The sequence below is a fragment of the Natronosalvus halobius genome, from assembly GCF_024138145.1.
Classification (GTDB): Archaea; Halobacteriota; Halobacteria; order Halobacteriales; family Natrialbaceae; genus Natronosalvus; species Natronosalvus halobius.
The window spans coordinates 1363257-1417528 of the sequence record NZ_CP099997.1 but is presented as its reverse complement, the minus strand read 5'-3'; the positions used below and the strand labels follow the sequence as shown (position 1 = coordinate 1417528).

Genomic DNA, 54272 nt, shown 5'->3' with positions numbered 1-54272 from the left:
GACGACGAAACGGTCTCCTTTCAGGGCGAGTACCGCGAACGCGACGCGGTCGACCTCGCCGTCGAGGCTGACCTCGAGGAGGACGTCGAACTGCTCAAGTTCACCCCCGGCATGGACCCCGCCTTCCTCGACGTCGCCGCAGGGTCGGCGGGCCTGGTCCTGGAGGGAACCGGACTCGGCCACGTCCACACCGACCTGATTCAAAAAGTCGAGGAACTGGTCGACGAGGGCACGACGGTCGTCGTGACCAGCCAGTGTCTCGAGGGGCGGGTCTGTGACCGCGTCTACGACACGGGCCGGGACCTGCTCGCGGCGGGCGTCCTGGAGGGCGAGGACATGTTGCCGGGCACCGCGAAGGTGAAGCTCATGTGGGCGCTGGCGAACGCCGAGGACCCCGAGGAGGCCATGCGAACCTCGCTCGCGGGAGAGGTCCAGGAGCGATCGGTGCCGTGGGAGAGCCAGCGGTGAGCCATGCACGACAGTCACACTAAACCCGACGCCGGGACAGACGCTGACGACGCCCACAGCGACCTCGACATCCGGCAGGCCACGCTCGAAGACCAGGACGCCGTCGTCGAGTTGACGAGCGACATCTGGACCGACCGCGGCGGGGACTACCTCCAGTACGTGTACCCGGACTGGATCGAAGACCACGACGACGACCACAAACGGACGTTCCTCGTGGACGCGAGCGGGAGTGACGCTAGCGACGTCGCCGTCGCCGGACTCGTCCAGGCGGTCATGCTCTCGACCGACGAGGCCTGGTTCCAGGGGTTGCGCATTCACCGCGACTACCGCCGCCGCGGCCTCAGCCGACGCCTCAATCGGGCGTGTTTCGACTGGGCGCGCGAACGCGGAGCGACCGTCGGCCGACTGATGATCTTCTCCTGGAACGCACCCGCGCTCGGAGCGTCCCGGTCGGCCGGATACGAACCCGCGACGGAGTTTCGCTGGGCTCACCCCGCCCCCGACCCCGATGCGTCTGGTCCCGATCCGGTGTCGACGGCCGACAACGCGGCCCGGGCGTGGCGCTCCTGGAGCCAGAGCGGGGCTCGAGACCACCTTCGGGGGCTGGCGCTCGACGCGGACGAGTCGTGGGCCCTGCGGGAACTCACCCGAGCGGACCTCGAGCGATTCGCTGCCGACGAGGGCGTGTTCACGGTCGACCGGCCGAGCGGCGTCGCCGGTGTGAGCTACCGGAACCGGACCTACAACCGGGAGACGGAGGCAGGCGAGACCGAACACTGGATCGAGTACGGCGTCAGCGCCTGGGACGACGTGGACGCCGCCCGTTCGCTGTTCGCCGCGATTGCCAGGGACGCGGCCCATCTCGACGCCGACCGGACGCGCGTCCTGATTCCCGAAACGGTCGAAGCCGTCAGTGACGCCTCGTTCGCGGGGGCGCCGATTTCGGACGAGCCTGATTTCGTCCTCGAGGTGGATCTTAGCGGCTCTCACGGGCAGGTCGAGTGAGGGCTCGCCTCGATACGGGCGTGTGCTCGAGTCGTCGTCTGAATCGGGATCCACCATTATCCCTCCGCAACGGGAACGCACTATCTCCACCTTCGAAACGGGAACGCACTATCTCCACCTTCGAAACGGGAACGCACTATCTCCACCTCCGAAACAGAATTCACCATCTCCACCTCCAAAACGGAACGCACCACCGCAACCGCGACACGACGAAAGGATTAACTGTCGAGGCTCGGAGCCTCGAGTATGTCGCTCGGAGACGCCCTGTTTGCCTACGAGGAGAAACACCTTCCACCGGTCGTCGTGGTCACGACGGCGTTGTTGATCGTTACGCTCGTCGCTGGAGCGGCGATTCGACTGGTGTTGACGCTCCTGTTGTGACTCGCGGATGTTTCGCGATCAGTACTCAGCCTCTGATCGATACCAATACCCAGGCCCGGACCCCGATCAGCCGCCGCTAACCGGCGGAAACAGCGCCAGTTCGTCCCCCGCCTCGAGTTCCGTCTCGAGTCCCTCCTCCTGTGATCTGACGTCAGCACCGTTGCGAAGGAGGTTGATCTGGGAGCGCAACTCGCCGTCCTCCAGGACGCGCTCGGCCAGCGCCGGTCGGTCCTCGAGCAGGGCATCGAGAGCGTCCCCGACGGTGTCGCCTGGCTCGGCGGCCACGGACACCTCGCGGTCACCCGCGTGCTCGGCGAGATCCGCGAACAGCTTCCATTCCAGAGAGGTGGATGTGGACGTGGTCATACATCGCGATTATCGTCGCTGGAGGCAAGTAGCTACCGCTCGCGCTCCCGCTCTCGAAGTCGGGTCCGGACCTGGGCCAGTTCGTCTGGCCGACCCATGACGTAGCAGGCGTCACCGACCTCGAGACGCCGGTCGCCGTCGGGGAACGGCACCAGCGCAGGAGTCGTTCTCGACCGATCGTCTTCCGACGATTCGAGCACGAGCGGGAGTCCAGGAAGCGCGTCGACTCGGGCGTCGACGAGGGGGTCGTCGGCCTCGATTGAGACCGTCGCGACGGTCGCATCGGCCGTTCGCAACAGGGCCCGGAGCCCCCGACTCGCGTCGGCCGTGCTGGGCCGCGTCACGAGTCGGAACTCGCGATCGGGTTCGAGGTCGGCGGCGTCGTCTTCGCCGATTGCGAGCGTGACGACGTCCCCCGCGGTCGCTCGGAGGTCCGCCGTCGCGATGCGGCGACTGTCTGCGCCGTCGGCGGCCCAGACCTCGACGACGTCGCCGGGGCTGGCGTCCGGGGCCGGATCGGCGCGAACCGCAACGGCGACCGACCCCGGCGCGAGAGTCGGCCCGATCCCCGACGGAACGCTCCCGACCGCGAGGTAGTCGACCGTCCCGTCCTGACTCACCTCGAGGTCGACGTAACCGATGCCGTAATCGGCCTCGAGGCGGCCGACGAGGCGCTCGCGCAGGGCGGCGACGGTGAGTCCGCGGGGAAACAGCAACGTCTGACCGGCGACGGCGGCTTTCGTGTCGTCGTCGACCGGATCGTAGCCCTCGGCGTCCTCGATTTCGTCGGGGAGGTCGACGGTGATGACCCGCCCGGCTGACCTGACCAGCCGGCTCACGTCGTCGATGGTTCGGGTGGTTGCGACGGTGCCGACGTCCGCCGCCAGTCCGTCGCCCGTTCGGCGGCCGCCGTCGGCCGCAATCGCGCTCGCGGCGAACGACACGATGGTAAAGGTCGCCGTCAACGGGTCGAGCACGTCCGCGTCGCCAAGAATTGCGGACTGCAGCGCGGTCTGGGTGTTCAGCCACAGGGCGACCGCGACGAGCCCCGACAGGACCGCGACGCCATCCGGGATGCCGTCACCGCTGTACCACCGGTAGACGAACGCCACGCCGGCGCCGATGGCCCCCGAGAGGACGACGAACCCGAGAATCCGAACGACCGCGTCCAGGACGAGCTCCGACGTTTCCGGCGGTACGAGGGCGATTCCGTCGACGAGGAGGCTCGGGTTCGTGAACGAGGCGTCGATCATCGTACCCCCTCGGTGCCGGTCGCTCGCGTCTCCGGCTCCAGGAACGCCTCGACGTCGGGTTCGCGACCGGCGACGTACACCTCGTCGCCCGGCTCGAGCGGTCGCTCGATGTCGGTGCTGAACTGCCAGTTTCGCGCGGTGCCGGCATCGCCCGCGTCCGGCCGCCGCCGGGCGAGACAGACGAGGTCGCTCCCCTCGGAATCGAGTCGACGAACCGCGTCAGCGGTTCGAAGCGCGGCACGTCTGATCGCGTAGCCGGCCTCTCTGAGGCGCGAAAAAGCCTCGAACGCGTCTTCGGTTGCTCGTGCGCACACCGTAAGGCGGACCGACTCGGCGCCGAGGACGGTTCTCGCGCGTCGTCGTGGCAGGGAGACCGTGACTCGGCCGGTACCTCCGGCGGTGGCGAGCCGGGGTGCGTTCGCTGTTGGTGGGGTAGCTGATTCGTCGTCGCTCGAGGGCGCGTCGCTCGAGTCGCCGACCGCGGGGGCCTCAGTCGCGTCGTCGGCCGAACGCGACTCGTCGACCTCCGTTCGGACGCTACAGACGGTGGCTCGGACGGGTTCACCGTCGGCGTCGAGGACGACCTCGTCGCCGCGGGCCGTCCCGGTCGGGACGAGCGTCGTGACCGAAACCGCCCGGTGGCCGTCGGGAATCCGTTTCGAGAGACCGCTCGAGGGCGGGGCGGCGGCGATCGTGGCCTGACCACGTTCGTCGATCGAGACGTCGACGTCGGCGAGGTCGTGATCCGTCCGGAGGCGCTCTTCGAGGCGAACCGCGAGTTCCGACAGCGGGAGGTCGGCTGGGAAGCGCCACGAGCCGGTTTTCAGCGTCGATCGAAGCGCGGGCGACAGCGGCGGGTACCCCTCCAGATCGTGAATCTCGCCGGTGGGTCGGACGGTCACCTGACCCACGCTGCCGACGAACTCGACGACGTCCGCCGAGAGCGTCCGCTGGCGGAGCGCCGTCAACGAGAGGTGTCGAGGAAGTTCGGCGCCGAGTTTGTCCCCCTGGTTGTGGGCGTACAGCGCGAGCATCAACACGACCAGGACGGCGACGAGCAGGCGGGGCGACTGGGTGATGTCGGGTTCCACCAGTCCGAGGAGGCCGCCCTGGACGCTCGCGATGGACAGGGCCATCACCACGACACCGAAGCCGGGGAGGCCGACGCCTGTGAAGTACCGGACCAGGAAGCCGAGCGAGCCGGCGGCGAAGGCGGGCACGATGCCGGTCAGCAGTCCCAGGTACAGACCGAGGAGAATTTCGAGCGGAAGCGTTGCCATGGGTTGTGACAGTCACGGATCGAATAAACCAGTACCGACCGCGGCGAGCGCCTCGAGTCGCCGTCGCCAGGCGAACGCTCCGAGCGATTACCCGAAACCGTGTCGTTTAATCGCTGGCCGACGACACATCGAGTATGGTCGGCGAGCGCGTGGCCCGGCGATTGCCACAGAACTGGACCTGGATCGTCGGGACGCGAGCAGCGGTGCTTCTCTCGCTGGCCGTCGCCCTGCTGTCGGTCGCAACTGGAATCGTCAACATCGAACAACCGGCTGCGGACTTCGGGCCCGTCGCCACCTACGTCCCGACGATCATCCAGCAGGGCGTCGGCTTCACCGGTGCATTGACGGGATTTCTGATGGTCGCGAGCGCGCTCGCGCTCCGACGCGGCCTGCGGGTCGGCTGGTACGCGACCGTCGTCTTGCTCCCGATGACGGCAATTCAGGGGCTCCTCCAGGCGAGCCCCTATTCGATTCCCCTGGTCGTCCTCTCGCTGATTTCGCTCCCGACGGTGCTCATCACTCGCCGGCAGTTCGACCGCGAGCTCGGGTTGACGACGACCCAGCTAGCCGCGGGTGGGGCGCTCGTCGGTGTCCAGGCCTACGGTACCTTCGGCGCGTTCGCCCTCCGGGAGGACTTCGACGGCATCTCGAACCTGCTCGACGCCTTTTACTTCACGCTCGTCACCTCGAGTACCGTCGGTTACGGCGATATCGGCCCGACCTCCCCGGACGCACAGCTGTTCACCATGTCCGTCGTCGTCCTCGGCGTCGCCAGTTTTGGTATCGCCATCGGGGCGCTGGTCGGCCCGGCGATTCAGGCGCGGATCACGAAGACACTCGGAAAGATGACAGAATCACAGCTCGAACTCCTCGAGAACCACATCCTCGTCCTCGGTTACGGCGAGTTGACCGAACCGATCGTCGACGAACTCAACGCGGCCGGCCGCTCGTTCGTCATCGTCACGAACGACCGCGAGGCGGCGACCGAGCTCGCCGAACGGGACATCCCCGTCGTAACGGGCGACCCAAGCGACGAGGCACCCCTCGAGCGGGCCCACATCGAGCGTGCGGTCGCCGCCGTCGTCGCGACGAACCACGACGCCGAGGACGCGCTCTCCGTGCTCACCGCGCGCGAACTCGCGTCGGACCTGCGAATCGTCGCGGCGGCGACCGATCGGGAGAACACGACCAAACTCGAACGTGCCGGTGCGGACGCCGTCCTCAGCCCGGCAGTCCTGGGCGGGAGCCTGTTGGTTCGCTCGGCTCTCGGGAGCGACAATTCGGCGCTGATCGATCGCATACTCGAGAACGAGGAGTGATGACTCGGCACTGATCGATTACATTCTCGAGAACGAGGGCCGACGACGCCGGAAAGCGAACGCCGACTACGCGTTCGGAAGCCGGTTCGACCTCAGTTCCTGGCTGGGCGAAGTCGGAGATGGCGCTTCGTTCCCGGCAGACGGATCGTCTCGAGGGACCGCGCTGTTCGCACGAGTCGAGCGATCACGAGCGCAGCGACCGCGCCACCGATTGCCGCCAGTACCGGAACAGGGTAGGACAGCACGACCAGGAATCCGACGAACCCGACCAGCACGGCCAGGGAGACGACGAGACGCGGCACCGACGCGACGTGGACGCGTTCGGTGTGGGGGTAGTGTGGCATCATACAGGTAATGAGAGGATTGGTATCCTCATAAATGTAATCTGAAAATCACTTCTGTAACGTAGGTTACTGAAATTCGCTTCGGTCGCGTTCGGTGAACGTCGTCACCTGCCCTGGACGCCCGTAAATTCGAAGCGAGCGCCGCCACTGGAGCTCTCGGCGACCGCGACGTCCCAGCCGTGGGCGTCGGCGATGGCGCGAACGATGGCGAGACCGAGGCCGGAACCGTCGGCCGTGGAGGAGACCCCCTGCTCGAGAACGGACTCACGGCGGCCCTCGGGGATACCCGGGCCGTCGTCCTCGACGTAGAACCCGTTTTTGAGCGCGCCGATTCGAATCACGGTATCCGGTCCGGCGTGTTCGATCGCATTGCGAAAGAGGTTCTCGAGGAGCCGTCTCGTTCGCGTCGGATCGGCACGAATCGTCCGGTTTCCCGAGAGTTCGTAGCTCGAGTCGCTCGTTTCGACGACGGCCCACGCCTCCGAGGCGATGTCCACGAGTTGAACCGGCTCCTGGTCGGTGACCTGCGTGCCGTTTCGGGCGACCGACAGGGAGTCCTCGATCAACTCGTCCATTCGCTCGAGGGAGTAATCGACCGCTTCGAGGTGACTCGGGTCGCCCGTCCGATAGGTCTCCTGGAGCCGGCCCTGGGCCACGCTCAGCGGATTTCGCAGGTCGTGTGAGACGATGCTCGCGAACTCCTCGAGGCGCGCGTGCTGGCGTCTGGCCTCGCGGACGGCCGATCGCTGGCGGATTTCGTACAGCCCGGCGACGGTTCCGGCGGCGACCCCGACGGTGCCGCTCATGAGGGTCAGGTACAGCGGCGTCGTGACGCCGGCCCCGTCGAGGCGGAGGACGTGCAGGTGGAGCGCAGTGACGAGTGCGGCGGCCAGGAAGCCGCCGAGGCCGTAGGCGAAGACGGTGAGGCGGTCGCGGACGCCGACGCCGCTCGCGACCAGTCGTCGGTCGGCGAGGACGACAGCCGTCGCTGCGAGCAGCGGGAACGCGCTCTCGAGGAGCGCCCGGCTCGAGGCGTTCTCGACGGCGATTCGAAAGCCGATGGTCGCCGCGAGCAGGAGTCCGAGTGCCGAGAGCGGCGACACGGGCAGGCGCTCGCCGAGGTTGGCCACCCAGTCGTCGTCGGCTACGACGCGTTGCACGATGTGGACCTCCCCACAGGAGTGCATCAATCTACGGGATTATCGCGGGCTCGTGTAGATCGAAGAAATCGGTTCGGAAGACGGGTCAGACGAACAGGAACCGGACGAACACGGCGTAGGAGACGACCAGGACGGCCCCGTCGACCCGGGTCAATCGACGTCCGCGCCACATCATGCCGACGAGCACGAGCGTGAACACGACCACGAGCGGGAGTTCGAACCGGAGCACGGAGTCCGTGACCGTGATCGGTACGGCGACGGCGAGCAGCCCGAGCACGGCGACGATGTTGTAGATGTTCGAGCCGACGACGTTGCCGACGGTGAACTCGGTTTCCCCGCGAGCGGCCCCGACTGCCGAGGCGGCGAGTTCCGGTAGGGACGTTCCGAGCGCGAGCACCGTCACCCCGACGACGAACTCGGAGACGCCCATCGCTAGCAGGAGCGAGGAGCCACCGGAGATGAGCCAGCGAGAGCCGACGAGCAGGGTGACCAGTCCGCCGAGGACGAACGCAACGTCGCGCGGGGCGACTCCCTCCCGGCTTCCGTCGGGCATCTCGGCGGCCGCGGGGCTCGAGTTTACGGTGTGAAGCAGGTACCCCGTGAACGCCGCCAGCACCGCGAGCAATATCACACCCTCGAGTTGCCCGATCTGCCCGTCGAGGGCGAGCACAGGGAGCAAGACGGCCGCGAGAACCATGAACGGGACGTGACGGCGCATCATCGCGTCGCTGATCGAGAGCGGGTGGATGAGCGCGGAGACGCCCAGGACGAGGGCGATGTTGGCGATGTTCGACCCAACGACCGTCCCGAAGCCGACGTCGGAGGAGACGTCGAGAGCGCCGAGGATGGCGACGAACAGTTCGGGGGTGGTCGTTGCGAAGGCCACGACGGTGACGCCGACGGTGGCCGCCCGGAGTCCCAGCCCGAGCGCGAGGTTGCCGGCACCCTTGACGAGGAGTTCGGCTCCGCCGAAGAGCGCGCCAGCGCCGAGAACGAGCAAGAGCGCGGAGAGGAGGGTTCCGTCGACCATCGATACGGGGACGGTACTCGAGACGGTGGTATAAGGCGTGTGAAACGCGGTCGGTGCGGGTCACCGGGCCGCCAGGAAAGCCTGCCGGAGCCACACCCGTTATACCCGCCCGGGAACCACTCACGCGCATGCAGGTCTTCGGTCTCCTCGGGAATCCGGTCGGCCACTCGCTCTCGCCGCCAATGCACGAGGCTGCTTACGACGCGCTCGACATCGACGCCCGATACGTTACGTTCGAGCCGGATGCGACCCCGGACGCGCTCGAGCGAGCTATCGACGGGGCGCAGGCGCTCGGGATCGCCGGCTGCAACGTGACGATTCCGTTCAAACAGGACGCGCTGACTTTCGTCGAGCCGGACTCGCTGGCGACGCGGATCGGCGCGGTGAACACGATCGACTTCTCCCCGGACGGGCCGCCCGCGGGGTACAATACCGACGCCATCGGCGCCGTCCGCGCGCTCCGCGAACACGACGTCGCTCTCGAGGGAGCGTCGGCGATCGTGGCCGGCGCTGGAGGGGCTGGTCGAGCAATCGCGTTCGGACTCGCCGACGAGGGGGCTGACGTGACGGTCGTGAACCGAACGGTGTCGCGAGCCGATGAACTCGCCGCAGTCGTCCCCGGCGCGACCGCCGGCGGACTCGACAGCCTCCCCGACGTGCTTCCGGGTACCGACGTCCTGGTCAACGCGACCAGCGTCGGGATGGACGAGGACGTGTCGCCGGTCCCGGCGGACGCCCTCCACGGCCAACTGACGGTGATGGACGCGGTGTACCACCCACTGGAGACGCGCCTCCTCCAGGAGGCGGCGGACGCCGGCGCGGCGACCGTCGATGGCGCCTGGATGTTGCTCTACCAGGGCGTCGAGGCGTTCGAGCGGTGGACGGGGCGCGAGGCGCCGGTCGACCGGATGAACGAGGCGCTTCGGTCGCGCCTCTAATTGTCGTATCTCGTGTGCGTAACGGCAACTGTCCGATATCAGACGACTTTAAGTAGCGGTGGTAACTACCCTCCGATAATGGGACTCCTGCAGAAGCTACAGTCGCTTCTCGGCATCGGTGACAGCGACGCCGACTCCCGGTCGGCGGAGGGCCGTGACGGTGGCGTCACAATCGAACGTGAACGAGGCCAGGATGCGGCGAAAACGTCGACCGATTTCGGGGCGCCGACGGAGGAGGGGACGACCGAATCGACGGCTGGTCCGTCCACCAAGGACGAAGACGCCGATGCGGAAGCCACCGAGGCGAAGGACGTCGATGCGGAAGACGTCACGGACGAACCGATCGTCGAAGCGGAAGACGAACCCACCGACGAAGCCGACGAAGCTGACGACACCGAAGACGCCACAGTCGAATCGGACGAGACGGACGAGACGGACAAGACGGACGAGACGGACGAGACGGACAAGACGGACGAAGCCAAGGAAACGGCCGCCGCCGGCACCGACGCCTCGAGTTCGACCGATGCGATGACCGAGGTTCCCGACGGCGTCGAAGAAGCCGCCGAACCGGCCGAAGCCGCGGGACCAACCAGCGAGGACGCGACCCCCGAGGCCAGCAAGGTGCCGGACGATCACAGCGAGGAACCGGTCGACGTCATCAAGGGTATCGGCCCCGCCTACGCCGACCGACTCGAGGGCGCCGGCGTTGAAACCGTCGCCGACCTCGCGACGGCAGACGCCGACTCGCTCTCGGAGGACACGGACATCTCCGCGAAACGACTCCAGGGCTGGATCGACCGGGCGAAAGTCCGATAATTTCCACTCGTTGTTCGTTTATCCTTTTCGCCTGGAGCGAAGCCGACGGCGCGGGGTCGAGACGCCGTGATATCAGGATGCCGTTGGACCGCGACGTCGCAGGGTTGAGACGATACGGAATCGAGACGACGCGAGGCAGAGACGATGTGGAATTGAGACGCCGCGGGATCGAGACGCCGCGAGAACCGCAAAAGCGTTAGGCCACCCGCACATCGACTCGAACATGAACCAGCCGCGCGTCGTCACGGACGAGGAGTCGTTCCTCGAGGCCGCCAGGACGGCCCGTTCCGATGCCGGCGACGGTCGCTCACCTGTACCGGGGGAAGCCAGCCGAATTCGTCTCCCCGTCGAAGTCGCCGTCACCGTCGACGACCCTTTTCTCGCGTATCGCCGCGCTCGGAGCGAGTCGGCTCCCGGCGCCTTCCTGGAGACGACCGGCGGCCAATCGGGGTGGGGCTACTTCGGAGTCGACCCCGTCGAACGGCTGACGGTCGGCCCGAATGCGGCGGTGCGTCGCAATCGGTCGGCACCGGGTTCGGAGCGCCTCGATCTACCATCGATCACCGGGGGGTCAATCACGACACCAGCGTCTCAGTCACCGACGCTCGCCGCCCTCGAGGGACTGCTCGGGGGGACATCGCTCGTCCGCGGCGACTGCGACGTTCCCTACCCCTGCGGCGTCGTCGGCTGGCTCTCCTACGACGTCGCCCGCGAACTCGAGGACCTGCCGGGGAGCGCCGTCGACGACCGTGGGCTGCCCCGACTCGAGGTGGGCGTGTACGATCGACTCGCGGCGTGGGAGTGTCCGGTCGACCCGGACGAAGGGGTACGACTCAGGGTGACTGCCTGTCCGTCGATCGACGCATCGACGCTCCAGGATGGGTGTTCGGCGAGTGATATAGAGGCGCTCGAGGCGACCTACGAACGCGCTCGCTCGCTGGCGCTCACGCTCGCCCGACGGGCGCTCGAGGGCGATCCCACCGTTGGTCCTCCTCCGGTCGACGCGACGGAGGCGACCTTCGAGAGCACCTGCGGCCGGGACGCGTTCGCCGACCGCGTTCGGCAGGTCAAGCGGTACGTCCGCGACGGCGACACCTTCCAGGCGAACATTTCACAGCGTCTCGTCGCCCCCGCAGCGGTGCATCCCGTCGCCGCCTACGAGGCGCTCCGGGCCGTGAACCCGGCCCCGTACTCCTGTTTGCTCGAGGGACGGTCCACGGACCTGGTGAGTGCGAGCCCCGAGTTGCTCCTGGACCGCGACGACGCGTTCGTCCGCACCGAACCCATCGCGGGGACCCGTCCGCGAGGCGAGGATCCGGCGACGGACGCGGCGCTCGAAGCCGACCTCCGCGGTGACGAGAAGGAACGCGCCGAACACGCAATGCTAGTCGACCTCGAACGAAACGACCTCGGGAAGGTCTGTACCTACGGAAGCGTCCAGGTCGAGGAGTATCGCCGAGTAGATCGCTACTCCGAGGTCATGCACCTCGTCTCGAACGTCACCGGGCGCCTCCGACCCGATGCGACCCTCAGCGATGCGATCGCGGCGACGTTCCCCGGTGGGACGATCACGGGGGCACCCAAGCCCCGGACGATGGCGATCATCGACGAACTCGAGGCGACCCGGCGCGGGCCGTACACCGGTGGCGTCGGCATCTTCGGGTTCGATGGCCGGGCGACGATCAACATCGTCATCCGAACGCTCGTCCGCTACGCCGAGGCGTACCACCTCCGGGTGGGCGCCGGGATCGTCCACGACTCCGACCCCGAGCGTGAGTACGACGAGACGCTCGCGAAAGCGCAGGCCCTGTTGAACGCGATCGACGCGGCGCTGGGCGAGCGGGCGGCTATGACGCTCGAGGCTGGCGGTGAGGCCGGTAGCGGCAGTGGTCGAGGCCAGCAGGCGGGCGATGGCGACAGAGACGATGACGGGGACGGCGGTGATCGCGATGACTGATTCCGACGCGACCCGCATCCTCGTCGTCGACAACTACGACTCCTTCGTCTATAACCTCGTCCAGTACGTCGGAGAGGCCGCAGACGAGGTTATCGTCCGCCGGAACGACGCGATTACCCTCGAGGACGTCCAGGCACTCGATCCAACCGGCATCGTCGTCTCGCCAGGACCCGGAACGCCCGCCGACGCGGGCGTCACGACCGACCTGTTCGCCGAACTCTCGTACCCTACCCTCGGGGTCTGCCTGGGGCACCAGGCGCTGTGTGCGGCCAATGGCGCGCCGGTCGTCCACGCCCCGGAGGTGGTCCACGGCAAGCCCTCGACGATCGAGCACACGGGCGAGGGGATCTTCGAGGAACTCCCGACGCGACTCCGGGTCGGTCGGTACCACTCGTTGGCTGTCGAACGGGAGTCGCTTCCGGGCGACCTGCTCGAGACGGCGTGGACGGCGGACGAGCGCGACGTGTTGATGGCCGTTCGCCACCGCGACCGCCCGCACCTGGGCGTCCAGTTCCACCCCGAGAGCATCCTGACGGGGATGGCCGATACCGGACCCGACGACGAGTCGGGCGAAGACCCGGATCGCTCGAGTCGAGCGGACGCAGGCGGCGACCGCATCTCCCTCGAGATCGGCACGCGGATGATCCGTACGTTCTGTACCTTCGCCGCCGAGTACGACGCCGGTTGGGGGAGAGGATAACGATGCCTAAAGACAAATCCGGGGGCAACGATGACTGAGGGCGAACCCGCGAGCGAGCGCCTGTACCACCTGAACGGCGAACTCGTTCCCGCGTCCGAGGCGACCGTCAGTGTCGACGACCGGGGCTTTCGCTACGGCGACGGCGCGTTCGAGACCCTGCGAGCCTACGGCGGTTCGATCTTCGAGTGGGAGGCCCACGCAGACCGGCTCGAACGAACCTGCGAGTCTATCGGGCTCGAGCACGGCCTCTCGCGCCAAGAATTGGCCGACAGAGTCGAGGCGACCCTGGCTGCCAACGACCTCTCGGAGGCCTACGTCCGGCTGTCGATCACCCGCGGCGTCCAGCCCGGAACGCTCACACCCCAACCCGAGGTCGACCCGACGGTCGTGGTGTACGTCAAACCGCTCCCCAGGGGCGGCCTCGAGGGCGTGTCGGTGTGGGACGGTCCGGCGACGCTTCAGACGGTCAACGTGCGCCGAATCCCGGACGCCGCGCTGCCCGCAGGCGCGAAAACGCACAACTACCTGAACGGCATCCTCGCGAGGCAGGAACTCCACGGCGCCGACGAGGCGCTCGTTCGCGACCTCGAGGGGGACGTCGCCGAAGGGGCGACGAGCAACGTCTTCTTCGTCGACGACGGCGGGCTACACACGCCGACGACGGAGGGGGCAGTCCTCCCCGGCATCACTCGCCGGGTCGTCCTCGAACTCGCGGCCGATGCCGGGATTCCGATCGACGAGGGCCGATTCCGGCCGGAAGACGTTCGCCGGGCCGACGAGGTCTTTCTGACGAACACGACGTGGGAGGTGCGTCCGGTCGACCGGGTCGACGGGATCACCCTCGGTGACGGCGACGAGCGTGAATGGCCGGTGACGTCACTTTTAGCCAGACTATTCGACGAGCGAGTCGAGCGAGACCACTACGGGTGACTCACGACAGCCGAAGCTCTCGAGCATGACGTGCTGGACTTCAGTTCTTACAACCAGTTGTAATCCAGCGTCTACGCCACGTTTACGACGACGGGATCAAAACGCGGCGGGCGCGACCAGGTCCCGTTCCTGGTCGTACTCGAGCAATCCGGCGTCGACCAGTCGCGGCAGGTGATCGTGATACAGCGAGATGTAGACGTTCGCGACGCGCTCGGCCGATAGTTCGGTGATCGGCTTCCCGGTTTCACACTGGGCGACCTCCTCGGCGGCGTCGGGCAACGTCAACTCCTGTCCGTGCTCCTCGAGCACGGAGAGCAACAGCCGCCGGCGTTCGGCGGCTACCGCCCGGAGCGTTTCGTCGACCGCCGCTGCCGACTCCGGCTGATCGCCGAGCCACTCGAGGAGGTCGAACGCCAGCTCCGAACAGGCCTCGTGCGTATCGGGCTCGGGTTCGGGAGGCTGGGTCATCGTCTCCCTCCTGGACCGGTGGGAGTTTGCGATAGTGAGTTCCACTGTTGTGTGGGCTGTGAGGTACTGGAACGGGGTCGGAGACTGAAACGGGGACGGAGACTGAAACGGGGACGGGAACGAGGACGGAAACGCGGGCGAGCCTGAACTCGAGCAAAGCGGAGTCTGCTGAAACGGAAACGGAAACGGAAACGAAATCGGCGTCGATGGCCCTGTGCGACGCCTATCGCAGATGCTCGGTAGTCGTTCACTCGATCGTTCATATCCCGATTGTCGGTACGACGACTGATATCCGTATCGACTTGGGCACGCGCCTGGGCGGCTCGACTCGCAGCGCTACAGCCCGAATACGCCGGGTACACCACTCGAGGGCCCCCTATTCGATGGTGAACGTCGGTTCGTCGATGGCTTCGTTCTTGCACTCGGGGCACCGAGAGGGGAGGTTCAACAGGTCGTCGAACGCGTCGAAGCCGCAGTCTCGACAGGCTGGCGGCGCGACGAGAAATTGCTCGTCGGTGCTGTCGGTCGAGCGGGCCACGTGTTCGGCGTGGCGGAGTACGGCTCCCGTCGTCAGGTCGAGTCGGGTCGCGAGCGCGCTCGGGGTCGCCGGTTCGTCCCGGAGCGCGTCGGCGAGGCGTTGACGCGTCGTTTCGTCGGCTTCTCGCATAGCGGTTCGTCGTGAGTGAACGCCCCGTCGGTTATAGAAGTTCTCTTTCGCCCGCCATGAGCCGACACGCTCGAGTGGTTACCGTTCCTCTCCTGGATTCGACACGCTCGAGTGGGTGCCGTCCGACGTCCGGCATATGCCGCGCATCTACGACAAACTGGTCCGCGACGACATTCCGTCGCTCGTCGAGGCCAACGGCGACCGACCGATCACCCACGTCGCTGAAGACGAGGAGTACGACCGCCGGTTGCTCGCGAAACTCGAGGAGGAGTGCACCGAATATCGCGAGGACCGAAGTCTGGACGAACTCGCCGACATCCTCGAAGTGATTCGGGCGTGCTGTGTCCAGGAAGGCTGGTCGGTCGAGGAACTCGAGGAACGTCGTCGGGAGAAGGCGGCAGAACGTGGCGGATTCGAAACGGGAGTCGTGCTCGAGGCGGTCGTCGAAAGGCAGTCGACGCCCGACGAGAACTAACCGACCTGCGCATTTCGTTGCTTGAGAAAGGGCAAGCGTCTTACACCCTGCTGGTGAACTTCGGGTATATGAAGGCCGTCGTTCTCGCCGGAGGATACGCGACACGACTGTGGCCGATCACCAAACATCGACCGAAGATGTTTCTCCCGATCGGCGACTCGACCGTTATCGACCGGATCTTCGCGGACCTCGAGGCCGACGAGCGGATCGACGAGGTGTTCGTCAGCACGAACGAGCGCTTCGAAGAGGAGTTCGAGGATCACCTCGCGGCGTCGGACTTCGAGAAACCGCGCTTATCCGTCGAGGACACCGCTGCAGAGGACGAGAAGTTCGGCGTCGTCGGCGCGCTCGCCCAGCTCATCGAGCGTGAGAACGTCGACGACGATCTGGTGGTCATCGCTGGGGATAACCTCATCAGTTTCGACGTCGCCAACTTCGTCGACTACTTCGAAGCGCAGGGGACGCCGACGCTCGCGGCCTACGATGTCGGTTCGCGCGAGAAGGCGAAGTCCTACGGCCTCGTGGAACTCGAGGGCGAGCGCGTCGTCGACTTCCAGGAAAAGCCCGACGATCCGAAGAGCACGCTGGTTTCGATCGCCTGTTACGCCTTTCCCCGCGAGGACCTCTCCTTGCTCTCGACGTACCTCGAGGAGGGAAACAACCCAGACGAGCCCGGCTGGTTCATCCAGTGGCTGCAGAACCGCCAGCCGACCCACGCGTTTACGTTCGAGGGTGCCTGGTTCGATATCGGCACCCCCGACAGTTACCTCGACGCCGTCGCCTGGTTCCTCGACGGTGACAACTACGTCGCGGAGTCGGCGCTCCTGGAGGAGACGACCCTCGGCAAGAACGTCCACGTGATGGACGACGCGGTCCTCGAGAATACCACGCTCGATCACGCGGTCATCTTCCCACAGGCGGAAATTCGCCACGCCGATATCCGTCGCTCGATTATCGACGAGCAGACGCGCCTCGAGAACATGGATCTCGCGGGAGCGCTCATCGGGGCGCATACGACGATCACGAACGGTGCACCGGAGTAGTGGGGGTCACTTGCCACCTCCAACCTCACCTCTACTCCACTTCCACTCCATCTCTACTCCACTTCCACTCCTCCGGGTTCACCGGGCGGTACATCTATCTGTGTCGACTGTGTTGTGTGCCGACAGGAGTCATGGCCTCACCTCAGGCGGTGCTCGATCGGTTCGCCGACGGCGTCCCGTGTACGTCACTGGCCGATTCGTTTCGCCCGTTCGACCGACCAGCGGGTGGCGAGCCGCTGTCGATGCTCGCGACGGCGACCGCGGCAACCGACGGCGGGTCCGCGACGGTGTCGGTCGCCGAAACCGTCGAGGAGACGTTCCTCGAACGCGGCGAAGTGACGTCGTTTTCGGACCTCGCCGATCTCGAACTCGACGACGAGCGACTCCAGGAGGTCTTTCACGCCGACCGAAAATGTCGCGTGTACTGTGAGGTGGCCCGCGTCCTCGCGAACCGACCGGAGCGATCCGACACAGAGGCGCTGTGCTCGTGGGCCGCCGAGGCCGACGTCTATCGGTACGACCAGGACCCGGTCGGCGACGTCTCGGGCGTTGGCCCGACCTCGTTTCAGTACCTTCGCCAGCTCACCGGAATCGATACGGCCAGGCCGAACGCCGCACTCGAGTCGCTGCTCGGGTCAATCGCGGACGAATCCGGAACGACCGTGATCGAGACGAGCGAACCGCTGCGGACGCTGGCGTCGTGTGAGTGGCTCTCGCTGACGACCACCTACCGCCCACTCGAGATCGATCGTCTCGCGTGGTGGCTCGAGGCGAGCGCCGACGAGCGAGCGCGAGCGCGAGCAGTCGATCCAACCATCGAGTGAGCGATGGATCCAGCCCTCGAGTGAGCGATGGATCCAGCCCTCGAGTGAGCGAGGCCGCTTGCTTGTACCTACTCGTCTTCGTTCGTCGATTCGTTGGATCCGCCTTCCGTCGAGTCGCTCGCGGAACTCCAGCCGACGCCGTGCTGGCCGCCCTGCCCGTCGGTTATCGTCGCCTTGCCGCTGGAGGGCGCCTCGCCGTCGTAGCTGACCCGGACCAGCAGCCCCAGGTTGGTGATTTGCTGCGTGCAGACCTCGTCCTCGCCACTGGCATCGACCACCGCCGCCGTCATCGAAAGACCGCTCTCGGCCGTCACCTCGAGTGACTTCAACTGGAGTTCGGAGCACCCGTCGTTTCCCTGGGTCTCGAGCGCGACGAGCGAGTCCGTCTCGAAGTCCGTCGCCTGGAGGAGGTCTACGATGGCGCTGCGCTCCGCATCCTGCCGGGATTCGACCTCGAGGTAGGATTCGGCTTCCTCACGGCTCGAGAACGGCACGGCGGTCGTCTCTCCGCCCTTTCCCTCGTAATGGATGGTTTCGTAGCCGGAAACCTCGTCGCCGACCTCGGCCGATTCGCTTCCGTCGTCGCTCGAGCCGTCTTCCGCGTCGTCGTCTCCGTCGCCGCTGTTTGCGTCGTCCCCGTTTCCGTCTTCAGTGTCGTTCGAATCGTTCTCGGTGTCGTTCGAATCGTTCCCTGTTCCGGTCTCGTTCCCGTCGTCGGTGTCGTTGTCGTCGTGATCGCCGTTTCCGTCCGCGTCCCCGTTTCCGTTTCCAGCGCCAGGATCAACCCCCTCTCCGAGGCAGCCGCCGATCGCCGAGGCGCTTGCGATGCCCGCTACGGTCAACATCCGTCGTCGAGTGATCTGCATATACAGGGATTGTATCCGGATTCCCCTATAAATCACGGAAGGTGAAATGCGTATTTTAGCGAACGAGATAGGACTCGTTTCGGACTCGAGACGGTGGTGGATCCGTTCCTCGACGGATGTGACGGCGGAATTGTGGACTCGGGCCTCGACAGGTCAAACGACGGAGTCGTGGATTCGGGCCTCGAGAGATGTGATAGCGGAACCGTCGACTCAGCCTCGACTGATGTGGAAGTTGAATCGTCGGTCAGGGGCTTACGTCACGGACCAGAACGCTCGCCAAAACGGTTCGGCCAGGAGTCACACCACCACCCGATCCGCTGACTGCCGACGGCTCGCGAGAGTGCATTTGGTCGAAACCGGGCGGGGGCGGGGGGCCCGCCCTGGTGAGAGACATGAGCGTACTCGAAGCGGGGGCGAGTCCACGTTCGAGTTACGGGCACGGACACAGCACTCGACTGTCAGCGCGTCGTCCCGTCGGCCGCGACGTCCGAGCGAACGTCGGGTCGGCGACGGGTATTTGCACCGATCGCGCACCCGACGGGGCGTGTGTTCCCCGCATCGTCACTGAGTACCGTTCACCCCTTTGTTATTCAGTGGCACACGAGCACGTAGTTCGTGCCGACTGGTGACAGGCACCAGCTACCATCGCCGTAGTCGGTTCCTACGCCCCTCGAGTAGTCAGACGATCGTTCGATTGACGTACTCGAGAATGTTGTCCGATTCGGCCATCGTGACCCCGTGATCTTCGTCGACGAGCACTGGTACGCCCCGCTGACCGGAGACGCGCTTGACCTCGTCGCGTCCGGAGTGCATCGCGTCCGTCCACACCGTTTCGTAGCTGACCTGGGCGTCGTCGAGCGCGTCGGCGACCTTTTCACAGAACGGACAGCCCTCGAGTTGGTAGAGCGTAATCGACATGGGAGGTCGTTCGCACGGCACACCAAAAACGTCGCGGGTGACGGCGGAACCGTCCGGTTTCACACACTCGTCCAAACACCCATGTCGGTCGACGGTGTGGACACCCCTGTGACGACTGTTAGTACCTACGCACCCCTTCGCATCGGTATCGTCGGCCTGGGCTACATCGGGTCGTACGTCGGCGATCAATTCAACCGCCACCCCGACGCCGAGGTCGTCGCCGTCTGCGATCTGGACACCGACAGACTGGCGTCCGTCGGCAACCAGTTCGTCGTCGACGACGCTCACCGGTACGAGTCCTACACGGCCATGCTCCAGGACGCGCCGCTGGACGCCGTCCTGGTCGGGACACCCCATACGCTCCACTACGAACAGGTGGTTGCCGCCCTCGACCGCGGACTTCACGTCTACTGCGACAAACCTCTCGCGACGGATCTCGAGCACGCGCGCGACCTCGCCGACCGGAGCGAAGCGGGCGAGGAAGTGTTGATGGTCGGCTACCAGCGCCATCTCCAGACGGCGTTTCGGACGGCTCGAGAACGCTTCGTCCCCGAGAGCGAAGACGGAACCGACCCTACCTGGCTCACCGCCTCGATCACTCAGGGCTGGATCGACGACTCTGCGGGCACCTGGCGGCTCGACCCCGACCTCTCCGGCGGCGGCTTCCTCTACGATACCGGCAGCCACGTGCTCGACGGCGTCCTCTGGTCGACGGGCCTCGAGCCCGAATCCGTCCGGGCCAGCATGGATTTCCACGACGACGACCAGCGAATCGACCGACGGGCCCACCTCGACGTTCGGTTTGCCAACGGCGCCACCGGCTCGTTCTCGTTCCTCGGCGACGCCCCAGCGGTCCGTGAGCACATCCACGTCTGGGACGACGAGGGCGCCGTCTACCTCGAGGGCAAGCAGTGGCGATCCCGGCGTGTCTTCGAGATCGACACTGAAAGCGGGGAGTACCATCCCTACATCGACCCGCGTGACGAGCGCTCGCGCGCGGACGCGTTCCTCGAGAGCGTCCTGGAGGGGCGTGAACCGCCGGCGACCGCTCGGGACGCCCTCGCTGTGACGGCGTTGACCGAGGCCGCCTACGCCTCGGCGCGCAGCGGCGAGCGAATCCCGGTCGAAATCTAGGACGACCCCGTCGGTTTGCACGATCGACTCCCGGTCGAAACCGAGTGCGACCGCATGGTCGAATCCCGGTGGCGAGTCCCGGTAAACGACCGCCTTCGCTCGAGTAGGGGCGGCTAACGGCGAGGAGACGGCTCGAATCCTCGGTCTGTCCGGGCGATGCCAGCCTCGCGCGAGCGTTCGAGTGAACCCGCCCGGCGTCTCGAGAGTATCTGCCGCCAACGGTAGCGAGCGCATAGCGAGCGCGTCGAATTCGGTACCCGCTGGATAACTACGAGGGATCTCCGTGTGTCGCCAGCTATGATAGAGTGTACCAACTGTGAGACCGCGCAGTTCCTGCAGATCACCCAGAGCCGCGTCTTCTTCGAGGACGGGGAGCTAATCAACGAGATCATGGAGACGTACCAGTGTACGCTCTGTGACTCGACCGGGCAGTACACCTACAGCGAGGATGTCGAGGACCCGATCGTCGACGGTTCGATCCAGGTCACCGGCGAGCGACCGAAGTACGCCTGACCGTCGAGGGCAGTCGAGGCCCTCGTGCCGACCGGTTCACTCGCCGTGCCAGCCCCAGCCCTGGGCGAATCGCTTCGTGAGCGTCGCCAGCACGAGCAACGTGACGAGCAACCCGACGAACGCTGTCGGTTGGTAGCCAAACCGAACCTGGGCGAGTCCGTACGTGATCGTCGCGACGGCCATGAGCAGGGCAGTCGTCCCCGCTCGACGCGAGACGTAGGTGGGGTCGACGCTGTCGTCGTAATGGACGTGGAGGTCGGCCCGACCGCGGACGGCGATGAGCCAGGCGGGGATCAGGATGACGATACCGCACCCGATCCAGAAGAGTCCTATGGCGACGTCGAAGGAGACCATCGGCGTCCGTTCTGTCGTCGGGGCGGATAAGTCCGCCGGTCAACACGTCGGGCGAAAGTCGGCTTTTCAGATACAAAAGATATTTTTTCGCCCGAGCAAAAGAGGGTGTATGAGCACCCGCCCGACGGAAGATCGTATTCTCGAGGTCCTCGAGGAGGACGCCCAGGCGTCCTACGCCGAGATTGCCTCGCGAGCCGAGGTCTCGAAACCGACCGTCAGAAAGTACATCAACCAGCTCGAGGAGGACGGCGTCATCGTCGGCTACTCCGCGGACGTCGACCCCAAGAAACTCTCGAGCCAGACCATCGCGCTGGTCGGCATCGACGTGGCCAGCGAACGCTACGTCGAGGCGACTCGGGCGCTCAAGGCCCTCGAGGAGGTCGAATCGCTGTACACCTCGAGCGGCGACCACATGTTGATGGCCGAAGTACGTGCGTCCGATGGCGACGAACTCGGGGATGTGATCGCGACAGAGATCCTCGAGGTCGAGGGCGTCACCGCCGCCCATCCATCGTTTTTGCAGGAGCGGCTGAAGTAAGCGTCCTCGTACGGTCCGCTCGCGCCTCTCTCCGAACTCTTCTCGGAAACTATTGGCGATCTAATCGCCGAGGATTTTCGAGAACCGTTCCCGATCGAACTGCCATTGGGGTCGAATCGCGATCGAACTGCCATTGGGGTCGAATCGCGATCGAACTGCCATTGGGGTCGAACTGTTTTCCCTCAAGGCGTCGTATCCCCACCATGGCAACCTACGAGCGATCGACCCGCATCGACGCACCCCTCGAGGAGATCTGGGACTTTCACTCGCGCGTGTCGGGACTCGAGGCCGTGACGCCGCCGTGGCTGAACCTGCGAGTCGAGGCGGTGATAGGACCCGACGGCGAACGAGATCCTGACATATTAGAGGAGGACGCCGAGATTTCGCTGTCGATCCGCCCGTTCGGTGTGGGTCCGCGCGTTCACTGGACGTCGATCATCCTCGAGCGAGATGCTCGTCCAGGACGAGCGTACTTCAGCGACGAGATGGTTCACGGGCCGTTCCCGAACTGGGTTCACACCCACTCGTTTTTCGCCGACGGTGAGCAGACGATCCTCCGCGACAAGGTCGAGTACGCCTTGCCGGGTGGCGGACTCGGCGAGACGGTAGCGCCGTGTTCGCGAGTCGGCTTCGAGGGGATGTTCCGGGATCGCCATCGGCGGACGAAGCGCGCCCTCGAGTGACTCCTCGTGCACTGATCCGGCGTCACGCACGTTGGCCGGTTTCGCTACCCCTATAGGACTCCCCTCGAATCTGAGCCACGTGATTCCAGACGTCCGTGCCGGAACCGATCTCGAGGTTGCCCCGGTGGCGGCACTCGCGTTCGCCGTCCTCGCGGCAAGCACGAGCGCGATCCTGATCCGCTGGAGCGCCGCCCCGAGTTCGGTTGCAGCGTTTTACCGGGTGCTGTTCACGACGGCAATCGTCGCCCCGATCGCGTTCGGATTCCACCGCGAGGAGTTCGGTCGACTCTCGAGACGTGACCTCCTCGGCGCGACCATCGCAGGGGTCGCCCTCGCGGCCCACTTCGCGTCGTGGTTCGAGAGCCTGTCGTACACGAGCGTGGCCGCGAGCGTCACGCTCGTCCAGACCCAGCCACTGTTCGTCGCCGCGGGCGCCGCGCTCGTCCTGGACGAACGGGTGACGAGACAGACGGTCGCCGGCATCGTCGTCGCTATCGGCGGCGCGGCCGTCATGTCGTTCGGCGACGCCGGGCAGGCCCCGGTCGCGGATGCGACGCTCTACGGGAACGCGCTCGCCCTCCTCGGCGCGGTGACGGTCGCCGGCTACGTTCTCGCGGGACGGTCGATCCGCCAGCGTGTCTCGCTGTTTCCCTACGTCACCGTCGTCTACGCCGCCTGCGCGGTCACGCTCTTCGTCCTGGTCGGCGTCCAGGGCCACGACTACGTCGCCTATCCGCCGCGAGAGTGGGTGCTCTTTCTGGCGATGGCTGTCGGACCCGGTATCCTGGGCCACACGATCTCAAACTGGGCGCTGAAGTACCTCGAGTCGGTCGTTGTGAGCGTCGCCTGGCTCGGCGAACCAGTCGGGTCGACGGTGCTGGCGCTCGCTCTGCTCGGCGAAATTCCCGACGTCGCGACGGTACTCGGTGGACTCGTCGTTCTCGCCGGAATCGGCTGGACTACGGTCGACCGACGTCGCCGGGAGGCGAGACTCGGTGAGGAAGGACAGGCTTAATACCGAGACTCGGGAACGTGACAATACGTATGGGGTCGGGGGAAGACAGCATGGTTTCGTCGTTTCAGACAGCGCCGAGCCTCGCCGTCGTCGAGGCGGTGGCTCGCGCAGAGAACGTACCGGTCGAGAAACTCGCTCCACCGGCCTACCCGCCGCTTCACGAGGCGATCGATCCGCAGGCGCTCGATCAGTTGCTCGCCCCGACGTCGCCAACCCGGCAGCAAAACGAGGTCACCGTGCAGTTTCAGTACTGTAACCGTCAGGTCACCGTCGGTAGCACTGGTGAGATAACCCTCGAGTCGATTATGGACTGAAGACGCCACCGTTCCACTGTCCTATCGTCCCACTGCCTACTGTCCTATCGTCCCGACGGACGGAACACTCTTTTTACCGAGTGACTTCCAGTGAGGTATATGGAGAGCCACTACGAGGTCCTCGGTGTGTCGCCGGAGGCGGACACCGACGAGATCCGGCGGGCCTACCGGACCCTCCTCAAACGGCACCATCCCGACCAGGGTGGCTCTCGCGCACGGTTTCTGCGAATCAAGCGCGCCTACGAGACGATTACGGGCGAGCAGGACGCGACCGCACTGAACGGCGTGCGCGTCGAGTACTACGATCCCGCGACCCAGGACATCACACCACCGGTCGGTCCAGCGGTCGACGGCTCGTTCTTGACGCTGTCGCTCGTTGGCCTCGTCGACGACGTCGCCCTCGGACGGCTCCTCGAGCACCCTGTCGAGGTCGGAACGAGGGTGACGGCCGCGTTTTTCACCGCACACAATACCGACGACCGGCCCCTCGCATGGCGCGGGCGCTCGAACACCAGTTTCGTCGGCGACGACGGATTCCTCTATCAGGGGTCGAACGTCCTTCGCCCGCACGCCGCGAACGTCCCCTCGCGCTGGTGCGGAACCGACGCTGAGATTCCGCCGAACCTGGCGCTCGACGCGGTCGTCGTCACCCAGACCGTCCCTGACGGTGTCTCCATCGAGAAGGTCGTCTACACCCAGCCAGGACCCGACGGCGGGAGTACGGAGCGATACCTGTTCGATATTCGCCCGCGGCTTCGCGAGACGCTCGACCGGGTGCCCTATGAGCGCGACCGGGAGTACCACCGAGAGTAGCTACGCTCGATCAGCGGCCCCTCGAAGCTGCTCGAGGACTGCCGGACGGCCCGTACACTCCAGGACGACCGTTTCGTCGCGATACGTGACGTCCTGGACGGCCGTCCGATCGTAGGCTCGCGAGATCAGCGCCATCGCGTCGTCGCCCGCGGGCATTTCGAGATGGAGGCGTTCCGTCGGCAGGTAGACTTCGATGCGTTCTCGAAGCGCATCGAGGTTCGTCCCTTCGCGAACGCTGACCAGGATCGGGTCCAGGCCTGCTTCCTTGGCGAGGGCGATGCGATCCTCCCGTTCACCGGCCTCGAGGCGGTCGATCTTGTTCAGTGCGGTGACGACCCGGTCGGGGTCGACGCCCTGTTCGGCGAGGACGTCGAGGGACACCTGCAGTCGTTCCTCGACGGTCTGGAGGCCGTCGCTCGCGTCGACCACCAGGACGACGACGTCGGCCGCGGCCGCCTCCGAGAGGGTCGCGCTGAACGACGCGACGAGGTCGTGTGGCAACTCGTCGACGTAGCCGACGGTGTCCGTGACGAGCACGGGTCGGCCGCCGATCGTGGCCCGGCGGGTCGTCGTCTCGAGCGTCTCGAACAGGCGGTCCGCGACGCTGGCAGTGGCGTGTTTGTTCGAGCCGTCGGTGGGCTCGTCATCGACGATGTCGGCAGACTCGGACGGCTCGAACGATAGCTCGTCCGCTAGCCGGTGCAACAGCGTCGACTTCCCGGCGTTCGTGTAGCCGGCGATGGTCACGAGGTCGAAGCCTTCCTCGCGGCGACGCTCGCGAAACTGCTCGGCAGGATCCGGGAGTTCGGCGAGTCGGCGCTCGAGCCGAGAGATCCGATCGCGGACGTCGTAGACTGGCGTCCCGCTCTCGGTAAACCGGTTGAACATTCCCTCGTCGCTCGCGGCGACGAGTCGGGGCAGGTCATACCGTAGCTGAGCGAGTTCGACCTGGAGGTTCGCCCGGTGGGAACTCGCCCCCGCCTCGAAGATGTCCAGGACGAGACGGTAGCGATCCAGGACGCTCGTCTCGTCGGGAAGCATCGATTCGATCGCGTGGTGTTGACCCGGGGTGAGCCGGTCGTCCACGACGACCGTTGACGCCTCGCTCGAGGCGACCGTTTCGGCGAGGTCCTCGAGCCGACCCGTCCCGAGGTACGATCCGGAATCGGGATGGCCGGGTTGGGTGATCGTGTCGACGACGCTATAGCCGGCACTTCGGGCGAGCGATTCGATTTCGGCCGTTTCGACCGGCGTCATCGGCTCGCGGGCAAGGACGACGGCGGATTTTGGCGGGCGGTTCGTGGACGTGTTTGTACTCGGTCGTGACATGTGTCGATGGTAGGTGACCAGGTCGCGGCGACCTGGTCGGAAACGGTTCGGCGGCGCTGGATTCGTCGCAATCTACGCGAATGGGAGCGCCGCCGCTCGAGGCCTTCTCGAGTCCGGGTTCTCGACGCGAACGAGTCGCGGATCAGCGGGCGAGCGACTTACGACCGACTAGCAATAGACCAGTGATCGACCGATGCCGCTACGGACGGGAGCCGAACGCGCCGTGCGGATCCCGTTGGGCGAGAATCCCGGTCAGTGAAAAGAAAGGGTCTCCATTCGTCTCGAGTCGAGTCTCGATGGGTACCGTAAAAACCGTTGGGGTGGTGTGTGATCGGTTCGCATGCCTGAACGGACAGTCACCACTACTCACCACGCCGAAAATTCGCTCGAGGCGCCACTCACTCGCCGAACAGATCGTCGACCGCCGACCGCGCGGCGAGGGCCGCCTCGTCCGCAACGGCATCCGGGTTCCGCTCGCCGACATCGTCCGGCACGTTCAGGTAGACGTCGACCTCCAGGACGCCTTCTTCGAAGACGACGGTGACGTCGTAGTCGCGGACGGCCGACTGCTTGTACGCCGAGAATATGACGTCTTCGGCGGCGTCAGCGGCGGTCTGGACGACCGCCTCGTCCTCGGGTTCCGATTCGCTGGCCGGCATCTACGCGCCGCCAGCACCCGGGCCGCCTGGACCGGCGGGCCCGCCCATGCCGCCACCGCCCAGCAGGTTCTGGAGTTCCTCCTGGAGGCTCTCGAACTGCGTCTGGACGCGCTCTTCTTGCTTCTCGAGGGTCTCGAGGCGGATCTCGAGGGTGTCGGTTTTCTCCTCGAGCTGGTCCTGGGCCTCGTCGTACTCGGTCTGGACGAACAGTTCGCCGACCTGGCGGTACATCGTGGTATCGTCGTCGACGTCCTCGAGTTCCTCGAGGGCGGCCTGCGCGTCGTCGAGCGAGGATTCGGCTTCCTGCTTCTGGACGGCGACGGTCTGTGCCGTCTCCTGCAGGTCCTGGAGCTGTTCGATTTTCTCCTGTGCCTCCGGCGGCAGATTGCCTTGCATGTCTCGACCGTTGCCCTCCGCACTGATAAAGCCAAGCTTTGCGTCTCGTGAGTCAATTCGCCTCCCGTTGCCACGTTCGACGGGAGTCACGTCACTCCTCGAGACGGTCGCGAACGGACGGTGGGACGGCCGCGACGACGGACGCGGATCGATCACGGGTGAGCCACACGAGCGTCGTCTCGCCCAGCGACCGCGCTCGGACGCGTTGAATCGACGCCGGATCGACCTCGAGCGTCGTCTCGAGTGCGCCGAACCAGCGACTGCCGACGGCCCCCTCGTGGGGGAACGACGTCACGGCGAGGACGTCGTCGGTGAGGCGACCGGCGGTCGGAAGCCACCAGCGAACGGCGACGAAGGTTGCATACACGGCACCGATGGGAAGCAGGTACCAGAACGAGGATCGCTCGACACCCAGAACGAACGCAAAGCCGCCAGCGTGAATCACGGCGCCGACGCCGGCGAACGCGACGAGTGACCGGATCGGCGCGTGTTCGACCACGGACCGGGTCGGATCGCTCGGTTCCGGCGCGCGAAGTCGGAGGAAGGTACGACCGTGTTGCCAGCGAACGAGTCGCGTGAGGAGCCAGCCAAATCCAGCGAGGGTGACGACGAGAGCGACGACCGCGAGGATCGGCACCGAAACCGTGTCGGTCGGCGTCGTCGGCTCGAGGGCCAGAAACGTCGCCACGGTACCGAGCAAGACGACGAACCCGCCTGAGATCGTCCAGGAGGCGTACAGCAACCCGCGGAGGAGTCCCGAGTTCGTCGGCGTCAACTGCCAGGTTTCGATGGACTGGGACGTCGAGTCCTCGTTCGGGGCCCCTTCGAATGGCGTGCGGACGGCCTCGTCAGTCATCGCCGTTATCGTTGCCACTTTCGTTGCGACTTGAGCGGCTCATTCTGGTGGTCCTGGTGGTCCTGGTGGTCCTGTTGGTCCTGGTCGTATCTCCCGCGTCGCCCGTCTCGATGCTCCGGTACTGCTCTCCGACTGTCGTCGCTCGCTCCGCGACGTCGACCAGTGAGAACCAGGTGTTGAGCGCCGCCCGGAGCGCCGTCAGATCGCGGGCGACGACTGAAACCGTCACCGTTTCCGCGTCACGGTCGATCGTCGTCCGAGAACGGTCGTCGTCGATCTCGCCGACCTCACGGGCGATGGCCTCGGCGATAGTCGTCGCTCGACTCGGCGACTCGTATTCGAACTCGAGAGTGGCGTCGTGGGGAAACACCGGAAAAAGCCTAGTTGACGCCGACGGTCTTGACGTCTCGGCTGCGCTCTTTCAGGAGCACGCGGTGACCGCAGTAGGGACAGCGGACGCCCCCGTACTCGTCGAGCTGTACGTCGCGTTTGCAGCGGGAGCACTTGTAACTCATGTGAGGTGGTGTGGTCTGGGTCTCCGGACTACTCGTCGGACTCCTCGCCGAGTGCGGCCCGGATCGAGCGACGGACAGTCTCGCCGGCCGGGGTCTGGGGGCGGTAGGCACCGCCGGTGAAGACCTCGCCGGTCTCCTCGTTCTCCCAGATGCCGGGGCCGAGGCGTTTGACGTCGTCGCCATCGACCTTCGAGGACTGCATGTCGTGTTCGATCTCCGAGACGCGTCGTCGAGCGACGCGTCCGTATCGCGCTCCGAATCGGCCGGCACTCCCGACCTTGCCTCGCTTCTTTTCGGCCATAGTATCGGTTTCTATCCCCCTCGTTCTGATAAAGGTGTTGAGTTGGAGCCGTCACTCCTCGCGCAAGCCCGCCTCGAACAACGCCTCGTTCAGATCCTCGCGGACGACCTCCCCCAGTTCGCGGTCCCTGGCCGTCGTCACGATCCGGTTCTCCTGGACGCTCGAGCCGTCGCGCAGGAGCATGCGGACGTTGCCGCCGTCGTCGGCCCGCGTGACCTTCGCCCGGAGCCCCGACTGCGAGCCGGTGCCGCCGGCGTCGATGGGCCCGGGGATCACCTTCTTGACGTGGGGGTGGCCCGCGACGGTCTGGATCGCTCGCATACCCGCCCGCCCGCCGATGAGAGTGGTGTGGCTCCCGCCCAGTTTGTCCGCCGGCGCCGTCTCGACCACGTCGAGCGCTCTGTCGCCGCGTCGCTCGAGGACGGCCGCGACGGGGTCGTCGTCCTGGACCCGGTAGAACGCGTAGTGGGTATCCTCGCGAACCGCCTGGATCACGTTACGGTCGCCCGTGGCGTAGACCTCCTCGGGGCGCTTTCGACGGAGTTCGTCCCCGAGCAGGCTCGCGAAATTTCTGAACTCGACGACCTCGAGGTCCCCTTCCTCGGGTGCCGTCGTGATTGTCGTCTCCCCCAGTCGCGTCTCGTCGTCGAGCATCGTCAGCGTCGCCCGGTCGCGGGCAGCCTCGAGGATCACCGTGTCGGTGTTTCCGGTGCGACAGACGAGACAGAAGTCGCCGGGTTTCTCGAGGGGCGATCCGCAGTGGCGACACTCCATGGACGTGGTTGCCGGCGAGCGCCTAAAACTGCGGTGTTTTGAGGCTGGGGCCGTAACGGTATCCGGAGCAGATCACTGGTCCGGGGGTCGGCCCTGGCACGAGTCGCGGGTACTGTCTCCACCGGCGCTGTCAGGGGACAGGGGAACAGGTATCAGTAACCGCCCCGTTTACGAACCCATGCCACCGGAGTCCGGCGACGTACGCGCGTGGCTCGTCGAGCGCGGCTACACCGATCGGGACCTCGTGATTCTCAAGTACGCGACGCTCGAGGGGAATCGGGTCTACCGAAAAGAAATCGCCTCACAGGCGCTGGGTGCGGTGACGGCCGCCAAAGACGTCTCGGCCGACGACCTCGGTACCGTCGAGGAACCCGACCTGCAGGAACGGTACGCCGCCGAGGCGAAACGGATGGAAGCGACACACGATCCCGGCGACGAGGTCTGACCACCGGATTCGAGGGTTCCTGGACGGTGTTTCCCGATTCGTGAGTCGCAGGGCCCAACTGGTGGCCCCAATCTCATCCGAGCGCGAGCGGGTCGCTCTTGAGGTACTCGCGCATCACGACCGTCGCGTACGAGCCCTTCGGCAGCGAGAACGAGAACGTCAGCGGATCCGCGTCGACGGCGAACGGCGTCCGAACGAGGATCGCTCGTCTGGTTCCAGTCGAGTTGAATTCGCCGGGCAACTCGAAGTCCGACGGTTCGAGGTCCTGTTCCGCCAGGACTCGACGTTCGATTTCGCCCGGTTCGCCGTCGGCCAGCGTCGTCTCCGTGCCGACCAGCGGCGCGGTAACGAACGCCCGGCCACGCTCGCAGTGGCGGGTCACCGACCGCACCCGGCGCTCGTCGACGCGCTGGCTTCGGTCGACGTTGGGCAACTCGAGACCCTCAGGGGCGTCGCGGTCGGCGAAGCAGACGACGTCGCCGGCGACTGGGCGGTCGAACGGGAGGCCGGCCGCGAGGCGCTCGCTCAGAATGCGGTTGAAGACGAACGACTGAGCGGCGTGGACGAACAGCCGCTGGAGGTTCGAGGGGAGCCGCTCGAGGGCGTTTCGGAACGTCTCGGGGGACGGGTTCTCGCTGCCGTCGCCGTCTCCGCTCTCGCCCTCCCCGCTCCCGTCATCGCGACTCTCGGCGAGTTCGTGGAGCATCGAGCGCTCGTACTGGAGCCGATTCGGAAAGCGCTCGAGAGCTTCCTGCCAGTCGCGAGTCTCCTCGACGAACGCCCGCGCGGTCTGTGTGTCTTCGGGTTCCGCGTCGGTCGGCCGGCCAAGGTAGGCCATGACGGCACCCTCCCAGTCGCCGCGAACGATCTCGAGGCCGACCTCGTGGGTGATCGGGCGCTTGCTGCCGAAGCGTTGCTGGCCGAAGACGTTGGGGACGCCGATGGTCGTCGGTCGCTCCTCGCCACCGCTCTCGACCACGCTCCCGCCCTCGAGCCCGGCAAACGCCGCCAACTCGTCCGTGATCGCCTCGGCCTGCTCGAGCGCGCCTTCGCCGGGGTCGCTCACGACCAGCTCGAACGCGTTGCCCGCCAGGTCGCCGAACTCGAGGGAGCGACCAGCCCGGCCCAGCACGTCGATTTCGGCGCGGTTGAGATCGGGGAGGTCAGCGGGGTCGGCGCCGTAGACCGAGAACAGTTGCGTCGTGATCGCCCGCTTGTCCTTCGTTCCTGCCCAGGACACCCGCTCGCGGGAGACGCCGAGTTCGTTCGAGAGCCGGCGCGCGAAGTCGTTCGTGTCCCAGCCACGGAGCGTCGCCCGGAAGATCAGGTGCGGGTAGGCGTCGGTCGAGGCGTCGACCGGCTCCGTGGCGAAGCGCTCGAGTTCACGGACGCGGAAGTGCTCGTCGCGGTCGCGGAGGTGACCGCCGACGCCGTCGGTCTCGGAGACGTAGTGCTCGATGCCGACGGCCTGCTCTATGGGGTGGGCCTGGCGCATTCGTGCGTCGTTCCGTGGCGGCGGCGCAAAGTTTCCACGGTTTTCGTCGATTCCTCGTTCGCACCGAGCCGTCACCGCAAGAGCAATTTAGTATCGTAACGCACGAGTTACCAGTACCGTGAGGCGTCCCGCCAGTAGCGTTCGACCAGCCCCGTTCGCCGTCGATACCAGTCTCGCATCGAGCAGAGGGACTCCTCTCGAATGACCGCCGACGACCGATACTCTCGAGGTCGCCCCCGCGTGCTCTGTGTGAGCGAGGCTCTGGAGACGCGAACCACTCTCACTCGAGCGCTCGCCGAGGCGACCGTCACCGTCGTGCTCGCCAGTACGGAAGAGGCAGCGATCGAACGACTCGAGCACGAACGAGTCGGCGTCGTCGTCCTGGACGTGGAGACCGTCTCCAGGGTGTCGTCGCTGCTCGAGACCGTCGAAACGCGGTGGCCGGGGACCCCCGTGTTCGGCTATCGCAGTGGGGTCGACGACTCGGTTGGAGGCGATCACGACGACGGACCTCCCGAAGGCGTCGCCGACGCCACCGACTTGCCGACGTTCGAGGATCCAGGAGCGCTCACCAGCGCGGTCGTGGCACACCTCGAGGACGATGCCGCCCAGGTCGCGCTCGTCACCAACCGGGTGAAACGGCGACTCTCAGATGCCCGGACCGCGAGCGAGATCGAGCGGTCGATTCGAGAGCCGTTTACGACCCGGGATCGCTACCTGTTCGCCTGGGTTGGCGAGTACGACCCCGGCGAGCGGGCGATCATCCCCTGGATACCCACCGAGACGCCCGTCGACTGGCCGCTCCAGCGAACGTTTTCGATCGGGGACGGCACGCACCCGCTGCTAGAGTACGTGCTTCGATCGCGAACGTCCACCGTCCGCCACGGATTCGACGAGGCGTCGACGGTGACGGCAATTCCGTTTGGTGAGGTCGCCGTCGACCGTGGGGCGACCTCCGTTGCGGTCGCTCCGCTGGCGACAGAGGACGATCGGTACGGCGTCCTCGTCGCGTACGCTGACGGTCCGCTGAACGACCGCGAACGCGAGGCGATCGATTCGATGGCCGAAACCGCGTCCTACGCCCTCGAGTCGATTGCGATCCGGGGGCAACTCTCCCAGCAGACGCAGTCACTTCGCCGGTACGAACGGCTGGTCGAGACGGCCGGCGACGGGATGTACGTCGTCGACGCCGACGGCCACTTCACGACGATCAACGACGCACTCGTCGAGATGACCGGCCACACCAGGGAAGGGCTCCTCGGTGAGCACCACTCGCTCCTGTTCGAGGGGCCAGACGACGAACGCAAGGACCAGGACGGCGCGTCCCGACACCCACTCGAGCGATTACCCGACTCGGGCGAGACGGCGACGACGTTCGAGACGATCCTCGAGACGAAGGCTGGCGAGCGGATTCCCTGCGAGACGCAGGCGGCAGTCGTCGGCGACGACGATACATTTCGCGGCACCGTCGGGGTGGTTCGCGACGTCTCCGATCGAAAGCGACGTGAACGCAAACTCCGCGAGCAAAACGAGCGACTCGACGCGTTCGCCCAGATCGTTAGCCACGACCTTCGCAACCCGCTCGGCGTCGCCCAGGGGTATCTCTCGCTCGCGGAGGAGACGGGTTCCCCGGAAGATTTCACACAGGTTCGCGACGGACTCGAGCGCATGGAGGCGATCATCGCCGACGTGCTCGCCGTCGCGCGCGAAGGCGAGTGGGCGAGTGACCTCGAATCGATCGACCTCGAGGCCGCCGCCAGGGAGGCCTGGGAGAACGTCACTGCCGAGAACGCGACCCTGATCGTCGAATCGTCGGTGACGCTCGAGGCTGATCGGTCACCGATGCTCCGGTTGCTCGAGAACCTGTTTCGCAATGCGATCGAACACGGTTCGGCCGAGGACTCGAGCCCGCTCACGATCCGCGTCGGCCGACTCGAGCGTGGGGACTCGACCCCGTTGGACGGATTCTACGTCGCTGACGACGGACACGGGATACCCGAATCGATGCGCAACGAGGTCTTCGATTCGTCCGTGTCGACCGGTTCGGAGGGGATCGGTCTCGGCCTCTGGGTCGTCAGAGAGGTCGCCCACGGCCACGGCTGGTCGGTCAGCACGGTCGAGAGCGAGGAGGGTGGCGCGAGGTTCGAGTTCGAGTTTGCGGTCGAGGCGTAGTGACTCGTGCAGTTTTTGGCGAGATATATCCGTCCAGTTTCCGGTCTGGAAGCGTAAGTGACTCGTTCAGTTTTCGGTCTGGAAGCGTAAGCGACTCGTTCAGTTTTCGGTCTGGAGATCCTGGAACGCACCGACGAAGTCGTCGTGGGTAGACATTCCGGAAATCGTCTCGTCGACCTGCTCTCGGAGCCTATCGACGCGGCTACTGAGTTTCTGATACTCGTCGTGGTCCGCGAGTTCGCGATCCGCCTTTTCGGCCTCGAGGAGCGCTTTCTTCGAGACCAGGGCGTAGTACTCCTGGATGTCGCTCTTGTATTCGGATCGGGTCGATACGTCCTGGACCATCTCGAGGAGTTCGTCCTTCGAGACCGGCTTGACCAGATAGTCGTCGAAGCCCATCTCGATGATGTCGAAGTCGGGGTCGACGGCCGTAACCATCACGACTCGGCAGTCGTATCCATCGTCACGGATCTGCTGGAGGACTTCGTCACCGGAGAGCCCTGGCATGCGACGATCGAGGAGTACGACCTCGACAGAGTCGGTCATCTTCTCGAGGGCTTCCTCGCCGTCGTAGGCGGTGGCGACGGGACGGTCCGCTCCGAGCCAGGCCGCAAAGAGATCGGCGAGACGCGACTCGTCGTCGACGACGAGAACCTCAGGTTCGTCGCTCACGGAAAGACCACTCCGTTCTCGTCTTCGATTGCAGGCACGCGTCACAAATGGTGGCTCTAGTTGATAAATCTCGCGACCATAACTCAAAAGTTTGACAATTTTTAACCATAATGAGTGTACCTGCTCGAAATTTGTTTCTGGTGGTGGGGTCGAGCGGTTCTCACTCTCGAGAGTGAGAACCGCCGTTCCTGTTCGCTTCATCGACGGTATCGATTCAAGCGTACGTAGCCATCGACGGAACTGATTCCGGCGTGAGCGGCGACGGAGGTGACACACCGTGCGTATCTGATTCTGATTCCCCGCGGTCACCACATTATCGGGTCCTCTCAAAACGTCTCGGCCAATATATTTTGGATTCGTCTTTCGGTAACGCCGTCGACGGCCCGAGAACGGTGGACGACTCGGCTTGGAGAACGCGATCGGCAGTCGATTCCGTCCGGCGGACGCGATCGGCGCCAGATTGTCAGCGGTGTGGTGAGCGCCATCGGCCCGCCCGACGTCACGTGCAATGCGCTACAGACCCTCCAGGACGACTTCGGAAATAGTTACAACAATTGGCGACGGAGATACTGTCAATGAGCCAATCATCGGACCGTCTCGAGCCGTCGTCGGGGACCGACCGTGCCCCTCGAACGAGTCGGGCCTCGAGCGACGGATCGACGGCCGATTCTCGGTCGACCGAGCCGATACTCACGGCGACCGGCCTCACGAAGACGTACGGCGACGGCGACGACGCCGTCGAGGCCGTCGACGGGATCGACCTCGAGGTCGAGCGTGGAACAGTCGTCGGCCTGCTGGGGCCAAACGGGGCCGGCAAGACCACGACCATCAAGCTCTTTCTGGGATTGATAATCCCCGATGCGGGCACGGTTCGGGTCGACGGGACCGATCCCGTCGACGACCCCCGCGCGAGCTATCGCTCCGTCAGTGCCATGCTCGAGGGCGCGCGAAACAGTTACTGGCGGCTCACCGTCAGAGAGAACCTCCGCTTCTTCGCCCGACTGGCCGATCGACCGGCCGACGCCGGTCGAATCGACGCCCTCATCGAGCAGGTCGGGCTCACCGCAAAAGCGGACACCACGGTCAACGAACTCTCCCGCGGGATGAAACAGCAGGTCTCGCTCGCCTGTACCCTGATCCGGGACACCCCGATCGCGTTCCTCGACGAGCCGACGCTCGGTCTCGACGTCGAGAGTTCACTCGAGTTGCGTCGACAGCTCCGCGACCTCGTCGAACGGGAGTCTCGAACCGTCGTCCTCTCGAGTCACGACATGGACGTGATCGAGGATGTCTGCGACCGGGTAATCATCATGAACGACGGCCGTATCGTGGCCGACGGGACGGTCGACGAACTGGTCGACGTGTTTCAGACTCGCTCCTATCGGTTCACGCTCGAGGCCCCGGTACCGGACGCAGCGAAGCGGACTCTCGCGGAACGGTTCGGCGTCGGCGAGTGGACCGAACGCGGCCCGGAGCGATCGTTCGATGTGGCGCTCCAGGACGACGCGTTCTACGATCTCGTAGCCGTCCTCGAACGGACGAACTGTACGTTCCTCGGCGTCGAAACCGTCGAGCCGGACCTCGCGGACGTGTTCCTCGAGGTGACCGGCGACGGGGCCGCTACCGACGATATCGGGTCGAGGCAGCGGCGCACGCTCGAGGAGGGCGGAACCGAACGGCCTGAGGAGTCCGACGGAGAGCCGCGGGTCGAGCACGGGGAGAATAGATGAGCTCCGCAACCGGCTACGTCGGGCTGACGCGAGCCATCTTCGAGAAACAGCTCATCCTCTTGCGTCGATACTGGATCAACACGACGATGATGCTGGTCGGCTTCTACCTGTTCTTTGCCGTGATCTTCTTCGGCGGCCAGGCCGCCGCCGGGCCGGCCTTCGACGGTACCCTCGACGGACTCGTGGTCGGCTTCTTCCTCTTCCTGGCGGTGACGGCCGCCTACTTCGACGTCGCCGGCAATGTGATGCGGGAAGCCCAGTGGGGCACCCTCGAACAGCTGTTCATGTCGCCGTTCGGGATCGGCCGGGTGTTGCTCGCCAAAACGCTCTTCAACGTGGTTTTCAGCACCGCTATTGCGATGGCGCTGCTCGCGATCATGCTGCTGACGACCGACCGAACGCTCACCGTCGACCCGCTGACGATCGTCCCGCTCGTGCTCGTGACGATCCTCCCGGCGATCGGGCTCGGCTTTCTCTTCGCCGGACTCTCACTGCTGTACAAGCGGATCGAGAACGTCCAGCAGCTCCTCCAGTTCGCATTCATCGGGCTGATCGCCGCACCCGGTGCGCTGGACTCGAGCGCCCTGCTGGTCGTCCCGTTCAGCCTCGGAAGCGACCTGCTCTATCGGGCGATGGTCGACGGGGTGGCCCTCTGGTCGATGCCGGGATTCGAACTCGTCGCGCTGGCACTCAACGGAGTCGCCTACCTGCTGGCTGGGTTCGCGGTCTTTCACCTCCTGGTTCGTCGGGCCCGGCGTCTCGGCGTGATGGGACACTACTGACGTCGCTTCGTCGAGATAGGTGAACCGAGGACGTCACGACCGTACTGAGTGGTCCCGGGTACGTCGTCTCAGGCCGCCGTCTGCCAGGTCCGGACGCGATCCTCGCTCACGCCCTCGACTGCGCTGGCGATGGACTCCGGATCGGCCTCGAGCAGGTCGTCGATCGACTCGATTCCGGCCGCGGTGAGTTTTTCGACGGTCTTCGCGCCGATTCCCTCGATCGATTCCAGAGCCGACCCGCTCTCGGCCTCTCGAGCCTGGAACTCCCGGTAGTTACAGATGGGACAGCCCAGTTCCCAGGGCTCGTCGCCGTTGTGGACGACGAGTTCGGGCAGGTCGTGTTCGTCACAGCGCTCGTCGGTGACCTCGATGTCGCCCCGGCGCGGGAGCGGCAGCGAGTACTCACAATCGGGGTAGCGGGTACAGCCGACCAGCCGCGAGCCGTTCTGGAGGGTCTTGATCGCGAGTTCGCCGCCGTGTTCGTCACCACACTCCGGACACGAGCCCAGAACGGGGCCCTCGCCGGCCTCCTCGGCCTTGCACAGCGGACAGCCGTGGACAAAGGTCTGGCGCCCCGCGAGCATCTTCACCTCGTGGAGGTCGTGGTCGTCGCAGGTCTCCTCCAGGATCAGCGGCTTGCCCGTCGAGGGGAGCGGCAGGGTGAACTCGCAGTCGGGGTAGCCGTCGCAGCCGACGAAGTACGAGCCGTAGCGACTCCGGCGAACGAGCAGGTCCTCGCCGCAGTCGGGACACGGACCCAGGCGTTTGTCCGCCTTCAGCGACTTGCGCAGGTGATCGCCAACCTCGTCGCGGGAGGCCCGCAACTGCTCGAAGACGGTCTCGAGCATCTCGCGGGATTCGTCGGTGACGTCCTCGAGCGTGGCCTCGCCCGTCGCGATGGCGTCCATGTCGGCCTCGAGTTGGGCCGTCATCTCCTCGCTGACGACGCGGTCGGCGTAGTTCTCCGCAGCGTCGACGACCGCCATGGCGAGCTGTGTCGGCCTCGGCGGGTCGTTCTCGATGTATCCCCGGTCGTAGAGTTTCTCGAGGGTGTTGTGCCGGGTACTCTTCGTCCCGATGCCGAGGTCCTCCATGGTCTCGATGAGCCGGGACTGGCCGTATCGTCGCGGCGGCTGAGTCTCCTTCTCCTCGAGTTCGACGTCGCCAATGGCGAGTTCCTCGCCCTCCTCGACGGCGGGGACGTAGTTCTCGGAGGTGTTGAAGTACGGGTAGACGTCGTGATAGCCCGCTTCGACGAGGCGCTTGCCGTTGGCCTTGAGCCGACAGCCGTCGGCCTCGGCGACCACCTTGAGGTGCTCCCAGATCGCCGGCTCGGCGACCGTCGCGTAGTACCGGCGGACGACCAGTTCGTAGACCCGCCACTCGTCCTCATCGACGTCGCCGCCGCGGGCCGGAATCTCGCCGGTCGGGTGGATCGGTGGGTGGTCGGTCGTCTCCTCGTCGCCCTCCGTGGGCACGAGGTTGCCGTCGCCCTCGAGCAAGTCTTCGGCGGATTCGCCCAGGACGGGGTGACCGACGAACGAATCGAGCAGTTCCTCGGCCTCGAGGTCGTCGGGGTAGACGGTATTGTCCGTCCGCGGATAGGTGATGTACCCGGCGGTGTAGAGGTCTTCTGCGATGGACATGGCCCGCTTCGCGGAGAAGCCGATGGCGCTCGCCGCCCGGATGAACTGGGTCGTGTTAAACGGCGCCGGCGGGGTGTCCGTTCGCGTCCGTGCGTTGACCGACGTGACTGTCGCCGAGGAGGCGCTCGAGAGCGTGTCGTAGGCGCTGTCGGCGGCCGATTCCTCCCAGACGCGTTCGGCCTCGTTGTCGTCCTCGTCGAGGTAGAAATACTGGGCCTCGAACGGGTCGTCGTCCTTGATCAGGTCGGCGAACAGCTCCCAGTAGGTCTCGGGGTCGAAGGCCTCGATCTCGCGCTCGCGGTCGACGATCAGCTTGAGGGTGGGGCTCTGGACCCGACCGACGGAGATGAAGTCGTTACCGAGCTGGCCCGACGACAGCGAGAGAAACCGGGTGAGCGCGGCTCCCCAGACCAGGTCGATGATCTGGCGCGCCTCGCCTGCCGCCGCGAGGTCGAAGTCGATTTCATCGGGTTCGGCGAAGGCGCTCTGGACTTCGTTTTCGGTGATCGAGGAGAATCGAACGCGGTCGATCGGCACCTCCTCGTTGACGTCGTGAACGATCTCGTATGCCTCCTTGCCGATGAGTTCGCCCTCGCGGTCGTAGTCGGTCGCGATGGTTACGCGGTCGGCCTGGCGGGCCAGGATGCGAAGCGTCGCGACGATGTTCTCCTTCGTGGGCGTCTTCTCGATCGAGGCGTCGACGAGTTCGACGGGTTCGACGTCCCGCCAGTCCGAGTACTCCGGTGGGAAGTCGACGCCGACGACGTGACCCGACAGCCCGACGCAGCGCTTGCCGCCCCACTCGTAGACGTTCACGCCGTTCTCGCGGGTCGCGTCGGCGGACTCGCCGCTCAGAATCTCTGCGATGCGTCTCGCCGCGTTGTCCTTCTCCGTGATAATCAGCTCCACGGCGTCTCACCTCCCGGTCCTCGAGGCACGATCATTGGGCCCCGGTACGACCGAGCCCCGGATAACCCTTTCGGGGAAACCGACGGACGCGGCCGCTGTGCGTGTTCGCGAGTACGCGACGCGTCAGTCCTCAGTCGTCGAGGGATCAGTCGTCAGCGGGCGCCGGAGCTGACGCCGGATCGCTCGAGTCGGCGTCGGCCTCGGTCTCGAGCAGAGCCGACCTGGCGTCCTCGGAGAGTCGATTGCGGACGGCTCGGCCGTCTCGCTCGCGGACGACGAAGCCCGCCTCTTCGAGCGTCGTGAGGTGGTGGGAGACGGTGCTCGGATCGAGGTCGAGCGCCTCGGCGAGGCGTCCGTTGGACGCGTGCTCGAGTGCGGCTAGTTCCTCGAGCACCCGTCGGCGGGCCGGTTCGGCGAAGATGGCGTATCGCTCGTGGTCGGCCCCGTCCGTCCCGCCCACTCCGTCCATCCCGTCTGCCCCGTCCGCCTCGATCGGGAAGTAGCGTCGCTTGCCGCCGACCTTGACCGAAGTGAGCAGGTTCTCATCCTCGAGTACCCGGACGTGGTGGCGAACGGTCGACAGGGCGACGCCGCTCCGGTCGCTGAGTGCCGAGAGGTACAGTCCCGGCTCCTCGGTGATCGTGTCGAAGACGGTTCGCCTGTGGTCGTTCTCGAGCGGATCCGAGTCGTCGTAGCGGCTGTATCGAAGCAGGGCCAACGCCTCGATCGGGACCGGGAGCGCGTCCCGGAGCGCAGCCAGCAATCGACGAGGCTGGCTGCCAGTCCAGCTGGCGACGGCGTTCGTTGCGCTGGTCCCGGCACCGGCGCCAGCGCCGGCACCGGCACCGGCACCAGCACCAGCGCTAGCCCCCATTCCCGACACGGCTACTGCGCCGAGTAACCCAACGAGCACACCGTTGACGGCATGTTGCGTCTCGGGACTCGAAGCGGAGCCGAATCCGGACCCGCTATCGTCGGTGGTTGTCGTGGCGTCATCGTCTCGATCCTCGTTCCCTTCAGTGGCTTCGTTCTCGTCCGTTTCCCCGTCGAGCGCCGTCTCAGTTTCCTCGAGCGATTCGTCTGCGTCGTCATCGGATTCCGCGTCACCAACCGACGCGTCGACGCTCGCGTCGGCGTCGAGTTGTTTCTCGAGCAGGGAAGTGCCCGTGAGCGTGGTCGTGGTCTCGAGTTCGGTCACGGCGTCGGTAGTCGTGGTGTCATCAATCGAGTTGGCCGTCTCCTCGATCACGTCGGCGGTCTCGTTAGCCGTTTCCTCGATTGCGCCGGCAGTCTCGTCGGTCACGTCCTCGACCGCGTTGGCAGTCTCGTCAGTCGCATTTTCGACGGTACTGACCGTCTCGTCAGTCGTGTCCTCGACCGCATGGATTGTTTCGTTCGTGGTGTCCTCGACGGTTTCGGTAGTGCTTTCTGCCGTTTCGACTACCATCTCCGTCGTGGCCGTCGTGTCGTTGACTGTCTCAGTAGTTCCATCGGTCGTGTTTTCGAGCGTGTCACTCGAGTCAGCAACCACGTCGTCTCCATCGTCGATCACGGTTTCGTCGGATTCAGCCGTCCCACCGACGTCGTCGGTTAGATTTTCGTCAGTGTCAATTGCGTCGTCGGTGTCGACCGCGTCGTCGGTGTCGGCTGTCTCGTCGGTTTCGTCTTCGACGAAGTCGGTGGTATTCTCACTCTCGTCGGTTACGTTCCCGTCAGTTACGTTCCCGTCAGTTACGTTTCCGTCCGAGTCCGTCGTCTCATTGACCGTCTCGTTCGTCTCTTCGATATCGTCGTCCAGACCGTCGTCCAACTCGTCGACTGGCAGAGTCGTCGACTCGAGCAGCGTACCCACGCTCGAGCCGTCGATGTCGTCGTCTCCCGTGGCCACCGCTACCGCGGTTCCGGCGACGATCCCCACGACACTGGCCGTGGTCACGACGAAGACGAAGAGGAGACTGGTGACGAGACGGGTGCTCGACGAAACCATACCTTCAGATAGCCAGTTATTCGCCACCCACTATATGTTTTCTCTAGTGATCAACCCAGATCACGCGGGAACGACGCGTTCGAGGCTCGAAGGTCGGACGACGGGTGCACTGATCGCAAACGCCGTGAACAGGCCCGCAACGAGACTCGTGGCCAATGCGGGCACCCGGGTAACCGTCGCGACGGCGAGGACTGCCGCGCCCAGCGACAGTGCCACGATCAGCGCGCGACTCGAAACGGGGCGACCGAACGGCGTCATCCGGATTCGGCTGCCGTCGATTCGGGTCACCTGCCAGCCGACGAACGCACCCAGGGTGGCTCCGGCCAGGAGTATTGCGTCCGGTTCGGCGGCGCTGGTGTACAGGTAGAACCCGCTACACAGGATGGCCAGCCCGAAGGTCGCTGCGGGTTCGTCGGTGTCGACGCGAGAGAGGACGAGGTACGTCCCGGCCAGCAGCGTCAACCCGAGAGCAACGCCGGCGACGACGTCCTGGACGTAGTGGACGCGGAGGACGACGCGAGTCGCCGAGACGGTGGCGACGAGGGCGGCGGCAGCGGCGTATCGCGTCCGCCGGCTTCCGACGGCGAGGACCCCTGCCAGGCCGAAGTAGAGGATCGTGCTCGTCGTGGCATGACCGCTCGGAAAGCCGTACCCGGTCGCGGTCGCGGTCGCCTCGTACAGCGGCTGGACCATCGTCGAGACCGTCTCCGGATCCCGGAGCGGCTGGTCCGGACGCGGAATCGCGAACAGGGACTTGAAGCCGCGATAGATACCGATACCCGAGAGCATCACCCCAGCAAGGGTGGCAACCTGGCGGCGTTTCGACGGGTGGAACCAGTATAGCCCCAGGAGGACGACGACGACGAACCAGATATCGCCGAGCTGAGTGAGCAGGGCGACGACGAGGGCCTGCCAGTCCGGAACCGTCGACTGGATCGGGTTGACGATGTCGATTCCCAGGCTCATCGCTTTCACATTCTCGATGGAGACTATAAACGCTTGTTCCAACCGGAACGACGAATACCCTTCTCACACCAGGCCCATCACGCCGAGTGCGAGAAACAGCGCGCCGAAGCCCGCGAGAACCAGGCCGCTGACGAGGGCCACCGCGGGGGCGAAGGCGTCGACGCGTCGACCCGCTCGAGCCAGCGCCGCGGGATAGGTCGTGATCCAGAGCACGATCCCGCCGAAAAAGCCGACAAGCAGGGCGAAGCTGCCGGTCTCTACGACGAACGATCCAGCGAGCGCATCACCGATTCCGGGCACGTGTGCAAATACGTCGAGCGTGCCCGGCTTGATGAGGCCGACGCCGACGGTGAGCCAGAAACCGATCTGGAACGGGTTCGTCGCGGCGAGGACGAACGCCTTCTGGAAACCGGTCGCTCCTGCCTCGATGTCGTCGGTGAACGACGCGGCGCCGCGGGCCTCCCGCCAGGCGCCGACCGCGAAGACGAGCATGAGGATGCCTCCGAGGAGGTAGAGCACCGACTGGAGGGCGCCGTAGCGTTCGACGACGGCGACGACGCCGACGAACGCGAGGACGAGAAAGAGGACGTCGGCGATCATCGCACCGAGGCCGGCCCTGAATCCGGCACCCCAGCCTCGAAGCACGCTCTCCTCGGCGATGATCGCGTTCATCGGGCCGGGCGGTGCGGCGAGGGCGATTCCGAAGACGACGCCCGCAGCGAGTGAGGTGAGAGTCAGCGACACAGCTACCGTCTCTCGTGTCGGCAGCGATAAAAGTTCGTCGGGGTCAACCGTTTTCGCCTCGAGTCCGTCCTCGCATGCCTCGAGTCCGTCCTCGCCTGCCCGAATCCTCTTTCGCTCACGTCCGACCTCGGCCGTGCGATTCCACGCAGCGCGACAAACCGTCGATACTTAGGCCCCCTCGCTCGAATCAGTCTCCTATGACGAAGGCAGCGGCGGACGACGCAGACGGGGTGGCCACCGACGAGCCATCCGCCGATCGCGAGGGTATCGACCGGAGTGAAGATGCGTCCCGCCCGGGGACGGCCGAAGCCGCTCGAGACGCCGAAGGGTACACGCGAAAGCGATGCGTCCTGATCACCGGCTGCTCGTCCGGAATCGGGCGGGCGACCGCCCGCGCGTTCCTGGACGAGAACTGGCGGGTCGTCGCGACCGCTCGCGACACGTCCGACATCGAGGACCTCGCCGACGCCGGGTGTGAGACGCTCGAGCTAAATGTCACCGATCCCGACCAGGTCGCTCGCGTCGTCGAGCGAACGGTCGACGTCGGCGGCGCGATCGACTGTCTGGTCAACAACGCCGGCTACGCCCAGATGGGGCCGATAGAGGACACGTCGACGGCCGACCTCCACCACCAGTTCGACGTCAACGTCTACGGCCCGCATCGCCTCGCTCGTGCGGTGCTTCCGCACATGCGGGCGCAAGGGTCCGGCCGGATCGTCAACGTTTCCTCGGTACTCGGTCGCCTCTCCTTCGCCGGAACCGGCCCCTATTCGGGGTCGAAACACGCGCTCGAGGCGATGAGCGATGCACTCCGCGCAGAGGTCGAGGGGTTCGGAGTCGACGTCGTGCTCGTCGAACCAGGGCCGGTCGAGACCTCGTTCACCGAACGGGTCGAGGAGGAAGTGCCGGACGACCGCACGCCAGCCTACGAGTCGCTCTACGAGATCATCGAGGAGAGCCAACTCGTCGGTGGCGGCGGTCCGCTCGCCTCGGACCCCGAGGACGTCGCTGCGGCCATCGTCCACGCGGGGACGTGTCCAGAGCCGCCGGCCCGGTACCCGGTCGGCCCGCTCGCCGAGTACGGCCTCTACGCGCGCTTTCTTCCCGACGGCCTCCGGGATGCCGCCTACGGGCTCGTCAAGAAACTGGTCTGAACCTGGCCTGTATTGGTCTGAGCTGTCCTGCGCTGAACACTTCTCTGCTGGCTGAACAGCTCTCTGCTGGCCTGGATTCGATCTCAGCGTGGCGCTTCAAGTCCCCTGCCGACGCCGAGCCAGATGACCCCGCCGACCGCCCCGAACACCGCGACGACCCGATGGCCGACCTCGATCAGTACGCCCCGGTCAGCCGTCGGTTCGTGACGGAAGAGGAGCCAGTTCCCGTCGCCGTCGGCGAGGACAACGGCACCCGAATCGAAGGCGAGCGAGGCGAATACGAGGACGACGAGTCCCAGCGCGAGTACGACGATCGTTCCGATGGTTCCGACGAGAAAGGAGTGAACGACTCGAGCGGGCAGCCTCGACTGCGGGTCTGCGGAGCGGCCGTAGATCGCGAGTGCTCCGTCCTCGTCCCCGATTTCGTCTTCGCCATCCTCTTCGTCCCCGTCCTCGTTTTCGCCTTCGTCTTCGTCCCCAACCCCACCGGCCGGCGGCGGCCCAACACGAACGGACTCGGAATACTGGAGCAGTCGACTGGCCATCCAGCAGTCCCCGACAGATCCCGCAACGTTGGCGGCGAGGACGACGAGCGGCCATCGAGCGTCCAGGACGACCGCGAGTACGAATCCGACGACCGAGATACCGACGACGGGCGCGACCAGGATGGCGACCATTTGGTTGCGGCTGTAGTCGGTTCGCGTCTCAGCGTAGGCGTAGGGAATCCCGAACCGGGCGGTCCGGACGCCGTAGCGCGGGCGGCCACCGAAGTAGCGCATGATCGCGCCGTGGAGGAGTTCGTGGGGAACGGCGACGACGAAGAACGCGCCGACGACGAGCGCGATAACCTCGAGTCCGCTCGCCAGCGCCGACGGATCGACGACGACGCCGTCGAACGGACGGCCGAGAGTGGCGCCGTGAAGGTCGAGTGCGACGTACCAGCTGTACAGGAAAGCGACCGCCGAGCAGAGCGCCCAGCGGCCGACGGCCGACCGAGGAGCCCGCAGGCTCGCGATGTGCTGGTAGGCCAATCGGTCGTCGGTGGCGGTCACGGCTGCGAACAGGTGGCAGTTCGTGACGAACGAGTTAGGGATATCGGTTCGGAGGGCTGTCGCGTTTCGACGAGACGGTGAGCGGGACGGTGATCGACTCGAGTGCGCTCGCGCTCGCTGTTCGCACATCTCGTTTACGTTGTGCGTCTTCGTGCACGTGTATCTGGACGTGATACGTCTTCGTGTTCGTATTCTCGTATTTCCACGTTCACAACGAGCCTCGAACGCCGGCTACCCGCCACCACCGTCCGAAACGATGTCGATGGACCCGCGCTGGCCCCAGGAGTCGTGCAAATCGCAGACGTACGCCGCCGCATCCGTAGTCGCCTCGAACGTGAGCGACTGGGACTCGGCCCCCGTTGGTTCAGTTCGGTAGTCCTGGACGACGTCATCGTTTTCGTCCCGGATTTCGACGTTGTGTACGTGTCCGTCTGCGTTGTGCCAGGTGATCGTGTATCGTTCTCCCTCGGTGAGCACGAGCGTCGGGTTCCGTTCGTCGGCGATGGCAGACGGCTGGACCCCCGTGAAGTGAGACGTTCGGGCCTCGAAGACGAATTCGTCGACGTCCGCCGGGGCCGTCTCGTCGGAGCTATCCGTTTCGTCCGTTCCGTCGCTGTCGCCGTCCTCGTTGCCACCGTTTGCGTCGGGTTCGTGGTCGGATTGGCCGTCGTCCTCTTCCGTCTCGCCGTCGCTATCGGATTCGTTGTCGTCCGGTTCGCTCTCACCGGTCGTGGAGTCGTCGTCAGAACCGTTCGATTCGGTCGTTGTGTCGTCGCTTTCGTCCTCCGGGTCGTCGTCGGATTCCGGCTCTCCCTCCGCCAGACACCCGGCCACGAGCGACGACCCCGAAGTCGCCCCGAGGAGGGCCACGAACCGGCGTCGCGAAACGAGTCTCGAGCGCGTCATCGGGTGGATACTCGAGGACCGGTCGAATAAGTACGGGATCCATACTCTCATCAAGGAGTGATTATCACACCCTTCGATACGACTGACGAGCCGAGTCAGTTGCCTATCCAGGAGTCGGGAACCGATACCTTCGCGTACCCGGCCCGGGAATCGCGTCGTATGACCGACGAGCGAGGGGCTAGTGACGCCGACGATACGCGTGCCGAGGCAAATGGCATCACCGCGACCTACAGCGAAACGGGCGACGAACGAGTGCTCGAGTTCGACCGCAGCGGAGCCACGGCGGCGGTCGCCCAGAATCGCGAGGGATACGCGATGCTCAAGGTTCGACCGACCGCGACGGGCGACGAACTCGAGCGCTACTACGGGTTCGACATGGCCCTCGATCACGTTGCTGAACGCCTGGGGGTGGCGCCACACGAGCTCCCGGTTCCGGAGCCTGCAGCGGACATGGGAATGTAGGCGTTCGAGTGGCCCGCTACCGAGTCGCCGACTCGAGCACCGCCTCGGTCCGTCGCTCGAACCAGACGAACGCTTCGTCGCTGACGGCGTGGCCGGTGTCCGGCGTCGACATCACCTCGACGTCGCCACCCAATTCCTCGAGAACCGTCGCACTCGCTCGCGCGGCCGCCGGGGAGACGTACGGGTCGTCGTCGCCGAACGCGAGCAAGATTGGGGTTCCCTCGAGCGAGCCGTCGGGTGGCCGACGCCGGGACTGAGACTGCGGCCAGGGCCGAGACCGCAACTGGCGGTCCGACGAACCGTCGGACTCGCTCGAGACGCCAGGAACCGTTCCAGCGAGGATGCCGGCACCGCCGTAACGTCGAGGGAACTGGCACAGAAATCCGGCCACGACGCGAGCCCCCTGGGAGAAGCCGACGAGCACCGTTCGCTCGGCACCGATGCCGACACTCGCCGCTCGTTCGAGACACGTCTCGACGCGGTCGATGCTCGCCGCGAGCCAGGGGTCGTCCGGCTCGAGTCCTGTTTCAGGCGTCGACGTCGACGGATACCAACGGCCCCGAAACGCCTGTGGGGCGAAGACGGCGAGGCCGTGGCGCGAGAGCGGCTCGAAGAGGTTGATCGCCCCCTGTGCGGTCGCGCCCCGGCCGTGGACGACGACGAGGGCGGCTCGGCTCGCCCCCGCCGGCGCTCCGGCCTGGAGTATCGGCTCGGTCGCGTGCGAGGGTGGTCGATCCTCGGTCACGGCCGATCGACCTGGTCGTCGGTTTCGTCTGTCACCGCTTCGTCGGTTTCGTCTGTCACCGCTTCGTCGGTATCGTTTGCTCCAGATTCGCCGGTCTCGCCAGCCACCACCTCGTCAGTCTCATCGGCTCTCAACGTACCCTCGTCACGCCCGTCGCCACCGGGAATCGTCACCGGCGGTAACTGGCTCTCGATCAGTTCACGGTCGGCCTCGAACCGGGGTGGCAGGTACAGCGCGTCGGAACTCGAGTCGGCGACATCGAAGCCCGGCGAATCGGTCGCGAGCTCGAACAGGACGCCGCCCGGCCCGCGGACGTACAGCGAGTGATAGAAGTGGCGGTCTTTCACCCGGGACGTGTCGTACCCCCGCTCACGGAACAGGCCGTGCCACTCGTAGAGTTCGTCGACGCTCGCAGCCCGGACGGCGACGTGGTGGATCGTCCCCGGGCCCTCGCGGCCGTACGGCAGGGATCGATCCAGGACGTCGATAACTCTCGCGTGAGTACCGCTTGCACGATAGCGAATTCGGTCTCCCTCCTGGCCGACTCGCTCGAGTCCCAGGGTCTCGAGCGTGGCCGCGGTCGCGTAGGGATCGACCGGCGTGAGCGTCACGCCTTCGAGTCCGCGGATGCCGACGGACGGCGGAACGGGGCCGTCCTCCCGTGCCTCGATCGGTGACGGCCTCGAAATCGGCGGCGACCTCTCGACGAGTTCGATCGGCGTTCCGTCGGGATCGGTGATCGAGAGCACGCGTTCGTCGAACCGGGATTTCTCCGCGACCTCGTGACCCCGGCCCTCAAGTCGCCGCCGCCAGGACGAGATCGACTCCGGTGGGACCGTGAAGGCGACGGCCGTCGGCTGGGGCGCACCGAGGCGTCCTGGATCGACATCGCCGTAGGGAAAGCAGGTCAGGATCGCTCCCGGTGTCGCCGACGGGTCGCCGAAGTAGAGGTGGTGAACGAGGATGTCTTCGAAGTTGACCGTCCGACAGCACAGGGTCAGCCCGAGGGTCTCGAGATAGAAGTCGAGCGTCGGCTGAGGCGGGCCCGTGATCGTCGTGACGTGGTGGAGTCCGGGGGTGTCGGTAAGCATCTTCGGGTTGCTCTCGTATGTGGATTTTGCTCGAGTAGCCTCGGCTCGATCGAACGCGGGATCAGGAATCCGTCCGTGGCAATTCCGCCGAGACGTACTCGAGGAACTTCTCCGGATGCTCGGCGTGGGGCATCTGCGTCGCGTAGTCGATGACGACGAGGTCGAGGTCGGCGGCGTCCGCGAGTTCCCGGCCGTCCCGGAGCGGGACGAGTTCGGCGTCCCGGCCCCAGATCAGGGTGGTCGGAGTCTCGAGAGTCGCGAGTTCGGTCGCCAGGTCGAAGTCGGAACTGGGGTCGAGCGTGCCAGCGACGAACGAGGCCGGCGCGTACTTCGCCCCGGGTTGGTGGGCGCTCTGCCAGGCGTACTCCAGGGCCGCGGGGTCGATCCGGTCGGCGTCGTAGTACCCGTCGCGTTCGAAGAAGTACCGGGTCGAGGGTTTGCTCACGAGGACGTTGAACAGCGCGGTGCCGACGAGCGGGGTCCGGAACAGTGTCCGGATCCACGGCCGGCGCTCGGTGGTATCGGCCAACGGGCAGATCAGGATCAGGCGCTCGATGTCGACCTCGGACGCGGCGTCGACGACGAACGACGCCGAGAGCGAGGAGGTGACGACGATCGGGGTCTCGGTCTGATCGCGGAGGAACTCCTCCATGAACTCCGTGTAGAGTTTGTGCGAGTAGACGAGTGGCGGGCGGTCGGAGCGCCCGAATCCGGGGAGGTCGACGACCGTCACTCGGTAGGTGTCCGCGAGATCCTCGACGACGTCGGCGAACTCCCGCCCGCTCGCCGCGGCGTGGATTCCGTGAACCAGTACCATGTCCGGGGCGTCCGGTTCGCCGGCGACCGTGTATCGAACGTCCATCCCTCGCCAGTGGTAGGTACGCTCGACGCCGGGAACGGGGTTCTCGAGGGACCTGGCGCGGGACGCCAGGAGGCGGTTCCCGAGTGCGGTCAGGCCGACGGTTCCGGCGGCCGCTCCGAGGGCGGATCGAAGTTTCATGAGCTATTCTTCGACGCCCGTGCCCTTATCGATAGGGTTTGTGTATCCCGGGCGTCCCCTGTATAAGTAGCGTCCGAAAAGGGAACGCCCTTAAACCAGGGTGCCCAACAATCGGGTGCCTGCGTGGTTGGTCTAGCGGCTATGACCTCAGCCTTCCAAGCTGATGACCCGGGTTCAAATCCCGGACCGCGCACTTTTCGACGAACGGACGTGAGGAGAAAATGCGCGATTTCAGGATTCGAACTACGCGAGACCGAGTGGAGTGAGGTCTCGCCATCGAGTTCAAATCCTGGACCGCGCAGTCGGTGGACGACACACCTCTCAAGCAATGGTCCTCTCTCGAGCACAAACGACACCTGAGAGTCCTGATCTCGAGTAATCGGGTCTCGAGTAGCACACCGATTTCGATTTATCGGCCTTGTTGAATTCCGCTGCCAGAGATATGTTTCAGCGGTCGTGCTGAATACAGAGCGCGAATGTGGCACGATCGCATCTCGATATCCGGAGAAGCCATTATCGAGTAGCGGCAATTCCAAACAACTCACTCATGGATAGAGAGCCAGCATTTCGTGAAGTACAACAGTTTCGCCAGCCGTGGATCTGGGCGCTTCTCGGCGGTATCGCGTTTCTCATGCTCGTGTTGGGGCCCGTATCGTGGGGAGGACTCATGGTTATCGGCGCGATCGCTGGACTCATCTACAGTCTTCGTCTCCAGACCGAAGTGAGAGCCGACGGCATCTATCTCAAAATGTGGCCTCTTCACCGATCGTTCCGTCGAATTTCGTGGTCGGAGATCGAGCGATACGAGTCGAAACGGTACAGGCCACTTCGTGAGTTTGGCGGCTGGGGAATCCGGTGGGCACCCGGGAAACTCGCTTACAACGTCAGTGGCGATCAGGGGGTCTGGATCGAACGGACGAACGGGCGGGCAATCCTCGTCGGATCACAACACACCGAGGAGTTTGTCAGGGCCATCGATGAGACAGCACAGTAGCATTGCCCCGGTTGTGCGTCTTGACCACCAACGAAAGCGAGTAGGCGAAACTTCGTTCGAGATGAGTGCTGAACCAACCCTCGATATTCAGCAGGCAAATAGTACCATGTACGAATGATCTCGACGAAGCTGCTTTACTGGTGAACAGTCTCAGGCGGCGATTCGTGATCGATGGCCAGAGTCACCTTGAGTTAGAGGTCGGGACTCTCTCACTGAACGCTTTGTACGAGGCTCTCGTACAGTTCGTATGAACGTCCTGGTCACCGGCGCCAATGGTACTGTCGGCACCGCACTCCGCGAACACCTCGAGTCCGAACTCGAAACCGGCCTCGAGCCCACCTGGATCGACATCGAACCCCATCCAACGTGCGAGACGACGATGGGCGATGTCACCGACTACGCGACCGTCCAGGAGGCGATGGTCGACCAGGACGCCGTCATCCACCTGGGGATGCCCGACTTCCTCGGTGGTCCAGGATCGAAATCGCTCGCCTGGAGCGAGGGGTTCGCCGCGAGTTGCCAGGCGATCGGCAACGTCTTCGAAGCGGCGACCAGCGAGGGCGTCGACACGGTCGTCTACGCATCCTCGAACCACGCGGTCGGCATGTACGAAGTGCAGAACGCTCCCGAGATTTACGGAACGGATTACGACCTCCTGGTCGATCACACCGTCTCGCCGCGGCCCGACTCCCGCTACGGCGTCGTCAAGGTATTCGGCGAAGCGATGGGGCAGCTGGCGGCGGACGCCCACGGAGTGAACTGCTACGCGATTCGGATCGGTTCGGTTCGCGATCCAGAGTACGACCACCCCTACGGGGACGCCGAGCGCGGCGTTGACCGGGGTGACTTCGAGCGAGACAGCGATGATTACGAGGAGCAGGTCGCCCGCCAGAAGTGTCTGTGGCAGTCGCGTCGGGACCTCGCCCGGGAGGTCGCTCGCTGTCTCGAGCGCGGGGCTGCTCGAGACGAGGCTGTCGACGAACGGGGCGAGTTCGACGTCTTCTACGGCCGCAGTGCGAGCGACCGAAGCTGGTTCGACCTCGAGCACGCACGCGAGGTCATCGGCTACGAACCGGCTGACGACGCGACGGCGTGGCGGGGACCGCCGGAGTGACGATCGAGGTGATCGACCGGCGGTGCCGACTCGCTACTCGTCGGCCGCCTCGGCCTCGAGCACGCGTCCGACCATCGACCAGCCCTCCTCGTCCCCCTCCTCCCTCGACGCCCGGCGACCGACGAGGACGGACTCGTTGTCCGCGCTCGAGACGAACCGGTACTCGACGTCGGGTTCGTCCTCACGGCTTCCTTCGGCTTTGAACTCCTGCTGGAAGAACTCCACCCAGTCCATCTCGAACACGGCCTCGGTTCCGTCATCGAGGGTGAGCCGAACCGGCCTGGGCGAGACGTTGTGGATGCGCTTCGCGATGGGATTCAGATCGGCCATGTGTGTCTCGAGACGGTGGGAGGGAGAAACGGTACCGGTTTCGCTCTCGGCAGTCTTCGAGCCATCGCCGACCCGAGTCAGGAACGAGGCTGAACCACCGCGTAGCAGTTGCCGCTCGAGATCTCGAGAGAGACGGTTTCGAGCGCGCTCGTCTCGAGATCGGCCTCGAACTCGTCGGGATCGTAGATGTGGTAGAAGCGATCGACTGCCTCGCCACCGGGGAGCGTCCACTCGACGGTTGTATCGAAGCCCGTGGTCTCCTCGAAGGCGTCGTGGGCGGTGCTCCAGGCGCTTACGAGGGCAATGCCCTGGGGGTCGAGCACCCGAGCGAGTTCGTCGAGGCTCGCCACGCGCGCCCTCCTGGTCGGCAGGTGGTGAATCGTCGCGACGTAGACGGCAGCGTCCACGATGTCGCTTCGGAGCGGAAGGGACGCGGCCTCCCCCTGTACGAGAACGAGATCCACCGAGAATCCACGCTCCAGGGCACGGTCCCGACCGGTCTCGAGTAACCCGCGGCTAACGTCCAGGCCGACGACGCGCTGGAGCCGTTCGGCGAGCACTTCGGCGTGGCGGCAGTTGCCACAGCCGAGGTCGAGACCGAGTTCCGGGTCGTCTGCACTGCCGACGTACTCGTCGACGAACGCCTCCACCTCGGGCCAGGCGTACTCGCGCGTAGAGGCGAAGTGGGTGGCGATCCGATCGTATGTCTCCCGTACCTCGCTCCGTCTGTCCATCTGGCTCGAGGTCGGTGGTGTCGAACCAAAAACGTTCGTTCCTGCCGGTGGCGGGCCCGTTCGAACGCGTCGGTCGATGCGCAGTGTCGGTACTGCCAGAGGTCATAGAATCCATCGGCTTCTCTGGCCGCTGGCTGACTGCTTCGTTGCAAGCACAATCCCTACACCCACTCGTGGCGCACGTTCGTCCATGACCGACGTTGTCGACGACGACCTCGAGATCCAACGCGATCTCGGCGAGGCCACGATCGTCTACGAAGAACCGGAGGAGGGAACCGTCAGGAAGACGATCCCGAACGAACACGTCGCGTACTTCCAGGACCACTGGATCATCAAGACCGACGAGGACGAGGATGGCCACGACATCATCCGGCGGATCCCGACCCGGCGCGTCCACTACGTCGAACGATCCGTCGAGGAGTTCGAACAGGAAGTCGAAACGCTGCTCGACCGGGTCCAGTCGTTCGCCAGCGAGTTGCAGACGAAGATTCCAGTCGGCGGCGGCAAGGGCGGGAACGACGAACCCGTCGAGCCTCGCCGTATTACCGTCGACGATTCCGACACAAACACCGACGGCCAAACTGGCGAGGAGTGACGCGAGTACGCCGCCGTAGAGAGGTGTAACTCGAGTACGACACCGACGAACGAAAGGCGGTAGCGGCCGCTCTGGCTCGACTTTTGGCTCAACTCTCGATAGCTCTCGGCCGCGAACGTTACTCTTCAACTACCGACCGCGAACGTCACCTCAGACTACGACAACGAACGGTACTCCTCAGATCACGACCGCAAACAGCACGAACGAGAGCGCGACCATCGCCACGGCGTGTTTCACCCCGGCTTTCACGTCTCCTGTGCTTAGCTGCCCGGCGATCAGCCCCGAGAGCGCCCCCTGAATGAGCGTCGCGTGGTAGAACAGGAGCGTGTACGTCGCGGCGTCGACGTTGTCGAGTCCCGACAGCCCATCGACCTGGGACGATTCGAGCGACTCGCTGCCGCCCTCGACGGCGGCCGCCTGGAGCGTCGGCAGCATGTAGCCCGCCAGGACGGCGATGATGAACAGGAAGACGAGAAACGAGATGTAGACGACGACCATGTACTCGAGCATCGCCTGTTGGCGGGCGCGCTTGAGCCGTCGGTCGGCCGCGGCCTGACGGGCGGCGATTCGCAACACGGTCGCGAGGTTCCCGCTGGCGTTCATCGCTTCCGTCAGGAGCGTTACGACGCGGGAGGCCGCCCGCGTCCGAACCCGGATGCCGAACCGGACGAGCGCCGTCTCCAACTCGGCCCCCCACTGGACGTCCGCCCAAATGCGCTCGAGTTCGACGTCGAGTGCGCCGAGGTCCGAGTCGCGGAGGCGACCGATCGCCGAAACGAGCGCTACCCCGGCCTCGTTGACGCTCGCGAGTCGGTCGAGGAAGTCCGGGATGGCCGCTTCGACGGCGTCGATTCGTCGTCGATGAATCGCATACAGGACGGCGAACGTGGTGCCCACGAGGAGACCGGCGACGACCAGGACGTCGTCGATGACGGCCGCGTCGATTCCGGCCTTGGTCGTCGCCTCGGGGAGCCGCCAGGCGATCAACCCGAGCGCGATCGGTCCCGTTACCAGGAGCGAGCGTGCCGGCCGGTCGAGCAGCGTCTCGAGGGGAGATCCCAGTCGCTCTCGAACCGCTCGGAGACGCCTGTAGATGTGGATTCGCTCGACATTTGGCGAGGTGTCGTTTTGGAGTCCACCGTCGG

The 54272-nt window shown here is 65.5% G+C and carries 60 protein-coding genes, 1 tRNA gene and 1 pseudogene (2 of these 62 cut by a window edge); 29 read left to right on the top strand and 33 right to left on the bottom strand.

Annotated elements, in window-relative coordinates; genetic code table 11:
• From gatD to NGM15_RS18685, 3 genes are all read left to right on the top strand, one after another.
• Positions 1-468, top strand: the end of a protein-coding gene (gene gatD, locus NGM15_RS06870) for a Glu-tRNA(Gln) amidotransferase subunit GatD (RefSeq protein WP_253437003.1). The gene continues 801 nt to the left of window position 1, outside the view; 468 of the gene's 1269 nt are visible here — the last part of the coding sequence; its start codon lies beyond the left edge, outside the window; its stop codon occupies positions 466-468.
• Positions 469-471: 3 nt separating this feature from the next.
• Positions 472-1473 carry a GNAT family N-acetyltransferase gene (locus NGM15_RS06865; protein ID WP_253437000.1) on the top strand — a complete coding sequence of 334 codons (1002 nt, stop codon included), beginning with the start codon at positions 472-474 and terminating at the stop codon, positions 1471-1473.
• Positions 1474-1719: 246 nt separating this feature from the next.
• On the top strand, positions 1720-1854 hold the full coding sequence (locus NGM15_RS18685; RefSeq protein ID WP_256499207.1) for a hypothetical protein: 135 nt from the start codon (positions 1720-1722) through the stop codon (positions 1852-1854).
• Positions 1855-1920: 66 nt separating this feature from the next.
• Here NGM15_RS18685 and NGM15_RS06860 read toward each other — a convergent pair whose 3' ends face one another.
• Genes NGM15_RS06860 through NGM15_RS06850 form a run of 3 tightly spaced genes read right to left on the bottom strand, consistent with a single transcriptional unit; the run spans position 1921 to position 4753 of the window.
• Positions 1921-2220, bottom strand: a complete 300-nt coding sequence (locus NGM15_RS06860) for a ubiquitin-like small modifier protein 1 (RefSeq protein ID WP_305882004.1) — start codon at positions 2218-2220, stop codon at positions 1921-1923.
• A gap of 32 nt (positions 2221-2252) precedes the next feature.
• Entirely contained in the window at positions 2253-3473 is a 1221-nt protein-coding gene (locus tag NGM15_RS06855) for a DUF8167 domain-containing protein (RefSeq protein WP_253436997.1), read from the bottom strand.
• Positions 3470-4753, bottom strand: coding sequence for a DUF8167 domain-containing protein (locus NGM15_RS06850; protein WP_253436994.1), 1284 nt, complete (start codon positions 4751-4753; stop codon positions 3470-3472). Before NGM15_RS06850 ends, NGM15_RS06855 begins: the two co-directional genes overlap by 4 nt.
• A gap of 134 nt (positions 4754-4887) precedes the next feature.
• Here NGM15_RS06850 and NGM15_RS06845 point away from each other — a divergent pair, with 134 nt between their 5' ends.
• The gene (locus tag NGM15_RS06845; RefSeq protein WP_253436992.1) at positions 4888-6072 is read left to right on the top strand and encodes an NAD-binding protein; all 1185 of its coding nucleotides are present in this window, start codon (positions 4888-4890) and stop codon (positions 6070-6072) included.
• Between the two features lie 92 nt (positions 6073-6164).
• On the opposite strand, the gene NGM15_RS06840 is transcribed toward NGM15_RS06845, so the two are convergent.
• From NGM15_RS06840 to NGM15_RS06830, 3 genes are all read right to left on the bottom strand, one after another.
• Positions 6165-6419 (bottom strand): hypothetical protein, encoded by a 255-nt coding sequence (locus NGM15_RS06840; RefSeq protein WP_253436989.1) that lies wholly within the window; start codon positions 6417-6419, stop codon positions 6165-6167.
• 101 nt (positions 6420-6520) lie between these two features.
• Positions 6521-7576, bottom strand: coding sequence for a sensor histidine kinase (locus tag NGM15_RS06835; protein WP_253436987.1), 1056 nt, complete (start codon positions 7574-7576; stop codon positions 6521-6523).
• A gap of 85 nt (positions 7577-7661) precedes the next feature.
• Positions 7662-8606: a calcium/sodium antiporter gene (locus NGM15_RS06830; RefSeq protein WP_253436984.1), complete on the bottom strand. Its 945-nt coding sequence runs from the start codon at positions 8604-8606 to the stop codon at positions 7662-7664.
• 128 nt (positions 8607-8734) lie between these two features.
• On the opposite strand from NGM15_RS06830, the gene NGM15_RS06825 reads away from it, so the two are divergent.
• From NGM15_RS06825 to NGM15_RS06805, 5 genes are all read left to right on the top strand, one after another.
• A complete protein-coding gene (locus NGM15_RS06825) occupies positions 8735-9544 on the top strand; it encodes a shikimate dehydrogenase (RefSeq protein WP_253436981.1) in 810 nt (269 codons plus the stop codon).
• A 78-nt stretch (positions 9545-9622) separates the two neighbouring features.
• Positions 9623-10360 carry a helix-hairpin-helix domain-containing protein gene (locus NGM15_RS06820; RefSeq protein WP_253436978.1) on the top strand — a complete coding sequence of 246 codons (738 nt, stop codon included), beginning with the start codon at positions 9623-9625 and terminating at the stop codon, positions 10358-10360.
• A 223-nt stretch (positions 10361-10583) separates the two neighbouring features.
• Complete coding sequence (pabB, locus tag NGM15_RS06815) at positions 10584-12317, top strand: aminodeoxychorismate synthase, component I (RefSeq protein ID WP_253436975.1); 1734 nt, start codon at positions 10584-10586, stop codon at positions 12315-12317.
• Positions 12310-13017: an anthranilate synthase component II gene (locus NGM15_RS06810; protein WP_253437945.1), complete on the top strand. Its 708-nt coding sequence runs from the start codon at positions 12310-12312 to the stop codon at positions 13015-13017. Before pabB ends, NGM15_RS06810 begins: the two co-directional genes overlap by 8 nt.
• Before the next feature lie 30 nt (positions 13018-13047).
• Positions 13048-13947, top strand: a complete 900-nt coding sequence (locus tag NGM15_RS06805; protein WP_253436972.1) for an aminotransferase class IV — start codon at positions 13048-13050, stop codon at positions 13945-13947.
• A 96-nt stretch (positions 13948-14043) separates the two neighbouring features.
• Here the strand turns inward: NGM15_RS06805 and NGM15_RS06800 are convergent, their stop codons facing one another.
• Both NGM15_RS06800 and NGM15_RS06795 read right to left on the bottom strand, forming a co-directional pair.
• Entirely contained in the window at positions 14044-14415 is a 372-nt protein-coding gene (locus NGM15_RS06800) for a DUF7344 domain-containing protein (protein ID WP_253436970.1), read from the bottom strand.
• A 376-nt stretch (positions 14416-14791) separates the two neighbouring features.
• Positions 14792-15082, bottom strand: a complete 291-nt coding sequence (locus NGM15_RS06795) for a transcriptional regulator (RefSeq protein WP_253436967.1) — start codon at positions 15080-15082, stop codon at positions 14792-14794.
• Positions 15083-15218: 136 nt separating this feature from the next.
• Between NGM15_RS06795 and NGM15_RS06790 the strand changes: the two genes are divergently transcribed.
• The 3 genes from NGM15_RS06790 (at position 15219) to NGM15_RS06780 (ending at position 17424) form a co-directional block, all read left to right on the top strand.
• Positions 15219-15557 carry a nucleoside triphosphate pyrophosphohydrolase gene (locus tag NGM15_RS06790; protein WP_253436964.1) on the top strand — a complete coding sequence of 113 codons (339 nt, stop codon included), beginning with the start codon at positions 15219-15221 and terminating at the stop codon, positions 15555-15557.
• Between the two features lie 68 nt (positions 15558-15625).
• Positions 15626-16600, top strand: coding sequence for a nucleotidyltransferase family protein (locus tag NGM15_RS06785; protein WP_253436961.1), 975 nt, complete (start codon positions 15626-15628; stop codon positions 16598-16600).
• A 131-nt stretch (positions 16601-16731) separates the two neighbouring features.
• On the top strand, positions 16732-17424 hold the full coding sequence (locus tag NGM15_RS06780) for a hypothetical protein (RefSeq protein WP_253436959.1): 693 nt from the start codon (positions 16732-16734) through the stop codon (positions 17422-17424).
• A 68-nt stretch (positions 17425-17492) separates the two neighbouring features.
• On the opposite strand, the gene NGM15_RS06775 is transcribed toward NGM15_RS06780, so the two are convergent.
• Positions 17493-18290, bottom strand: a complete 798-nt coding sequence (locus NGM15_RS06775; protein WP_253436957.1) for a hypothetical protein — start codon at positions 18288-18290, stop codon at positions 17493-17495.
• 678 nt (positions 18291-18968) lie between these two features.
• A complete protein-coding gene (locus NGM15_RS06770; protein WP_253436954.1) occupies positions 18969-19208 on the bottom strand; it encodes a glutaredoxin family protein in 240 nt (79 codons plus the stop codon).
• Between the two features lie 81 nt (positions 19209-19289).
• Between NGM15_RS06770 and NGM15_RS06765 the strand changes: the two genes are divergently transcribed.
• A complete protein-coding gene (locus NGM15_RS06765; protein WP_253436952.1) occupies positions 19290-20342 on the top strand; it encodes a Gfo/Idh/MocA family protein in 1053 nt (350 codons plus the stop codon).
• Positions 20343-20639: 297 nt separating this feature from the next.
• Entirely contained in the window at positions 20640-20855 is a 216-nt protein-coding gene (locus tag NGM15_RS06760) for a hypothetical protein (protein ID WP_253436950.1), read from the top strand.
• Between the two features lie 36 nt (positions 20856-20891).
• Here the strand turns inward: NGM15_RS06760 and NGM15_RS06755 are convergent, their stop codons facing one another.
• Positions 20892-21209 carry a hypothetical protein gene (locus tag NGM15_RS06755; protein WP_253436947.1) on the bottom strand — a complete coding sequence of 106 codons (318 nt, stop codon included), beginning with the start codon at positions 21207-21209 and terminating at the stop codon, positions 20892-20894.
• 109 nt (positions 21210-21318) lie between these two features.
• On the opposite strand from NGM15_RS06755, the gene lrpA1 reads away from it, so the two are divergent.
• From lrpA1 to NGM15_RS06730, 5 genes are all read left to right on the top strand, one after another.
• A complete protein-coding gene (gene lrpA1 / locus NGM15_RS06750; RefSeq protein WP_253436944.1) occupies positions 21319-21747 on the top strand; it encodes an HTH-type transcriptional regulator LrpA1 in 429 nt (142 codons plus the stop codon).
• A 203-nt stretch (positions 21748-21950) separates the two neighbouring features.
• Complete coding sequence (locus NGM15_RS06745; protein ID WP_253436941.1) at positions 21951-22430, top strand: SRPBCC family protein; 480 nt, start codon at positions 21951-21953, stop codon at positions 22428-22430.
• Between the two features lie 79 nt (positions 22431-22509).
• The gene (locus NGM15_RS06740) at positions 22510-23445 is read left to right on the top strand and encodes a DMT family transporter (RefSeq protein WP_253436938.1); all 936 of its coding nucleotides are present in this window, start codon (positions 22510-22512) and stop codon (positions 23443-23445) included.
• Between the two features lie 29 nt (positions 23446-23474).
• Positions 23475-23759, top strand: a complete 285-nt coding sequence (locus NGM15_RS06735) for a HalOD1 output domain-containing protein (protein WP_253436935.1) — start codon at positions 23475-23477, stop codon at positions 23757-23759.
• Between the two features lie 99 nt (positions 23760-23858).
• On the top strand, positions 23859-24572 hold the full coding sequence (locus tag NGM15_RS06730) for a J domain-containing protein (protein WP_253436933.1): 714 nt from the start codon (positions 23859-23861) through the stop codon (positions 24570-24572).
• On the opposite strand, the gene hflX is transcribed toward NGM15_RS06730, so the two are convergent.
• The 8 genes and pseudogenes from hflX to NGM15_RS06690 all read right to left on the bottom strand — a co-directional run bounded on the left by hflX (position 24573) and on the right by NGM15_RS06690 (position 29402).
• Entirely contained in the window at positions 24573-25901 is a 1329-nt protein-coding gene (hflX, locus tag NGM15_RS06725; protein WP_425494472.1) for a GTPase HflX, read from the bottom strand. It abuts the gene before it with no gap.
• Positions 25902-26299: 398 nt separating this feature from the next.
• Positions 26300-26560 carry a DUF3194 domain-containing protein gene (locus tag NGM15_RS06720; RefSeq protein WP_253436930.1) on the bottom strand — a complete coding sequence of 87 codons (261 nt, stop codon included), beginning with the start codon at positions 26558-26560 and terminating at the stop codon, positions 26300-26302.
• On the bottom strand, positions 26561-26956 hold the full coding sequence (locus tag NGM15_RS06715; RefSeq protein ID WP_253436928.1) for a prefoldin subunit beta: 396 nt from the start codon (positions 26954-26956) through the stop codon (positions 26561-26563).
• 91 nt (positions 26957-27047) lie between these two features.
• Complete coding sequence (locus NGM15_RS06710; RefSeq protein WP_253436925.1) at positions 27048-27812, bottom strand: hypothetical protein; 765 nt, start codon at positions 27810-27812, stop codon at positions 27048-27050.
• Between the two features lie 124 nt (positions 27813-27936).
• A pseudogene (locus tag NGM15_RS06705) lies at positions 27937-28182 on the bottom strand (KEOPS complex subunit Pcc1); the annotation flags it as partial.
• 10 nt (positions 28183-28192) lie between these two features.
• A complete protein-coding gene (locus tag NGM15_RS06700) occupies positions 28193-28327 on the bottom strand; it encodes a DNA-directed RNA polymerase subunit P (RefSeq protein ID WP_253436922.1) in 135 nt (44 codons plus the stop codon).
• Positions 28328-28355: 28 nt separating this feature from the next.
• Positions 28356-28628, bottom strand: coding sequence for an eL43 family ribosomal protein (locus NGM15_RS06695; RefSeq protein ID WP_253436920.1), 273 nt, complete (start codon positions 28626-28628; stop codon positions 28356-28358).
• Positions 28629-28679: 51 nt separating this feature from the next.
• Positions 28680-29402, bottom strand: a complete 723-nt coding sequence (locus NGM15_RS06690; RefSeq protein WP_253436917.1) for a DUF2103 domain-containing protein — start codon at positions 29400-29402, stop codon at positions 28680-28682.
• Between the two features lie 178 nt (positions 29403-29580).
• Between NGM15_RS06690 and NGM15_RS06685 the strand changes: the two genes are divergently transcribed.
• Positions 29581-29847, top strand: coding sequence for a DUF7967 family protein (locus NGM15_RS06685; RefSeq protein ID WP_253436914.1), 267 nt, complete (start codon positions 29581-29583; stop codon positions 29845-29847).
• Between the two features lie 73 nt (positions 29848-29920).
• Here the strand turns inward: NGM15_RS06685 and truD are convergent, their stop codons facing one another.
• Positions 29921-31342, bottom strand: coding sequence for a tRNA pseudouridine(13) synthase TruD (truD, locus tag NGM15_RS06680; RefSeq protein WP_253436912.1), 1422 nt, complete (start codon positions 31340-31342; stop codon positions 29921-29923).
• 201 nt (positions 31343-31543) lie between these two features.
• Here truD and NGM15_RS06675 point away from each other — a divergent pair, with 201 nt between their 5' ends.
• The gene (locus NGM15_RS06675; protein ID WP_253436909.1) at positions 31544-33514 is read left to right on the top strand and encodes a PAS domain S-box protein; all 1971 of its coding nucleotides are present in this window, start codon (positions 31544-31546) and stop codon (positions 33512-33514) included.
• Between the two features lie 99 nt (positions 33515-33613).
• Here NGM15_RS06675 and NGM15_RS06670 read toward each other — a convergent pair whose 3' ends face one another.
• Entirely contained in the window at positions 33614-34186 is a 573-nt protein-coding gene (locus NGM15_RS06670; RefSeq protein WP_253436906.1) for a HalX domain-containing protein, read from the bottom strand.
• 575 nt (positions 34187-34761) lie between these two features.
• Here NGM15_RS06670 and NGM15_RS06665 point away from each other — a divergent pair.
• Entirely contained in the window at positions 34762-35916 is a 1155-nt protein-coding gene (locus NGM15_RS06665) for an ABC transporter ATP-binding protein (protein ID WP_253436903.1), read from the top strand.
• Positions 35913-36698, top strand: coding sequence for an ABC transporter permease (locus NGM15_RS06660; protein WP_253436900.1), 786 nt, complete (start codon positions 35913-35915; stop codon positions 36696-36698). Before NGM15_RS06665 ends, NGM15_RS06660 begins: the two co-directional genes overlap by 4 nt.
• A 68-nt stretch (positions 36699-36766) precedes the next feature.
• Here NGM15_RS06660 and NGM15_RS06655 read toward each other — a convergent pair whose 3' ends face one another.
• The 4 genes from NGM15_RS06655 to NGM15_RS06640 form a co-directional block, all read right to left on the bottom strand.
• On the bottom strand, positions 36767-39253 hold the full coding sequence (locus tag NGM15_RS06655; protein WP_253436898.1) for a DNA topoisomerase I: 2487 nt from the start codon (positions 39251-39253) through the stop codon (positions 36767-36769).
• 145 nt (positions 39254-39398) lie between these two features.
• Entirely contained in the window at positions 39399-41240 is a 1842-nt protein-coding gene (locus tag NGM15_RS06650; RefSeq protein ID WP_253436895.1) for a winged helix-turn-helix transcriptional regulator, read from the bottom strand.
• A gap of 60 nt (positions 41241-41300) precedes the next feature.
• Entirely contained in the window at positions 41301-42206 is a 906-nt protein-coding gene (locus tag NGM15_RS06645) for a phosphatase PAP2 family protein (RefSeq protein WP_253436892.1), read from the bottom strand.
• Positions 42207-42269: 63 nt separating this feature from the next.
• Positions 42270-42944 carry a LysE family translocator gene (locus NGM15_RS06640; RefSeq protein WP_253437940.1) on the bottom strand — a complete coding sequence of 225 codons (675 nt, stop codon included), beginning with the start codon at positions 42942-42944 and terminating at the stop codon, positions 42270-42272.
• A 203-nt stretch (positions 42945-43147) separates the two neighbouring features.
• Between NGM15_RS06640 and NGM15_RS06635 the strand changes: the two genes are divergently transcribed.
• Positions 43148-44104: an SDR family oxidoreductase gene (locus NGM15_RS06635; RefSeq protein ID WP_253436889.1), complete on the top strand. Its 957-nt coding sequence runs from the start codon at positions 43148-43150 to the stop codon at positions 44102-44104.
• A gap of 83 nt (positions 44105-44187) precedes the next feature.
• Here the strand turns inward: NGM15_RS06635 and NGM15_RS06630 are convergent, their stop codons facing one another.
• On the bottom strand, positions 44188-45156 hold the full coding sequence (locus NGM15_RS06630; protein ID WP_253436887.1) for a DUF3267 domain-containing protein: 969 nt from the start codon (positions 45154-45156) through the stop codon (positions 44188-44190).
• A gap of 231 nt (positions 45157-45387) precedes the next feature.
• Positions 45388-46062: a cupredoxin domain-containing protein gene (locus tag NGM15_RS06625; RefSeq protein WP_253436884.1), complete on the bottom strand. Its 675-nt coding sequence runs from the start codon at positions 46060-46062 to the stop codon at positions 45388-45390.
• Positions 46063-46221: 159 nt separating this feature from the next.
• On the opposite strand from NGM15_RS06625, the gene NGM15_RS06620 reads away from it, so the two are divergent.
• Positions 46222-46524 (top strand): DUF7111 family protein, encoded by a 303-nt coding sequence (locus NGM15_RS06620; RefSeq protein ID WP_253436881.1) that lies wholly within the window; start codon positions 46222-46224, stop codon positions 46522-46524.
• A gap of 16 nt (positions 46525-46540) precedes the next feature.
• On the opposite strand, the gene NGM15_RS06615 is transcribed toward NGM15_RS06620, so the two are convergent.
• The 3 genes from NGM15_RS06615 to NGM15_RS06605 form a co-directional block, all read right to left on the bottom strand.
• Positions 46541-47269 (bottom strand): alpha/beta hydrolase, encoded by a 729-nt coding sequence (locus NGM15_RS06615; protein ID WP_253436878.1) that lies wholly within the window; start codon positions 47267-47269, stop codon positions 46541-46543.
• The gene (locus tag NGM15_RS06610) at positions 47266-48360 is read right to left on the bottom strand and encodes a VOC family protein (protein WP_253436875.1); all 1095 of its coding nucleotides are present in this window, start codon (positions 48358-48360) and stop codon (positions 47266-47268) included. Before NGM15_RS06610 ends, NGM15_RS06615 begins: the two co-directional genes overlap by 4 nt.
• 61 nt (positions 48361-48421) lie before the next feature.
• On the bottom strand, positions 48422-49360 hold the full coding sequence (locus NGM15_RS06605) for an alpha/beta fold hydrolase (RefSeq protein ID WP_253436872.1): 939 nt from the start codon (positions 49358-49360) through the stop codon (positions 48422-48424).
• A 121-nt stretch (positions 49361-49481) separates the two neighbouring features.
• Here NGM15_RS06605 and NGM15_RS06600 point away from each other — a divergent pair.
• The 3 genes from NGM15_RS06600 (at position 49482) to NGM15_RS06590 (ending at position 51468) form a co-directional block, all read left to right on the top strand.
• A tRNA-Gly gene (locus tag NGM15_RS06600) sits at positions 49482-49553 on the top strand.
• Between the two features lie 285 nt (positions 49554-49838).
• Positions 49839-50354 carry a DUF2516 family protein gene (locus tag NGM15_RS06595; protein WP_253436869.1) on the top strand — a complete coding sequence of 172 codons (516 nt, stop codon included), beginning with the start codon at positions 49839-49841 and terminating at the stop codon, positions 50352-50354.
• Between the two features lie 247 nt (positions 50355-50601).
• A complete protein-coding gene (locus tag NGM15_RS06590; protein ID WP_253436867.1) occupies positions 50602-51468 on the top strand; it encodes an NAD-dependent epimerase/dehydratase family protein in 867 nt (288 codons plus the stop codon).
• Positions 51469-51501: 33 nt separating this feature from the next.
• Here NGM15_RS06590 and NGM15_RS06585 read toward each other — a convergent pair whose 3' ends face one another.
• Complete coding sequence (locus tag NGM15_RS06585; RefSeq protein WP_253436864.1) at positions 51502-51798, bottom strand: DUF8072 family protein; 297 nt, start codon at positions 51796-51798, stop codon at positions 51502-51504.
• Positions 51799-51875: 77 nt separating this feature from the next.
• On the bottom strand, positions 51876-52532 hold the full coding sequence (locus NGM15_RS06580) for a class I SAM-dependent methyltransferase (RefSeq protein ID WP_253436861.1): 657 nt from the start codon (positions 52530-52532) through the stop codon (positions 51876-51878).
• 190 nt (positions 52533-52722) lie between these two features.
• On the opposite strand from NGM15_RS06580, the gene NGM15_RS06575 reads away from it, so the two are divergent.
• Entirely contained in the window at positions 52723-53127 is a 405-nt protein-coding gene (locus NGM15_RS06575; RefSeq protein WP_253436858.1) for a hypothetical protein, read from the top strand.
• Between the two features lie 177 nt (positions 53128-53304).
• Here the strand turns inward: NGM15_RS06575 and NGM15_RS06570 are convergent, their stop codons facing one another.
• Positions 53305-54272 carry the 3' portion of a type II secretion system F family protein gene (locus NGM15_RS06570; RefSeq protein WP_253436856.1) on the bottom strand. The gene runs 1111 nt beyond the window's last position, so 968 of the gene's 2079 nt are visible here — the last part of the coding sequence; its start codon lies off the right edge, out of view — the gene reads right to left on this strand; it ends in the stop codon at positions 53305-53307.

Coding starts and splice junctions, on each gene's coding strand:
- NGM15_RS06865 (WP_253437000.1), top strand. CDS start 472: ATGCACGACAGTCACACTAAACCCGACGCCGGGACAGACGCTGACGAC.
- NGM15_RS18685 (WP_256499207.1), top strand. CDS start 1,720: ATGTCGCTCGGAGACGCCCTGTTTGCCTACGAGGAGAAACACCTTCCA.
- NGM15_RS06860 (WP_305882004.1), bottom strand. CDS start 2,220: ATGACCACGTCCACATCCACCTCTCTGGAATGGAAGCTGTTCGCGGAT.
- NGM15_RS06855 (WP_253436997.1), bottom strand. CDS start 3,473: ATGATCGACGCCTCGTTCACGAACCCGAGCCTCCTCGTCGACGGAATC.
- NGM15_RS06850 (WP_253436994.1), bottom strand. CDS start 4,753: ATGGCAACGCTTCCGCTCGAAATTCTCCTCGGTCTGTACCTGGGACTG.
- NGM15_RS06845 (WP_253436992.1), top strand. CDS start 4,888: ATGGTCGGCGAGCGCGTGGCCCGGCGATTGCCACAGAACTGGACCTGG.
- NGM15_RS06840 (WP_253436989.1), bottom strand. CDS start 6,419: ATGATGCCACACTACCCCCACACCGAACGCGTCCACGTCGCGTCGGTG.
- NGM15_RS06830 (WP_253436984.1), bottom strand. CDS start 8,606: ATGGTCGACGGAACCCTCCTCTCCGCGCTCTTGCTCGTTCTCGGCGCT.
- NGM15_RS06825 (WP_253436981.1), top strand. CDS start 8,735: ATGCAGGTCTTCGGTCTCCTCGGGAATCCGGTCGGCCACTCGCTCTCG.
- NGM15_RS06820 (WP_253436978.1), top strand. CDS start 9,623: ATGGGACTCCTGCAGAAGCTACAGTCGCTTCTCGGCATCGGTGACAGC.
- pabB (WP_253436975.1), top strand. CDS start 10,584: ATGAACCAGCCGCGCGTCGTCACGGACGAGGAGTCGTTCCTCGAGGCC.
- NGM15_RS06810 (WP_253437945.1), top strand. CDS start 12,310: ATGACTGATTCCGACGCGACCCGCATCCTCGTCGTCGACAACTACGAC.
- NGM15_RS06805 (WP_253436972.1), top strand. CDS start 13,048: ATGACTGAGGGCGAACCCGCGAGCGAGCGCCTGTACCACCTGAACGGC.
- NGM15_RS06800 (WP_253436970.1), bottom strand. CDS start 14,415: ATGACCCAGCCTCCCGAACCCGAGCCCGATACGCACGAGGCCTGTTCG.
- NGM15_RS06795 (WP_253436967.1), bottom strand. CDS start 15,082: ATGCGAGAAGCCGACGAAACGACGCGTCAACGCCTCGCCGACGCGCTC.
- NGM15_RS06790 (WP_253436964.1), top strand. CDS start 15,219: ATGCCGCGCATCTACGACAAACTGGTCCGCGACGACATTCCGTCGCTC.
- NGM15_RS06785 (WP_253436961.1), top strand. CDS start 15,626: ATGAAGGCCGTCGTTCTCGCCGGAGGATACGCGACACGACTGTGGCCG.
- NGM15_RS06780 (WP_253436959.1), top strand. CDS start 16,732: ATGGCCTCACCTCAGGCGGTGCTCGATCGGTTCGCCGACGGCGTCCCG.
- NGM15_RS06775 (WP_253436957.1), bottom strand. CDS start 18,290: ATGCAGATCACTCGACGACGGATGTTGACCGTAGCGGGCATCGCAAGC.
- NGM15_RS06770 (WP_253436954.1), bottom strand. CDS start 19,208: ATGTCGATTACGCTCTACCAACTCGAGGGCTGTCCGTTCTGTGAAAAG.
- NGM15_RS06765 (WP_253436952.1), top strand. CDS start 19,290: ATGTCGGTCGACGGTGTGGACACCCCTGTGACGACTGTTAGTACCTAC.
- NGM15_RS06760 (WP_253436950.1), top strand. CDS start 20,640: ATGATAGAGTGTACCAACTGTGAGACCGCGCAGTTCCTGCAGATCACC.
- NGM15_RS06755 (WP_253436947.1), bottom strand. CDS start 21,209: ATGGTCTCCTTCGACGTCGCCATAGGACTCTTCTGGATCGGGTGCGGT.
- lrpA1 (WP_253436944.1), top strand. CDS start 21,319: ATGAGCACCCGCCCGACGGAAGATCGTATTCTCGAGGTCCTCGAGGAG.
- NGM15_RS06745 (WP_253436941.1), top strand. CDS start 21,951: ATGGCAACCTACGAGCGATCGACCCGCATCGACGCACCCCTCGAGGAG.
- NGM15_RS06735 (WP_253436935.1), top strand. CDS start 23,475: ATGGGGTCGGGGGAAGACAGCATGGTTTCGTCGTTTCAGACAGCGCCG.
- NGM15_RS06730 (WP_253436933.1), top strand. CDS start 23,859: ATGGAGAGCCACTACGAGGTCCTCGGTGTGTCGCCGGAGGCGGACACC.
- hflX (WP_425494472.1), bottom strand. CDS start 25,901: ATGTCACGACCGAGTACAAACACGTCCACGAACCGCCCGCCAAAATCC.
- NGM15_RS06720 (WP_253436930.1), bottom strand. CDS start 26,560: ATGCCGGCCAGCGAATCGGAACCCGAGGACGAGGCGGTCGTCCAGACC.
- NGM15_RS06715 (WP_253436928.1), bottom strand. CDS start 26,956: ATGCAAGGCAATCTGCCGCCGGAGGCACAGGAGAAAATCGAACAGCTC.
- NGM15_RS06710 (WP_253436925.1), bottom strand. CDS start 27,812: ATGACTGACGAGGCCGTCCGCACGCCATTCGAAGGGGCCCCGAACGAG.
- NGM15_RS06700 (WP_253436922.1), bottom strand. CDS start 28,327: ATGAGTTACAAGTGCTCCCGCTGCAAACGCGACGTACAGCTCGACGAG.
- NGM15_RS06695 (WP_253436920.1), bottom strand. CDS start 28,628: ATGGCCGAAAAGAAGCGAGGCAAGGTCGGGAGTGCCGGCCGATTCGGA.
- NGM15_RS06690 (WP_253436917.1), bottom strand. CDS start 29,402: ATGGAGTGTCGCCACTGCGGATCGCCCCTCGAGAAACCCGGCGACTTC.
- NGM15_RS06685 (WP_253436914.1), top strand. CDS start 29,581: ATGCCACCGGAGTCCGGCGACGTACGCGCGTGGCTCGTCGAGCGCGGC.
- truD (WP_253436912.1), bottom strand. CDS start 31,342: ATGCGCCAGGCCCACCCCATAGAGCAGGCCGTCGGCATCGAGCACTAC.
- NGM15_RS06675 (WP_253436909.1), top strand. CDS start 31,544: ATGACCGCCGACGACCGATACTCTCGAGGTCGCCCCCGCGTGCTCTGT.
- NGM15_RS06665 (WP_253436903.1), top strand. CDS start 34,762: ATGAGCCAATCATCGGACCGTCTCGAGCCGTCGTCGGGGACCGACCGT.
- NGM15_RS06660 (WP_253436900.1), top strand. CDS start 35,913: ATGAGCTCCGCAACCGGCTACGTCGGGCTGACGCGAGCCATCTTCGAG.
- NGM15_RS06650 (WP_253436895.1), bottom strand. CDS start 41,240: ATGGTTTCGTCGAGCACCCGTCTCGTCACCAGTCTCCTCTTCGTCTTC.
- NGM15_RS06645 (WP_253436892.1), bottom strand. CDS start 42,206: ATGAGCCTGGGAATCGACATCGTCAACCCGATCCAGTCGACGGTTCCG.
- NGM15_RS06635 (WP_253436889.1), top strand. CDS start 43,148: ATGACGAAGGCAGCGGCGGACGACGCAGACGGGGTGGCCACCGACGAG.
- NGM15_RS06625 (WP_253436884.1), bottom strand. CDS start 46,062: ATGACGCGCTCGAGACTCGTTTCGCGACGCCGGTTCGTGGCCCTCCTC.
- NGM15_RS06620 (WP_253436881.1), top strand. CDS start 46,222: ATGACCGACGAGCGAGGGGCTAGTGACGCCGACGATACGCGTGCCGAG.
- NGM15_RS06610 (WP_253436875.1), bottom strand. CDS start 48,360: ATGCTTACCGACACCCCCGGACTCCACCACGTCACGACGATCACGGGC.
- NGM15_RS06605 (WP_253436872.1), bottom strand. CDS start 49,360: ATGAAACTTCGATCCGCCCTCGGAGCGGCCGCCGGAACCGTCGGCCTG.
- NGM15_RS06590 (WP_253436867.1), top strand. CDS start 50,602: ATGAACGTCCTGGTCACCGGCGCCAATGGTACTGTCGGCACCGCACTC.
- NGM15_RS06585 (WP_253436864.1), bottom strand. CDS start 51,798: ATGGCCGATCTGAATCCCATCGCGAAGCGCATCCACAACGTCTCGCCC.
- NGM15_RS06580 (WP_253436861.1), bottom strand. CDS start 52,532: ATGGACAGACGGAGCGAGGTACGGGAGACATACGATCGGATCGCCACC.
- NGM15_RS06575 (WP_253436858.1), top strand. CDS start 52,723: ATGACCGACGTTGTCGACGACGACCTCGAGATCCAACGCGATCTCGGC.